The organism is Streptomyces melanogenes (assembly GCF_014649795.1).
Taxonomy (GTDB): domain Bacteria; phylum Actinomycetota; class Actinomycetes; order Streptomycetales; family Streptomycetaceae; genus Streptomyces; species Streptomyces noboritoensis.
The window spans coordinates 229475-286820 of record NZ_BMTS01000007.1 but is presented as its reverse complement, the minus strand read 5'-3'; the positions used below and the strand labels follow the sequence as shown (position 1 = coordinate 286820).

The 57346-nt window shown below is 70.4% G+C and carries 53 protein-coding genes and 2 pseudogenes (2 of these 55 cut by a window edge); 29 read left to right on the top strand and 26 right to left on the bottom strand.

The annotated features are described in order from the left end of the window. Nucleotides 1–2263, top strand: partial view of an AfsR/SARP family transcriptional regulator gene (locus IE252_RS17925; RefSeq protein WP_229848501.1) — the 3' portion only. Its footprint begins 695 nt before the window's first position; only the last 2263 of its 2958 coding nucleotides appear in the window; its start codon lies beyond the left edge, outside the window; its stop codon occupies nt 2261–2263. A 31-nt stretch (nt 2264–2294) separates the two neighbouring features. Here IE252_RS17925 and IE252_RS17920 read toward each other — a convergent pair whose 3' ends face one another. From IE252_RS17920 to IE252_RS17875, 10 genes are all read right to left on the bottom strand, one after another. Then, nucleotides 2295–3008: a phytanoyl-CoA dioxygenase family protein gene (locus IE252_RS17920; protein ID WP_190090432.1), complete on the bottom strand. Its 714-nt coding sequence runs from the start codon at nt 3006–3008 to the stop codon at nt 2295–2297. Nucleotides 3009–3019: 11 nt separating this feature from the next. Further along, nucleotides 3020–3826 (bottom strand): ABC transporter permease, encoded by an 807-nt coding sequence (locus tag IE252_RS17915; RefSeq protein ID WP_190090431.1) that lies wholly within the window; start codon nt 3824–3826, stop codon nt 3020–3022. After that, nucleotides 3819–4634, bottom strand: a complete 816-nt coding sequence (locus IE252_RS17910; RefSeq protein ID WP_190090430.1) for an ABC-2 family transporter protein — start codon at nt 4632–4634, stop codon at nt 3819–3821. The genes IE252_RS17915 and IE252_RS17910 overlap by 8 nt, the downstream gene beginning before the upstream one ends. After that, nucleotides 4634–5608 carry an ATP-binding cassette domain-containing protein gene (locus IE252_RS17905; protein ID WP_190090429.1) on the bottom strand — a complete coding sequence of 325 codons (975 nt, stop codon included), beginning with the start codon at nt 5606–5608 and terminating at the stop codon, nt 4634–4636. Before IE252_RS17905 ends, IE252_RS17910 begins: the two co-directional genes overlap by 1 nt. Next, nucleotides 5605–6390: an aldo/keto reductase gene (locus IE252_RS17900; protein ID WP_229848498.1), complete on the bottom strand. Its 786-nt coding sequence runs from the start codon at nt 6388–6390 to the stop codon at nt 5605–5607. The genes IE252_RS17905 and IE252_RS17900 overlap by 4 nt, the downstream gene beginning before the upstream one ends. Further along, nucleotides 6387–7169: a cupin domain-containing protein gene (locus IE252_RS17895; protein WP_229848496.1), complete on the bottom strand. Its 783-nt coding sequence runs from the start codon at nt 7167–7169 to the stop codon at nt 6387–6389. The genes IE252_RS17900 and IE252_RS17895 overlap by 4 nt, the downstream gene beginning before the upstream one ends. After that, nucleotides 7147–8868, bottom strand: a complete 1722-nt coding sequence (locus tag IE252_RS17890) for a radical SAM protein (RefSeq protein ID WP_190090428.1) — start codon at nt 8866–8868, stop codon at nt 7147–7149. The genes IE252_RS17895 and IE252_RS17890 overlap by 23 nt, the downstream gene beginning before the upstream one ends. Continuing rightward, entirely contained in the window at nt 8865–9821 is a 957-nt protein-coding gene (locus IE252_RS17885) for an arginase family protein (protein ID WP_190090427.1), read from the bottom strand. The genes IE252_RS17890 and IE252_RS17885 overlap by 4 nt, the downstream gene beginning before the upstream one ends. Further along, complete coding sequence (locus IE252_RS17880) at nt 9818–11029, bottom strand: JmjC domain-containing protein (RefSeq protein WP_190090426.1); 1212 nt, start codon at nt 11027–11029, stop codon at nt 9818–9820. Before IE252_RS17880 ends, IE252_RS17885 begins: the two co-directional genes overlap by 4 nt. Before the next feature lie 124 nt (nt 11030–11153). Next, nucleotides 11154–11315, bottom strand: coding sequence for a hypothetical protein (locus tag IE252_RS17875; RefSeq protein WP_190090425.1), 162 nt, complete (start codon nt 11313–11315; stop codon nt 11154–11156). A gap of 514 nt (nt 11316–11829) precedes the next feature. Here IE252_RS17875 and IE252_RS17870 point away from each other — a divergent pair. Both IE252_RS17870 and IE252_RS17865 read left to right on the top strand, forming a co-directional pair. After that, entirely contained in the window at nt 11830–12330 is a 501-nt protein-coding gene (locus IE252_RS17870; protein WP_190090424.1) for a PH domain-containing protein, read from the top strand. Next, nucleotides 12327–13874 (top strand): PH domain-containing protein, encoded by a 1548-nt coding sequence (locus IE252_RS17865; protein WP_190090423.1) that lies wholly within the window; start codon nt 12327–12329, stop codon nt 13872–13874. The genes IE252_RS17870 and IE252_RS17865 overlap by 4 nt, the downstream gene beginning before the upstream one ends. A gap of 111 nt (nt 13875–13985) precedes the next feature. On the opposite strand, the gene IE252_RS17860 is transcribed toward IE252_RS17865, so the two are convergent. Next, a complete protein-coding gene (locus IE252_RS17860) occupies nt 13986–14915 on the bottom strand; it encodes a serine hydrolase domain-containing protein (RefSeq protein ID WP_190090422.1) in 930 nt (309 codons plus the stop codon). Between the two features lie 893 nt (nt 14916–15808). Here IE252_RS17860 and IE252_RS43985 point away from each other — a divergent pair. Together IE252_RS43985 and IE252_RS17850 are read left to right on the top strand one after the other, a co-directional pair. After that, nucleotides 15809–15988 (top strand): annotated as a pseudogene (locus tag IE252_RS43985) (histidine kinase dimerization/phosphoacceptor domain-containing protein); the annotation flags it as partial. Nucleotides 15989–16438: 450 nt separating this feature from the next. Continuing rightward, entirely contained in the window at nt 16439–17101 is a 663-nt protein-coding gene (locus IE252_RS17850) for a response regulator (protein ID WP_190090421.1), read from the top strand. A gap of 12 nt (nt 17102–17113) precedes the next feature. Here the strand turns inward: IE252_RS17850 and IE252_RS17845 are convergent, their stop codons facing one another. Continuing rightward, on the bottom strand, nt 17114–17785 hold the full coding sequence (locus tag IE252_RS17845; RefSeq protein ID WP_190090420.1) for a response regulator: 672 nt from the start codon (nt 17783–17785) through the stop codon (nt 17114–17116). Continuing rightward, entirely contained in the window at nt 17782–18957 is a 1176-nt protein-coding gene (locus tag IE252_RS17840; protein ID WP_229848494.1) for a sensor histidine kinase, read from the bottom strand. Before IE252_RS17840 ends, IE252_RS17845 begins: the two co-directional genes overlap by 4 nt. Nucleotides 18958–19183: 226 nt before the next feature. Between IE252_RS17840 and IE252_RS17835 the strand changes: the two genes are divergently transcribed. Next, nucleotides 19184–20104: an ATP-binding cassette domain-containing protein gene (locus tag IE252_RS17835; RefSeq protein ID WP_190090419.1), complete on the top strand. Its 921-nt coding sequence runs from the start codon at nt 19184–19186 to the stop codon at nt 20102–20104. Beyond that, complete coding sequence (locus IE252_RS17830) at nt 20101–20934, top strand: ABC transporter permease (protein WP_190090418.1); 834 nt, start codon at nt 20101–20103, stop codon at nt 20932–20934. Before IE252_RS17835 ends, IE252_RS17830 begins: the two co-directional genes overlap by 4 nt. Before the next feature lie 49 nt (nt 20935–20983). On the opposite strand, the gene IE252_RS17825 is transcribed toward IE252_RS17830, so the two are convergent. Next, the gene (locus IE252_RS17825; protein ID WP_190090417.1) at nt 20984–22612 is read right to left on the bottom strand and encodes a class I adenylate-forming enzyme family protein; all 1629 of its coding nucleotides are present in this window, start codon (nt 22610–22612) and stop codon (nt 20984–20986) included. A gap of 253 nt (nt 22613–22865) precedes the next feature. On the opposite strand from IE252_RS17825, the gene IE252_RS17820 reads away from it, so the two are divergent. From IE252_RS17820 to IE252_RS17800, 5 genes are all read left to right on the top strand, one after another. After that, nucleotides 22866–23300, top strand: coding sequence for a hypothetical protein (locus IE252_RS17820; protein ID WP_190090416.1), 435 nt, complete (start codon nt 22866–22868; stop codon nt 23298–23300). Further along, nucleotides 23293–25050 carry a caspase family protein gene (locus tag IE252_RS17815; RefSeq protein WP_190090415.1) on the top strand — a complete coding sequence of 586 codons (1758 nt, stop codon included), beginning with the start codon at nt 23293–23295 and terminating at the stop codon, nt 25048–25050. Before IE252_RS17820 ends, IE252_RS17815 begins: the two co-directional genes overlap by 8 nt. Before the next feature lie 180 nt (nt 25051–25230). After that, nucleotides 25231–25404, top strand: coding sequence for a hypothetical protein (locus IE252_RS17810; protein ID WP_229848492.1), 174 nt, complete (start codon nt 25231–25233; stop codon nt 25402–25404). Nucleotides 25405–25481: 77 nt separating this feature from the next. Then, on the top strand, nt 25482–25856 hold the full coding sequence (locus IE252_RS17805) for a nuclear transport factor 2 family protein (RefSeq protein ID WP_190090414.1): 375 nt from the start codon (nt 25482–25484) through the stop codon (nt 25854–25856). A gap of 61 nt (nt 25857–25917) precedes the next feature. Next, a complete protein-coding gene (locus IE252_RS17800; RefSeq protein ID WP_190090413.1) occupies nt 25918–26505 on the top strand; it encodes a hypothetical protein in 588 nt (195 codons plus the stop codon). A 173-nt stretch (nt 26506–26678) separates the two neighbouring features. Here the strand turns inward: IE252_RS17800 and IE252_RS17795 are convergent, their stop codons facing one another. Next, entirely contained in the window at nt 26679–27107 is a 429-nt protein-coding gene (locus IE252_RS17795; RefSeq protein ID WP_190090412.1) for an ester cyclase, read from the bottom strand. A gap of 428 nt (nt 27108–27535) precedes the next feature. Here IE252_RS17795 and IE252_RS17790 point away from each other — a divergent pair, with 428 nt between their 5' ends. Beyond that, a complete protein-coding gene (locus IE252_RS17790) occupies nt 27536–28576 on the top strand; it encodes a DUF5954 family protein (RefSeq protein WP_229848490.1) in 1041 nt (346 codons plus the stop codon). Nucleotides 28577–28629: 53 nt separating this feature from the next. Here the strand turns inward: IE252_RS17790 and IE252_RS17785 are convergent, their stop codons facing one another. Both IE252_RS17785 and IE252_RS17780 read right to left on the bottom strand, forming a co-directional pair. Further along, nucleotides 28630–29451, bottom strand: a complete 822-nt coding sequence (locus tag IE252_RS17785; protein WP_190090410.1) for a GNAT family N-acetyltransferase — start codon at nt 29449–29451, stop codon at nt 28630–28632. 301 nt (nt 29452–29752) lie between these two features. Beyond that, on the bottom strand, nt 29753–30106 hold the full coding sequence (locus IE252_RS17780) for a beta/gamma crystallin domain-containing protein (RefSeq protein ID WP_190090409.1): 354 nt from the start codon (nt 30104–30106) through the stop codon (nt 29753–29755). A gap of 516 nt (nt 30107–30622) precedes the next feature. Here IE252_RS17780 and IE252_RS17775 point away from each other — a divergent pair. Then, nucleotides 30623–31687, top strand: a complete 1065-nt coding sequence (locus IE252_RS17775; protein WP_190090408.1) for a hypothetical protein — start codon at nt 30623–30625, stop codon at nt 31685–31687. A gap of 41 nt (nt 31688–31728) precedes the next feature. Here the strand turns inward: IE252_RS17775 and IE252_RS17770 are convergent, their stop codons facing one another. After that, nucleotides 31729–34686, bottom strand: a complete 2958-nt coding sequence (locus IE252_RS17770; RefSeq protein ID WP_190090407.1) for an AfsR/SARP family transcriptional regulator — start codon at nt 34684–34686, stop codon at nt 31729–31731. A 627-nt stretch (nt 34687–35313) separates the two neighbouring features. On the opposite strand from IE252_RS17770, the gene IE252_RS17765 reads away from it, so the two are divergent. Then, nucleotides 35314–37791: an NACHT domain-containing protein gene (locus IE252_RS17765; protein WP_190090406.1), complete on the top strand. Its 2478-nt coding sequence runs from the start codon at nt 35314–35316 to the stop codon at nt 37789–37791. A gap of 56 nt (nt 37792–37847) precedes the next feature. Here the strand turns inward: IE252_RS17765 and IE252_RS17760 are convergent, their stop codons facing one another. The 3 genes from IE252_RS17760 to IE252_RS17750 all read right to left on the bottom strand — a co-directional run bounded on the left by IE252_RS17760 (nt 37848) and on the right by IE252_RS17750 (nt 40555). Further along, nucleotides 37848–38099 carry an EF-hand domain-containing protein gene (locus IE252_RS17760; RefSeq protein WP_190090405.1) on the bottom strand — a complete coding sequence of 84 codons (252 nt, stop codon included), beginning with the start codon at nt 38097–38099 and terminating at the stop codon, nt 37848–37850. A 172-nt stretch (nt 38100–38271) separates the two neighbouring features. After that, nucleotides 38272–39912 carry an ABC-F family ATP-binding cassette domain-containing protein gene (locus IE252_RS17755; RefSeq protein WP_373298563.1) on the bottom strand — a complete coding sequence of 547 codons (1641 nt, stop codon included), beginning with the start codon at nt 39910–39912 and terminating at the stop codon, nt 38272–38274. A 439-nt stretch (nt 39913–40351) separates the two neighbouring features. Beyond that, a complete protein-coding gene (locus IE252_RS17750) occupies nt 40352–40555 on the bottom strand; it encodes a cold-shock protein (protein ID WP_190090403.1) in 204 nt (67 codons plus the stop codon). A gap of 153 nt (nt 40556–40708) precedes the next feature. Here IE252_RS17750 and IE252_RS44270 point away from each other — a divergent pair, with 153 nt between their 5' ends. The 3 genes from IE252_RS44270 to IE252_RS17735 all read left to right on the top strand — a co-directional run bounded on the left by IE252_RS44270 (nt 40709) and on the right by IE252_RS17735 (nt 42825). After that, nucleotides 40709–41392 (top strand): Imm63 family immunity protein, encoded by a 684-nt coding sequence (locus tag IE252_RS44270; RefSeq protein ID WP_190090402.1) that lies wholly within the window; start codon nt 40709–40711, stop codon nt 41390–41392. Further along, entirely contained in the window at nt 41302–41883 is a 582-nt protein-coding gene (locus IE252_RS17740; protein ID WP_190090401.1) for a hypothetical protein, read from the top strand. The genes IE252_RS44270 and IE252_RS17740 overlap by 91 nt, the downstream gene beginning before the upstream one ends. A 99-nt stretch (nt 41884–41982) precedes the next feature. Further along, entirely contained in the window at nt 41983–42825 is an 843-nt protein-coding gene (locus IE252_RS17735) for an isocitrate lyase/PEP mutase family protein (protein ID WP_229848488.1), read from the top strand. A 166-nt stretch (nt 42826–42991) separates the two neighbouring features. Here IE252_RS17735 and IE252_RS17730 read toward each other — a convergent pair whose 3' ends face one another. Next, complete coding sequence (locus IE252_RS17730; RefSeq protein ID WP_190090399.1) at nt 42992–43492, bottom strand: GNAT family N-acetyltransferase; 501 nt, start codon at nt 43490–43492, stop codon at nt 42992–42994. A gap of 270 nt (nt 43493–43762) precedes the next feature. Between IE252_RS17730 and IE252_RS17725 the strand changes: the two genes are divergently transcribed. The 4 genes from IE252_RS17725 (at nt 43763) to IE252_RS43245 (ending at nt 47488) form a co-directional block, all read left to right on the top strand. After that, the gene (locus tag IE252_RS17725; protein WP_190090398.1) at nt 43763–44890 is read left to right on the top strand and encodes a terpene synthase family protein; all 1128 of its coding nucleotides are present in this window, start codon (nt 43763–43765) and stop codon (nt 44888–44890) included. A gap of 46 nt (nt 44891–44936) precedes the next feature. Then, nucleotides 44937–46313 carry an NAD(P)/FAD-dependent oxidoreductase gene (locus IE252_RS17720; RefSeq protein ID WP_190090397.1) on the top strand — a complete coding sequence of 459 codons (1377 nt, stop codon included), beginning with the start codon at nt 44937–44939 and terminating at the stop codon, nt 46311–46313. A 59-nt stretch (nt 46314–46372) separates the two neighbouring features. After that, nucleotides 46373–47101, top strand: a complete 729-nt coding sequence (locus IE252_RS17715; RefSeq protein ID WP_190090396.1) for a hypothetical protein — start codon at nt 46373–46375, stop codon at nt 47099–47101. A 231-nt stretch (nt 47102–47332) separates the two neighbouring features. Further along, nucleotides 47333–47488 carry a hypothetical protein gene (locus IE252_RS43245; RefSeq protein ID WP_229848486.1) on the top strand — a complete coding sequence of 52 codons (156 nt, stop codon included), beginning with the start codon at nt 47333–47335 and terminating at the stop codon, nt 47486–47488. 76 nt (nt 47489–47564) lie between these two features. On the opposite strand, the gene IE252_RS17710 is transcribed toward IE252_RS43245, so the two are convergent. Further along, nucleotides 47565–48122, bottom strand: a complete 558-nt coding sequence (locus tag IE252_RS17710; RefSeq protein WP_190090395.1) for a flavoprotein — start codon at nt 48120–48122, stop codon at nt 47565–47567. Between the two features lie 2 nt (nt 48123–48124). After that, nucleotides 48125–48322, bottom strand: a pseudogene (locus IE252_RS43240) (helix-turn-helix domain-containing protein); the annotation flags it as partial. Nucleotides 48323–48413: 91 nt separating this feature from the next. Between IE252_RS43240 and IE252_RS17705 the strand changes: the two are divergent. Beyond that, nucleotides 48414–48746 carry a hypothetical protein gene (locus IE252_RS17705; RefSeq protein ID WP_190090394.1) on the top strand — a complete coding sequence of 111 codons (333 nt, stop codon included), beginning with the start codon at nt 48414–48416 and terminating at the stop codon, nt 48744–48746. Between the two features lie 122 nt (nt 48747–48868). Here IE252_RS17705 and IE252_RS17700 read toward each other — a convergent pair whose 3' ends face one another. Beyond that, the gene (locus IE252_RS17700; protein WP_190090393.1) at nt 48869–49528 is read right to left on the bottom strand and encodes a GNAT family N-acetyltransferase; all 660 of its coding nucleotides are present in this window, start codon (nt 49526–49528) and stop codon (nt 48869–48871) included. A gap of 294 nt (nt 49529–49822) precedes the next feature. Between IE252_RS17700 and IE252_RS17695 the strand changes: the two genes are divergently transcribed. The 3 genes from IE252_RS17695 to IE252_RS17685 all read left to right on the top strand — a co-directional run bounded on the left by IE252_RS17695 (nt 49823) and on the right by IE252_RS17685 (nt 53429). After that, nucleotides 49823–50656, top strand: a complete 834-nt coding sequence (locus IE252_RS17695; RefSeq protein ID WP_190090392.1) for a PIG-L family deacetylase — start codon at nt 49823–49825, stop codon at nt 50654–50656. A 95-nt stretch (nt 50657–50751) separates the two neighbouring features. Beyond that, a complete protein-coding gene (locus tag IE252_RS17690; RefSeq protein ID WP_190090391.1) occupies nt 50752–51168 on the top strand; it encodes a hypothetical protein in 417 nt (138 codons plus the stop codon). 59 nt (nt 51169–51227) lie between these two features. Beyond that, the gene (locus tag IE252_RS17685) at nt 51228–53429 is read left to right on the top strand and encodes a tetratricopeptide repeat protein (RefSeq protein ID WP_190090390.1); all 2202 of its coding nucleotides are present in this window, start codon (nt 51228–51230) and stop codon (nt 53427–53429) included. 36 nt (nt 53430–53465) lie between these two features. Here the strand turns inward: IE252_RS17685 and IE252_RS17680 are convergent, their stop codons facing one another. Then, complete coding sequence (locus tag IE252_RS17680; protein WP_190090389.1) at nt 53466–53876, bottom strand: hypothetical protein; 411 nt, start codon at nt 53874–53876, stop codon at nt 53466–53468. Between the two features lie 616 nt (nt 53877–54492). On the opposite strand from IE252_RS17680, the gene IE252_RS17675 reads away from it, so the two are divergent. From IE252_RS17675 to IE252_RS17665, 3 genes are all read left to right on the top strand, one after another. Next, on the top strand, nt 54493–55464 hold the full coding sequence (locus IE252_RS17675) for an NHL repeat-containing protein (protein WP_190090388.1): 972 nt from the start codon (nt 54493–54495) through the stop codon (nt 55462–55464). Nucleotides 55465–55544: 80 nt separating this feature from the next. Next, nucleotides 55545–56201, top strand: a complete 657-nt coding sequence (locus tag IE252_RS17670) for a TetR/AcrR family transcriptional regulator (protein WP_190090387.1) — start codon at nt 55545–55547, stop codon at nt 56199–56201. Then, nucleotides 56198–57346 carry the 5' portion of an MFS transporter gene (locus IE252_RS17665; RefSeq protein ID WP_190090386.1) on the top strand. The gene runs 279 nt beyond the window's last position, so 1149 of the gene's 1428 nt are visible here — the first part of the coding sequence; the start codon lies at nt 56198–56200; its stop codon lies off the right edge, out of view. The genes IE252_RS17670 and IE252_RS17665 overlap by 4 nt, the downstream gene beginning before the upstream one ends.

The following is a 57346-nucleotide window of genomic DNA, read 5'->3' as shown; positions in this document are numbered from 1 at the left end:
CCCGGAACTCCAGGTGCTGCACCAGCGCATCCTGCGGGGTGACCCCGCGCTGCTGGCGCCGGTGCGCACCCAGGCCCCCGCCGTCCCCGCGGCCCGCCCCGAGGACCCCGACGGCGCCGGGCGCAGCACCACCGGCGCCTTCGCGCGCCCGGCACAACTTCCCGCGGACGTCGCCGACTTCAGCGGCCGCACGAACGCCCTCACCACCCTGAACCGGAGCCTCACCGACGAGGAGCGCGGCACGCTGGCGATCGCCACGGTCAGCGGGATGGGCGGCATCGGCAAGAGCGCCCTGGCGCTGCGCGTCGCCCACCAGGTCAAGGACGCCTACCCCGACGGCCAGCTCTACGCCGATCTACGGGGCACCAGCGCGGACGCGACGACTCCCGCCGCGGTGCTGGCCGGCTTCCTGTCCGCGCTGGGCGTGCCCCGCCAGGAGATACCCGGCTCGGTCGAGGACCGCGCCCGGCTGTTCCGTACCGTCCTCGACGACCGACGGGTCCTGCTGCTGCTCGACGACGCCCGGGACACCGCCCAGGTCAAACCGCTGCTGCCGGGCGCCGTGCGCTGCGGGGTGATCGTCACCAGCCGGGCGCGCCTCGCCGGTGTGCCGTCCGGCAACCATGTCCAGCTCGCCGAGTTCACCCGCGACGAGGCCCTCTCGCTGCTGCGGCACATCGCGGGCGCCGAGCGCATCGACCGGGAGGAGTCGGCCGCGCAGGAACTCGTCGGCGCCTGCGCCCATCTGCCGCTGGCGGTACGCATCGTGGCGGCCCGGCTGTCCGCGCGGCCGGGCTGGACGGTGGCGCAGCTGGCGGCGCGGCTGGCCGATGAGCGTCGGCGGCTGACCGAGTTGCAGGCCGACGACCTGGCGGTGGCCGCCGTCTTCGAACTCGGCTACCGCCAGCTCACCAGGGATCAGGCCCGGGCGTTCCGCTCGCTCGCCCCGGTGACCTGGCCGAGCATCTCCCTGGAGGCCGCCGCGGCGGCGCTGGCTCTGAGCGAACGCGACGCCGAAGAGCTCCTGGAGGCGCTGGTGGACGCGGCGCTGCTGGAGTCCCCGGAGCCCGGCCGCTACCGCTACCACGACCTCGGCCGGGACTTCGCCCTGCATCTGCCCCGACCCGAGGACGCGTCGGCGGACGACCACTTCACGGTGGCCCGCCGCCTCCTGCACCATCTGCTGCACCGGGCGGCCGCGGCGTTCCAGCGGATGGTGCCGGGCGACCCGGTGCACAGCACCATCGCCGAAACCGTCGCCGAGCCCGGCAACGCGTTCGCCGGGCTCGCCGAGGCCCGTCAGTGGGTCGTCGCCGAGTCGGACTGCGCCGTCCACACCGTCCGGCTGCTGCTGAGGGGGCCGGGCAGCCCCGATCCGGTCCTGCTGACGATGGCCGCCGACCTCCTGGTGGCACTCAGCTCCTTCGGCCAGGACATCCCGTACGCCAAGATGGCCGTGACGTCCGCGGAGCTCGCCGACACCGCGACCCGCGCCGGTGCCCATCGCGCGGCCGGCCGCGCCCACTTCATCTGCGGCAACGCGGCGCTCCAGGCGACCCGGCTCCGCCAGGCGCGCACCCACTCCGAACGCGCCGCCGAGGCCTGCCGCCGGGCCGGCGACCGGACCATCCTCCAACAGGCCTGCAACGACCTCGGTGTCATCGCCCAGTTCGAGCAGCGGTACGACGACGCGGCCGCCCACTTCGACCAGGCGCTCGCCCTGGCCCGGACGCAGGGCCAGCGCTCGGCCGAGCTGATCACCACGCTCAACGCGGCCCTGGCCCGGATCCGCGGCGGCCGCGCCGCCGAGGCACTGCCCTCCTGCGAGGAAGCGCTGGCCGCCCTGCGTACCATGGCGGACCCCCACGGGGTGGCCCACGCGCTGTGCGTACGCGGCCAGGCCCTGCACGAACTGCACCGCCCGCACGAGGCGCTCGACAGCTACACCGAGTGCCTGGAGGTGTGCGAGGCCGAGCGGATCCCCGGCCAGCGGGCGCAGGCCCACTACCGGTCCGCCGAGACCCTGCGCGTCCTGGGCCGCATCGAGGCCGCGCTCGAGATGGCGGGGCAGGCGGTGTCGTACTTCCGCACCACCCCGGACCGCGCCCGGGACCGGGGCTACGCCCTGCTCATCCACGCCCGTACCTCCTCCGACGCCGGACAGTTGGAGGAGGCCCGGGCGCACGCCGCCGAGGCGCTGGAGGTCTTCACCAAGGCGGGGTTGCCCGAGGCGGCGGAGGCGGCGGCACGGCTGAAGCCCTGACCGTTTGAGCCCGGGCACAAGCCCTCCGCCGTCACAGCTCTACAAGGTTTCGGCCCCCTCTGCGCAGCGGCAGGTCGCCGAAGGCGGCGTCGTTGGGGGTGAGCTCTATTGTCCGGGCGCTCTTGTACTCGTTGATCAGGATGGAGCGGTGGCGCGTCGTGCGGTTGGTGCTGGCGCGGTGCACGGTGAGGCAGTGCAGGAAGAGGACGGAGCCCTGGCGGACTGACACCGGGACGGCTTCATGGTCGGCGGGTGTCGGCTCGTCGTGCCGGTGGCTGCCCGGCCAGACCAAGGTGGCACCGGATTCGGCGTCCATGTCGTCGAGGTAGATGAGCGCGGTGACCAGTTCCGGCAGGGTGTGCTGGTCGGTTTCGAGGTCGCGGTGCCAGCCCTCCTCGGCCCGCAGCCCGGAGGGGCGCAGGCGGGCGAACCCCATGTGGAGGTTGATGTCCGGCCCCAGGAGCTCGCCGATGACGTCGAGGACGCGCCGGTTGTGGATGAGGGCGTACCAGTCGTCCCCGGCGAGCGGGGTGTTGACGATCTTCCAGACGGCGTACGGGTTGTACGGGTCGAGTCGCGGCAGGGGGACCTGCGACGCGGCGTGGACATGCAGGCGGGGGTGCCGTTCGGAGGCCGGCGGATTGATGAGGGCGGAGAGCATCTGCTTCATCCGCGCCACCTCGTCCTCGGAGAAGAGGTCCAGGACGAGGTATCCGTCGCGCTCGAACGCCGCGAGGTGGTTCACTGCGTGGCTCCTCAGGTGCCGGTGCTGCTGTAGCGGGTGAGACCGCGTCGCCACAGCACGACTGCGGGGATCATGAGCAGGGGGCCTGCCAGGGGGAACGCCCACACGAGGGGCGAGCTCGTCTTGCCGAGGATGTAGAGGCATGGGTAGTAGCCGACGAAGGCGAACGGGACGACCGTCGAGAATGCGGCCAGCACCCACTTCGGGTAGAAGCTCATCGGTAGTTGCGCGAAGCTGTCGAGCCGCCAGATCAACATGGACAGCATGGCGTCGTGCCGCAGCCAGAACGACAGTGAGGTGACGGCGAGATGCATGGCGGCGAAGACGAGTGCCGCACCGATGAGGGCGACCGGGATGAACAGCATTACTTGTGCGGTGAGTTCGGTGCCGCTGACGTGGAGTGCCACCCCCATGGTGGTGAGGCCGATCACGATCTCGATCCAGACGTCCGTGTCGACCTTGGAGAAGAGGATGAGCATCAGCGGGTTGGCGGGGCGGACGAGGTAGTGGTCGAGTTCGCCGGAGCGAACCATGTCGGGGATGTCCAGGGTGCCGAAGAAGACCGTGTTCCACAGAGCACGGGCCACAGCCGTGAAACCGGTGAGTACGGCCCATTGCGCGAGGGTCCAGCCGTGGATCACGCCGGTCGTCGACAGCGCCAGCATGAACACGGCGGCACCGGACACCGCTTGGACGAGGGCCCCCAGATTGGCGAGCACCACCTCACCGGGGTGGACCAGATGGCTGCGGAAGTTCATCCGGGTCGCGAAGAACGCGACATCCAGCGACTTCTTCCAGTCTGTGAGGCGCTCAGCCACCGGCGATCACCAGCCTACGCAGGCTGCTCCAGGTGCACAGGGCGCTGGCCGCGGTCAAGAGCGCGGACCAGGCCAGCCCGATGACGATGACGTGTGCGTCGACGAAGGGGTCCTTCACCAGGGTGCCGAGGGGGGTGTAGAAGCCGTGTGCGAACGGGGTCCACACCACCGCGTCGCGCAGGGTTGCGGGATAGAGGGAGATCGGCATCATTGACCCTCCCAGCAGGAGCAGCAGTGCTTCGCGTACCTCGTTGAGGCCCTCGACGCGGCGGATGAAGAACGCCGAAAGCCCGATCATGTAGCTGAGGTTGAAGAGGATGACGAAGGCGATGGCACTGGTGAGGGCGAGCTGGAGGGCGTAGTCGGCATCGAGGTCGAAGGGCAGCAGGAGTGCACCGCCGACGAGCGCCGAGGGCACGCCCACCAGTGCGGTGATGCCCAGGGTGCGGCCGACCGCGACGGAGAACCACTGGCTGAAGAAGCCCAGCGGCATGAGGAGTTCGGTGGTGATCCGACCGTCCCTGATCTTGGCCTCGAGCTGGCGTGCGAGGCCGAGGTTGGGCAGGCACAGCACCCAGATGGTGCCCGCCGCGGCGTAGACCATGGTCTGGCGAAGGCTCAGCCAACCGGCGGGAGTGTCGTCCCCGGCGCCCGAATACACCGCCGTCCACAACGCGGCCTGGAGGCCGATGAGCAGGAGGGCACCGACCCCTTGCGAGAAGGCTCGGGTCCTGTAGTGGAAGGAGAGCCTGAGCTGCATGTGGGCCACGGCCAGATGCGGGCGCAGGGAATGGCGCGTCCGCCCCATCAGCCGGCCTTCCGGTAGAGGGTCTTGATGAGCTGTTCCAGGCTCGGCGCCTCCAGCTGGACGTCGTCGACCAGTGGATCGGAGAAGAGGGCGGAGAGTATCTCCGGGGGGAGGTCGCCCTGGGCGTACTCGAAGGTGGTGACGGTCCTGGCGGCCGTCCTGACCGGGACGAGACCGGGCGCGGAGGGCAGCACATGGCCCTCGGCGTGGTGGACGACCAGGCGGCGGGTACCGCCGCCGAGCCCGCGCAGTTCGGCGATCTTGCCGTCGTGCACGAGCCGGCCCGCGTCGATCATGACGATGCGGTCGCAGACGGCTTCCACGTCCCGCAGGTCGTGGCTGGCCATCACGATGGTGGGCGCGCTGGTCTCGCGGATGTCCTTGAGGAGGCCGCAGATGGCCTCGCGCGCGAAGATGTCGAGCCCGATCGTCGGCTCGTCCAGGAGCAGCAGCCTCGGCGCGTGGAGCAGGGTCCCGACGAGCTCGGCACGGGTCCTGTTGCCGAGGGACAGTTCGCGTACCGGGGTGTTGAGGTGCTTGCCGATGTCGAGCCGGGCCACCAGCTCCTCGCGGCGGCGGCGGAACAGGGCCGGTTCGATCCCGTAGACGCGCCGGATGAGTTCATAGGAGTCCTTGACGGGCAGGTCCCACCAGAGGCTGGCGCGCTGGGCCGCCAGATATCCGAGGTCGGCGGAGAGGGCGCGGCGCTCGCGGTGCGGGTCCCGGCCGTCCACGGTGACCCGGCCGGCCGTCGGGGCCAGGATGCCGGAGACCAGTTTCATCGTCGTGGACTTGCCCGCGCCGTTGAGCCCGATGTAGCCGACGGACTCACCCGGTTCGATGCGCAGGTCGATGCCGCGCAGGGCCTCGACCTCACTGCGTTCACGGCGGACGAGCCGGGTCAGCCTCGAACCCGTCTCCGGGCGGCGCCGTACGTGATAGGAGCGCTGTACGGCGTCTAGGTGAACTCTCATGCTCGCTGTCCCGGGGTGGGGTTGAAGCCCAGACGGTCGAGGGCCGCCACGTCCGCGGGGGCGAGCGGGTGGCCGGCGGCGTCCAGGTTCTCGGTCAGGTGGGTACGGGAGACGGATTTGACGACGGCCGAGACGCCATGCGCCCGGTGCCAGCGCAGCAGGACCTGGCGCACCGTGCACCCGTGCCTGTCGGCGATCGCCCGGAGCACGGGGTGGGCCAGGTTGTTCTCGCTGAAGGGGCTGTGGGCCTGGAGCACGATGCCGTGCGCCGCGTGGTGCGGGGCGACGTCCGCGTCGTAGTAGTGCGGGCCGAAGGCGATCTGGTTCACCGCCGGGACCACTCCGGACGCCCTGACCAGGTCGTCCACCTGCTCCGGAAGGAAGTTGCTCACGCCGATGGCGCGGACCAGCCCTTCCTCATGCGCTTCGACGAACCGCTCCCAGATCCGCAGTGATCCCGCCGCGTCCAGCGGGGCGTGGACGAGCCACAGGTCAATGCGCTCGACGCCGAGGAGGTCGAGGCTGGTGCGCAGGATTTCTCGTTCGCGGCCCGCGTCCTCCTCGGGGAACTTGGTGACGACCAGGAGCTCGCCGGGGTCGATTCCGCTGCTGCGGATGCCCGCGCCGACCGCCTCCTCGTTCTGGTAGGCGGCGGCCGTGTCGATCAGCCGGTAGCCGAGCTCGATCGCGTCGCAGACGCCCCGCTCGGCGGCCCGGCCCCACATCTGCCAGGTGCCGAGGCCGACGGCGGGCAGCTCGAACGGCAGGTCGTGCCCGCTCAACGGCCACCGCCTTCCCCGTGCTGGGTGAAGGCCGCGCCGACGGCGACGAGCACGTCGTGCGCGTCGGTGTCGCCGATCAGGCTGAAGTACCGCAGGGCGAAGTCCAGGTTGGAACGGTTGATGAAGTTGCTGGTGACGGCGATCGAGCCGGTGAGGTTGTGCACCTCGTGGGCCCAGCCGCTGGGGGTGACGACGATGTCGCCGGGCTCCTGGATGAACTCGCGGGGCGGGGAGTCATGGGTGCCCCTCGCGCACTCGGGCGGGAGCAGCCGCCACTCCTCGGCCCGTTTCGGCGGGTGGAAGGTCCACCGCTTGGTGCCGGCGCAGAGCAGGTTCCAGGCGGCGCTCGCCATCACATCGACGTGCACGGGCGAGCTCGTGCCCGCGGCGCCGATCATCAGCCAGCTCCAGTCCGGGCGCGCGTCGGGTTCCAGGGCCAGCAGCCAGTTGAGACGCCGTACCTCCTTCGGTACGAGCGTCGGCAGCGCGGGGTCGAACCGTGACACCGACTGGTGGCGCAGGTACAGCCCCCGCGGGCGGGTGGCCCGCATGTCGTCGAGGACCTCGGTGAGGGACACCGTCACCGGGCGGCGGTCCCGGTCCTCGGCCTCGACCAGGCGGTCCGCGCGGGCCCGTAGGTTCTCCTCGCTCAGCGCGGCGAAGATCGGCCAGTGGCGGCCTGCTCCCCGCAGCAGGGCCGGTTCGGCTCCGCACAGCAGGGCCGGGAGGTCGGCGTCGGCCGCGTCGGCGGATGCGTCAGGCGTAGAAGGGATCGACACGGGCCACCTCCATCCGCTGACGGCTCCAGTCGTCGCGGTGCCCGTCCAGGGCCTCGTCCCCGTACTCCTGCTCGATGTCGACGCGGGCGCGCAGCGCCTGCTGGAGGTTCTCCCGCTCCGACATGCACCGTGCCCGCTTGGCCGTCACCTTCTCGCGCGCCGCCTCCGCGGAGTCCGATCGCCGGAAGGGGGCCTCGGGCACCGTGACCGTGCATAGGGGAGCCGCCCAGCACGTGGTGCAGGAACCGGCCTCGACGGAGTCGCGGAACATGGCGAGCTGCTCGGGTCCGGCCATCGGGTCGACTCCCCGGTCGGTGTGGCCGACAGCGAAATCCGGGGACTGGTACTCGTAGGAGGAGTAGAGCGTACCGTCGGATCCGAGGACCAAGTATTCGTTCCCGGGTATCAGTTGCATGCCGAGCAGATGCCTGAGGCGCGCACCGCCGTCGCGCTCCGGCTGGTTCAGCACCCGGTGGAACGAGCGGTGCAGGAAGCCGTGGCTGAAGGCGAAGTGGTAGCGACCCGACTGCTCGCGCTCCTCGTACGTCTGGTGGTGGGAGCGTACGAAGAGGTCCCACACCCGGCGCTGCTCGCCGAATATCTGCTCGAAGTCCGCGTAGGACTGCTCACCGCCCGGCAGCAACAGGTCGAAGTCCCACGCCAGGGCGCGGTGAGCGGTGGGCCATTCGGAGAAGTACCGGTAGAGAGCAGCCGCGTCGAGTGGCGCCGACAGGACGCAGATGAGGGCGACCCGTGTGGAGAAGTACTCGGGCCAGTTCTCGGCGAGCCAGTCGGTGCGCTCGCGCACCCGGTCGTGCGTGCCCTTGCCCCGTCGGTCGACGCGGTAGCGGTCGTGGTTGGGGCCGTCGATCGAGATGTTGAGATAGATGTCGTGCTCGACGAGGAAATCGACGATCTTCGGGGTCAGCAGCATGCCGTTGGAGTTCACCTGGAGGACGAGGTTCTCCAGGCGGGCTCCCACCTCGCGCTTGCGTTCCTCCAGAGCCAGCACGGCCTTCTTCAGTTCCTCGAACGCGAGGAGTGGTTCCCCGCCGAAGAAGTACACGGCCCGGGGGGCGGAATCCAGTTTCTCCTCGTCCGTCACGAACAGGTCGATGGCGGCCTTCACCATGTCCGCCTGCGGCGATGCGGTCTGGTGGGGGCGGGTGTCGGCGTAGGCGCCGCCGTAGTAGCAGTATGTGCAGCGGATGTTGCACTGCTCGGTGGGGTTGAGCATCAGGACACGGACGCGCGGTGTGTCCACCCGCGCGTCGGCGGGGAGTTCCGGGAACTGCCAGCCGGACTCCTCGAACGGCATGACCAGGGACGTCAGACGCCTGATCACCGCGGCCGGTACCGCTGACCAGTCCTCCGCCTGGAGGAACTCCGCCTCGTCCGGGCCGATGGCATGGATCCGGCCGGTGACGGGGGTGTAGAGGTGGTGGGTGTCCTGGCCGCGGTCTCCCTGCCACACCTTGTAGATCCAGGTGCGGCCCTGGTGGACGCGGATCGTGACATCGCGCTCCCCGGCGTTGACGCCGGTGACGGTCGCTCCGTGCGTGCGCAGGGCGGGCCGGTCGTGCTCCGCGATCAGCTGCCGCTGCCAGCCGTGCAGGGAGCGGATGCCCGTGCCGTCGGCCCCCTCCTCGCCGGGGGTGGCCGTCTGCGGCGCCGTGTCCGCCGTCGTGCCCGTGCTCATCCGGTTGTCTCCCGTTCCCGAGGGTGTTCGAGCAGTGCCCGTAGGCATGTCATGACCAGGGCCGAGACCGTTGCGCTGGTGGCCCGGTTCTCCCGGTCGTCCTGGAGCGCCTCGACGATGTCCACCGCCACCACCCGCCGCGTACGGCAGACGTGCTCGACCGCGGCGAGCAGTTCCCGCAGCCGGTAGCCGCCGGCCTCCGGATGTCCGGTGGCCGGGAAGTCCGCCGGCTCGATGACGTCCAGGTCGATCGACAGGTACGTCGGCCGGTCGTCCCGGTCCGGGGTCGGGCCGTACGGGTAGGCGTAGGCGCAGCGCAGGGTGTCCGGCAGCGGACCGCAGTCGGCGGGCAGATACGTGCGTACGCCGTACAGCTCCGCGTCCGAGATCGTGCCGGCCTGGAGCAGGTGGCCGAGGAAGTCCGCGTGTGTGATGTCGGTGGCGTCCGGCATGGGCCGGGCGCTGAAGTCGCAGTGCGCGTCGAAGCAGGTGAATCGCAGGGGGCCGTGCACGAGCCCGGCTCCGGTGGCCGCCGGTGCCGAGAGGCTGTGGTCGCCGCCGATGAAGACGGGAAGGGCGCCCGTTTCGGCGAGCTGTTCCGAAAGGCGGGTGAGGGTCTTGTAGTAGGTGCCGCGGCCGATCCGTGGATCGATCGGCACCGAGCCCAGGTCCCCTATGTCGAACACCCTGCGGCCGGACAGCACCGTGCCCCGATTCACCGGGTCGATCACGCCGCCCAGTGCGCCGTTCTCGTCAACCGTCCAGCTGTGGGCGGGGCTGAGCTTGCGGAAGATCTCCGGGCCGTGTCGCTGACCGGGAACGCCTGGCACTCCGGCGTCGAAGGGCAGTCCCAAAATGACGGCGTCGGCGGTCAGTTCCCCGGTGAGCACGGCGTCCAGGTCGACGGAGGGAAACCCGAGTGCGCCCAGGCCTGGGCGGATGGGGGCCGTCACCGGTCGCCCTCGCTGTCCGGACGGGCGGTGTCCGCACCGGAGACGGTGACCAGCCCGCAGCGCAGCAGCGCCGACACGAGTGCGGACACGGAGGTCACGGGTGCCCCGGCCTGCGCGGCCAGTTGGGCGATGGTGAGTCGGCGGGCCCGGACGAGTGCCTCGATCGCCGGGTGGTGTCCGCCGGGCAGCGCGAAGTCCTGGTCGGCGGCCGTGACGATGACCTGGTCCCCCTCTACGCGGACCGGCGGAGGCAGGACGGGTACCAGCTCCACCACGTCCTCCCCGGAGGGGCGGGTCTTGCTCACGTCCCAGGGCAGGCTCGCCAGGTTGCGTCCACCGGAGGCACGGCGTTCCGCGGTGAAGAAGTCGTCCAGGCGCAGGTTCTTCGCCTCGGCCAGGAACGCCTCGATGATGCGTTCCAGCTGGGCCTGGTGTGTTTCGGGCGAGGCGGTGCGGTCGAGGCTCTCGCGGATCTCGACCCGGCCCAGGGTCTGACGGGCGGCCCAGCGCAGCCAGTCGTACCCGGTGCGGCGGGTGAAGGTGAAGGTGAGGTGCAAGCTGGTCTCCCCGCCCCCGCGGACGGTGTGCCACCAGCCCCGGGGCACGTGGATAACGTCCCCCGGCACCAGGGTCTTCTCGAACAGGACGGTGTCCGGGCAGTTCACGGGATCACTGTTGCCGTACTCGGGCAAGGGGAACTCTTCGGACGGCCCGTGGACCTTCCAGTGCTTGGTTCCGAGGAGTTGGACGACGAAGGTGTCGACCTCGTCGAAATGGCTGTCGAAGGCCTGCGCGTCGTCGAAGGTGACGAACAGGTTGCAGGCCGCTGTCTCGCCGGTGATCCGCATGACGTCGTCGGTCGCGGCGCGGACACCTGGATGGATGCGGTCCAGGGAATCGATGATCAATGTGGCGCCGGCCCGCATGAGCGCGAACACCTGCGGCAGGTCGAAGACCCGGTGTCCGTCCAGGGACGTCGTGTACTGGTGCTCGGGCAGTCGCTTTCCCTGGGCGCACAGAAAGAAGTCTGCCGGTACGGCGGAGCCCCGCGAAAGGATCTCGTTCAGTCCGGCCCATGAGAAGCAGTCGTCCAGGAGCGAGGGGTCCAGGTGCCGGAATACGACATCATTACTGACCTGATGGGTTGAGAAATCCGGTCCGAGTTCCCCCGACAGGGCGCGGCCGAACCGCGAGGCAAGTTTCGTCATATTCCCTGAATCACTCTCGTACGGCTATGGAATGCCTGCAGAGCAGATTCCGTGTGCATCGAGCCTCGCAGCTCGATGCACACGGAACCCCATAACTCGGTGCTAACTTACTTTGCCGCCCCGACTACTTCGCCGAGTCGGCGAACAGCTTCGCGAAGTCCGGAACGCTCGGACGGGCGTGGGTCTTGGCGAAGGTCGCGCGCGCCCGGTCGGCTACCGGGGAAACGCGGACCTCGACCTCGGGGAATTCGAGGTCGGCGGCGGCGCGGTCATTGGAGCTTGCCATGGTTTACCTCCGTAGGTAGATGCCGTTGGCACTTCCCTTTGAGGCTATGACACAGAAACGACCGTGATCAAGAGACTAAATTCCAATGAATGGAATATGGAGGTCCAGTTATTGCCGCCCGCGAGAGGATGCGGCGACATTGAGCCAATACTGGCTGGTTACACACCAAGTTTGGCTGGTTACTGGATGGCCACGCGGAGTGTTTCAGCCATCGTAGGGGTGCGGGCGCCCACTTTCTTCACAACTGAAAGGCCGTTCACCTGGATAGTGGCTGCATCGAATTGCTCCGGGCTGTGACGGGATGCCAGTTCCGTGTTCGTTGGGCTGCTGCGTCCTGATAGTTCGCGCTTCCGGGGGGATTGACAGTGCGGGGATCAGACTCGGGGATGACCGGCTCTGCCGGACCCATCAACAACACGGCGGCACACCACCCAAGTTCCGCCAATACACACCGATATGACTGATCGTCAGATCTGGTTTGAGTGCAAGATCGCCTCAGAACTAGAGTGAAGCGGTGAACCACATCGACGACGTCAGGCTCAGGCCTCCGCGCAATCGTGTCGAAGCCCGGGCAGTGGGCTGGTGGACGCTTCAGTCCGCGCTGTTCGCCCTGCCCCTGCCGATCGTCTTCGGCGTGCTGTCCCTCTCCATCCCGCCCGCCAGGCTGTTCTTCGGCTGGGCCTTCGCGATCTCGCTCGTACCGGGCCTCGCCTACATGGCCGTCATGCCCACCTGGCGCTACCGGGTGCACCGTTGGGAGACCACCGACGAGGCCGTCTACGCGGCGTCCGGCTGGCTCTGGCAGCAGTGGCGGGTCGTACCGCTGTCCCGCATCCAGACCGTGGACACCCTGCGCGGGCCTCTCCAACAGCTCTTCGGTCTCTCCGGCATCACCGTCACCACCGCCTCCTACTCCGGCACCGTGAAGATCAAGGGAATCGACCACCGGACCGCGCGGGACGTGGTCGAACACCTCACCAAGTCGACCCAGGCCACGCCGGGAGACGCGACATGAGCCACGACACCGAACCGCGGGAGGCCACCGGGACCTCCAACGGCGCGGCCGCAGGCCCCGAGTGGAGCAGGCTCAGCCCCAGACTGCTGTTGGTCAACCTGAGCATGCTCGCCGGGCCGCTCGCCCTGTTCGCCCTCACGGTCGCCTCGACCGGCGCCAACCTCCAGGCCCTCATCTCGCTCGGCTCACTGGTGATCACCTTCCTGGTCGTCACCGGGATCAGCACGATGCGGCTGCTGACCACCCGCTTCCGCGTCACCGGCGACCGCGTCGAACTGCGCTCCGGCCTGCTCTTCCGAAGCCGCCGCTCCGTCCCCGTCGACCGGATACGCAGCGTCGATCTCGAAGCCAAGCCGACGCACCGCCTCTTCGGCCTCACCTCGCTGCGCATCGGCACCGGCGAACAGAGCTCGCCCTCCAGCCGCAAGCTCTCCCTCGACGGCATCACCAGGCATCAGGCGCGCGAACTGCGCAGGCTCCTCCTCGACAGCCGCGGCAGCGGCCGCGCCACCGGCCAGGACGAAGACGTCACCATCGCCGAGATGGACTGGGCCTGGCTGCGCTACGCGCCGCTCACCGTCTGGGGCGTCGGCAGTGTCTTCGTCGGCCTCGGCACGGCCTACCGCATCCTGCACGAGATGAAGGTCGACCCGCTCGAACTCGGCGTCGTCAAAGACATCGAGGACCGCTTCGGTTCCGTACCCCTGTGGTTCGGCGTCCTCGTCGCCGCCGTGATCACCGCCGTCGCGGGCGCCGCGATCTCCACCGCCACCTTTGTGGACGCCTGGGCCAACTACCGCTTGGAGCGCGAGCAGGACGGCAGCTTCCGCATCCGCCGTGGACTGCTCATCTCCCGCTCCGTGACCATCGAGGAGCGTCGGCTGCGCGGCGTCGAGGTCGCCGAGCCGATGCTGCTGCGCTGGGCGGGCGGCGCCAGCCTGAGCGCCATAGCCGGCGGCCTCAGCAACAGCAGCGAGAACCGAAGCCGCTGTTCCCTCACCCCGCCCGTGCCCCGGGACGAGGCGCTGCGAGTCGCCGCAGACCTCCTCGCCGAGGAACGGTCTCCGACGGAGCTGACCGCGCTCGTCCCGCACTCCCGCGCGGCCCTGCGCCGTCGCATCAACCGCGGCCTGCTGGTCCTCGCGCCCGTCGTCGCGATCCCGCTGGGCCTGGGGCTGTGGCTCACCCCCGTCCTGGTGCACACCGCCTGGATCACGGCACTCGTCGGTATACCGGTCGTCATCGCCCTCGCCAACGACGCCTACCGTGCCCTCGGCCACGGAATCCGCGACCGCTACCTCGTCGTCCGTGCCGGTACCTTCGCCCGCCGCACCGTCGCCCTCCAACGGGACGGCGTCATCGGCTGGACCATCACCCGCTCCTACTTCCAGCGACGCAACGGGCTGCTCACCATCGGCGCCACCACGGCGGGTGTCGGCTGCCACAAGGTGCGGGACGTATCCGTCGGCGTCGGACTCACCTACGCCGAAGAGGCCGTACCGAACCTGCTCGCCCCCTTCATCGAACGCTCCCCACGCGGCTGACCCTCAGACCAACTGGCGGCACCCCGCGTGGTGCGGTGCAGGGCGGGACCGGCCTGCCGAGGGCAAGGGTGAAGGCGTTCTGGAGAAGTGGGTGAGGAGGGGCCGCTTGGTTCACCGTGCCGGTGATGGAGATCCGGTGGGCCGGCGAGTACATCTGGAACGCCCCCAGGCGCCGGTGTGGAACCAGTACTTCTCCCCGTCGGCCCCGGTGGTGGTCTGGATGCCGAGCCCATAGGTCCTGCCGCTCTGCGGGGTGGTGTCCAGCATGGTGCGCAGGGTCGCGGGGTGCCGGAACACTCTGCCGCCGAACAGGCCGCGCATGAACGTGGTCAGGTCGGCGCTGGTGGAGACGAGGCCACCGCCGCCGAAGGTGTCGAAGGTGGGGTTGAAGGAGCGGGTGTCCACGGTGCCCAGGTAGGGGTGCGACAGCGGGCCGCCGCGCGCCTTCTCCCAGCGCTCCAGGTAGGTGTCCCTCATCCGCAGTGGATCGAGTATCAAGGTGCGGTAGGCGTGCGCGAGCGGCTTGCCGGTGACCCTTTCGACGATGAGTCCGGCGAGGACATAGCCGGTGTCGGAGTAGTGGTAGCCCGCGCCGGGCCGGAAGTACGGCGTGCCGTTGGTGATCGCCCACTCCACGAGTTCCCGCGGCGCCCAGGTCTTGTGCGGGTGGGTGAGCACCTCGTGCTGCCATCGGGGGTCGGTGGCGTAGTCGTACAGGCCCGCGGTGTGGTTCAGCAGCTGCCGGACGGTGATCCGTGAGCCGTAGGAGACTCCGCCCGTCACGTTCACGCGACTGACCAGGGTGGTGTCGAGGTACTTCCCGATCTGGTCGTCGAGCCGCAACTCATGCTGTTCGACGAGCTTGAGGACCACGGCGGCGGTGAACGTCTTGGTCAGGCTCGCGGTACGGAAGGTGTCGGTCGGCCGGAGACCGCGGCCGCCCGACGCGAACCTTCCGCTCGCGCCGTTGAAGTGCCCGCGCGGCCCGGTGACGTCGAGGATCGCGCCGGGGACCGGCGGCTTGACTGCGCTGTCAACCACGCACCGGAACCCGTGCCGCGACGGGGTCGGCACGGCCGTTCCTCCCGCCGTCGTGCCACTGACACAGAGCGCGACCCCGGCGGCTGCCACCGCTCTTACCAACAGGTGCATCCGATACTCCCCTTTCGCGGTACGGCGGTGTTCGTCTCCGGCCTCATCCGGCAAGCGCGCCGTGCCCTCATGCTGCGGGGCGCACGGCGGCGAAGTCGTCTGCCCGCAGGGCACTTTCGGCGCTCTGCCTCCGGGCCCGCGCAGCCGTGATCGGGAGCGGCCGTATGCCTGCGGGCATAGGCCGCGGGGCTGATGAATCACCCGGCGAACGCCGTTACCGTGGGCGTATGGACCCTGAGCCGCGTCCCCCGCGCTGGGCAAACGGCTGCGTCCCGGCCACTGGCTGGCGCTGGACTGCCTGCCCGCCGCCGTGTACGCCCTGTTCGTCCTGTCCGTGTTGGCCCACCACCAGAGCGCGTCCCGTCTGCCACTGGCCTTGGCCGGGACCGTGCTCGTCGCCCTGCCCATCGCGCTCCGGCGGCGCCACCTGCTCGCCGCGTACGGGGCACTGCTGACGGCGCTGCTGGCAACTCCGGTCACGGCGGGGCTCGGCGAGATGGCGATGTCGCCCCTGGCCTACGTCCTGTACCTGGTGGCGGCCGTATGCCGTAGGAGTGCCGCGCTCGCCGCGCTCGCCGTCTCCCTGGCCGTACTGCCGGCGATGATGCTCCCGGTCCACCCGGGCGCCGTCCTTCCCCTTCACGCTCGCCTTCGTCGCCGCCTGGACGGCCGGGTACGCGGTCGGCCAGCACCGCGGGTACGCGGAGGAACTCGTGCGGCACCGCTACCGGCTGGCCGAAGCCGAGCTGGACAGAGCCCGGCGAAGCGTCGCCGAGGAACGGATGCGGGTCGCCCGGGAACTCCATGACGTGGTCGCGCACAGCATGAGCGTGATCACCGTCCAGGCCGGCTTCGGCCATCTGGTCATCGGCGACAGACCCGCCGAGGCCCGCGCCGCACTGAGCACCATCGAGACCACCGGCCGACAGACCTTGACGGAGATGCGGCAGTTGCTCGGTGTGCTCCGCGCGGAGGATCCCTGCCGCACGGCAGGGATTCCCGCGCTCGCCCCCGCCCCTCGGCTCGCCGACGTGGACCGGCTCCTCGCACAGACCGCCAAAGCCGGTGTACGAGTCGATCTGACGATCACGGGCAGCCCCCGTGACCTGCCCGCCGGGATCGAACTGTCGGCCTACCGGATCGTGCAGGAAGCCCTCACCAACGTCGTGAAGCACGCCGGCACCACCGCCGCCCGCGCCACCCCCGACTACCGCGAGGACGAACTCGCCATCGAGATCACCGACTACGGCCAGGGCTGCCTGGCCGCCGACGGCCACGCCCTCGGCCATGGCCTCATCGGCATGCGCGAGCGGGTACACCTCTACGGCGGCCGGCTCCAGGCCGGTCCACTGCCGGGGCACGGCTCAGGTCACCGCCCACCTGCCCCTGACCTCGACCACGGAGAACACCGCATGATCCGGGTGGTGGTCGCCGACAACCAGGCCCTCGTCCGGGCCGGCCTGTGCGGCACCGTCGAAACGGCACCCGACCTGACGGTCGTCGGTGAAGCCGTTACAGGCATCCAGGCGGTCGAACTGGCCCGCCGCCAACGGCCCGACGTCGTCCTCATGGACGTCCGGATGCCCGACATGGACGGTCTGGAGGCGACGCGCCTGATCACCACCGGCCCACCCGGACCGAGTGACATACGGGTGCTCATGCTCACCACCTTCGACCTGGACGAGTACGTCTACGGAGCACTGCGCCACGGGGCCAGTGGATTCCTACTCAAGGACACACCACCGCTGGAGCTGCTCGCCGCCATCCGGGTCATCGCCGCCGGCGACGCGCTCCTCGCCCCCGGCATCACCCGCCGCCTGATAGGGGAGTTCGCCGCCCGCCCCACACCCTCGCCACCACCGGCAGCCGACCTGCTGCAGGCGATCACCAAACGCGAGCGTGAAGTTCTCACCCTCGTCGCGGAAGGCCTCTCCAACAGTGAGATCGCCGAACGGCTGCACATCGGGACCGGGACCGCCAAGTCGCACGTGGGCCATCTGCTGACGAAACTCGACGCCCGCGACCGGGTCCAGCTCGTGGTCCTCGCCTACCGCACCGGCCTGGTCACCGCCTGATGCCCCTGTCCTTCAGCCGGGCAGCGTGACGAGCCCCATCTCGTAGACGGTGATCACGAGCTGCACCCGGTCCCGCGCACCCAATTTGGTGAGCAGCCGCGACACGTGCGACTTGGCGGTGGCCACCGAGATGAAGAGGTCCTCCGCTATCTCGGTGTTCGACCGGCCGCGGCCGACCAGCGCCAGGACCTCACGTTCCCGCTCGGTGATGCCCTCGACCGGCCGCGGGGGGCGCGTCGGGGCGCTTTCGGGGCGCCCGGCGAACTCCGCGATCAGACGGCGCGTGACACCGGGCGCGATCAGCGCGTCACCGGCGGCGACCACGCGGACCGCCGCGAGGATGTCGTCGAGCGCCATGTCTTTGAGCATGAAGCCGCTCGCTCCGGCCCGCAGCGCGCCATAAACGTAGTCGTCCTCGTCGAAGGTGGTCAGGATGAGGACGCGGGTCGCGGTCGGGCCGGCGGTGATCAGGCGCGTGGCCTCGATCCCGTCCATGCCCGGCATCCGGATGTCCATCACCACGACGTCGGGGGCGAGGTCCCCGACCAGTTGGACCGCCTCGGCGCCGGTGGACGCCTCCCCGGCGACCTCCAGGTCGGGGTGGTCGGCCATGATCACGCGCAGACCGGACCGCACCAGGGGCTGGTCGTCGGCGAGCAGGACCCGTACAGGACCGCCGGTCATCGGGCCTCCACCCCAACTGCGGCGGATACGGGCAGGGGCAGCCGCGCCGCCACCCGGAAGCCGCCCTCGGCACGCGGCCCGGCAGTGATGCGGCCGTGCAGCAGAGCGACCCGCTCGCGCATACCGACGATGCCGAAGCCGTGGGCCGGGCCATCCTCGGTGGCGCCGCGCCCGTCATCGACGATTTCCACGGACAGTTCCTCGTCTCCGTAGTCGATGGCCACCCGGCAACGCCCGGTGCCCGCATGGCGGACCACGTTGGTCAGCGCCTCCTGGACGATACGGTAGGCCGACAGGTCGATGTCGGCCGGCAGCGGGCGCTGTTGCCCGCCACGGCTCACGTCGACCCGCACCCCGGCGTCCGCCGTCGTCGCCGCCAGCCGTTCCAGGTCCGCCAGACCGGGCGAAGGCGCGTGCGGCGCCCGCCCCGAGACCTCCGCGTCCGGGTCGGTCCGACGCAGTGCGACCAGGGTGCGCCGCAGCCCCGACAAGGTCTCCCTGCTGGTGGATTCGATGGCGCGCAGTGCCTCGCGGGCCTCCTCGGGCTGCGTCTCAATGACCCGGCTTCCCACCCCGGCCTGGATGGCGATGATCCCGATGCTGTGCGCGACCATGTCGTGCAACTCCCTTGCGATCCGCAGCCGTTCGGCGACGACGGCCTCCGCGACTGCCTGCGCGCGCAGTTGCACCGCGTGCTCGCGCCGCTCGCGGCTCAGCAGACCGGCCGTGCAGGCCGCGGCCATCGCCAGGAGGGCGATCAGGAGGTTGACGGCCAGGCCGTCGCCGTGCGCGAAGCCGCCGACGAGGAGGAGTTGGACGACGAGGGAGGTGGCCGCGGCGACCGTCGAGGACCGCCGGGTGCGGGTGGCGACGATGAAGCCGAGGACGAGGTCGACGGCCAGATACGACAGGAACTGGCCCTGGTACGAAGCCGACTGGTCCACACGGGCCGTGCTCGGGGGACCCACCACCACGGCCGTGGAACCCAGGAGCGTCATGGCCAGGGCCAGGATCGGCGTGCGGCGCAGGACGCCGACGAGCAGGCTCGCCGCCAGCAGTGCCCCGATGCCGTGGACCGTGCCCGAAGCCCGCGGCGCGCCTGCTACGAGCAGACCCACCGCGAGGAGGTACACCCCACCCCCCACGCAGGCCATGACCTTCGTTCTCGTCATCGGCGGTGTGCCCTCTCGAAGCGGTGTGCCCACCCGGGAGGAAGGTCGTGCCCCGCGACGCGCGCGGGCAGCGGGGTGGCCGGTATGTCGATCATCCCGCGAGGTTATCCGGCCGTCGGCCCCCGCCGCATGCGCCCGTGGGCGTACACCCACGGGCGCATGCGGCCGCACGATTGCCGCCCACGGCCCCATGACCGGACGCGGCCCTCCCGGCAGGGTTGTCCATGTGATCGAAGTCAATGAACTCACCAAGCGCTACGGCGGCAAGACCGTCGTCGACCAGCTGTCCTTCACCGTGCGGCCGGGCCAGGTCACCGGCTTCCTCGGCCCCAACGGAGCCGGCAAGTCCACCACCTTGAGGATGATCCTCGGCCTGGAGGCGCCCACCGGCGGCGCCGCCACCGTCAGCGGGGTCCCCTTCCGCAGCCACCCGCGCGGCCTGCGTCACGTCGGCGCCCTTCTCGACGCGGGCCAGGTCCACGGCGGACGCACCGCCGCGGCCCACCTGGCAGCCCTGGCCCGCAGCAACGGGATCTCCCGGCGCCGGGTGGAGGAGGTCCTGCACGAGGTGGGCCTCACCGCTGCGGCGAGGCGCCGCATCGGCGGCTTCTCCCTCGGTATGAAGCAGCGGCTGGGGATCGCCACCGCCCTGCTCGGCGACCCGCCGGTGCTGATGTTCGACGAGCCGGTCAACGGCATGGACCCGGAGGGTGTGCTCTGGATGCGCCGCCTCTTCCGGCGCCTCGCGGCCGAGGGCCGCACGGTCTTCCTCTCCAGCCACCTCATGTCGGAGATGGAGAACACCGCCGACCAGCTCGTCGTCATCGGCCGGGGCAAGCTCATCGCCGCCGAGTCGGTACGGGACTTCGCGGCCCGCAGCACCGGCCTCGGCGTGGTGGTGGGCACGCGGCAGGCGGCCGAGCTGACGGCGGTGCTGAGCGCGGCCGGCGCATCGGTCGAGCCGGAGGGATCGGCGGGCACCGAGAAACTCACCGTGACCGGACTGCCGACGGACCGGATCGCCGCGCTCGCCTTCGACAACGGGATCCTGCTCAACGAGCTGACCACCCGAACCGCCTCCCTGGAGGAGGCCTTCATGCAACTCACCGCCGACAGCGTCGAATACCAGGCAGGACAGCCCCGATGACCACACACGCCTCCGCCCTCGCGACCCCTTCGGCCACGCCCCTCGCCGAGCCGCCCGCCCGCTTCCGGGACCTGATCGCCGCCGAGTGGATCAAAATACGGTCCCTGCGCTCCACCCCGTGGGTCCTCGCACTCACCATCCTGTTCGTCCTCGGGTCGGCCGCCGCGGCCGCACTGGCCGACAAGGCCGCGGGCTCCGAACCCGGTGAGTTCCTGGTCTACGACGCCTACCCGTCGACCGGTTATCTGACGCTGATACTCGTCGCCGGCAGCATGGGCGCCCTCACCGTCGTGAGCGAGTACAGCAGCGGGCTGATCCGCACCACCACCGTGGCCGTCCCCTCCCGCGGTGCGGTGGTACTGGCCAAGGCGGTCGTCGTCGCCGCGCTGTGGACCGCGGTCGGCGCCGCCGCCTCCATCGGATCCTTCCTGGTCTCCCAGGCCGTCCTGGACGTCCACGACGCCGGCGTTCCCCTCACCCACTCCGATGTGCTCCGGCCGCTGGTGGCATCCGCGTTGCTGGCTCCGGTGTGCGCCCTGGTCGGTCTGGGCCTGGGCGTTCTGCTCCGGCATGCCGCCGGGACCATGCTCACCGGCGTCTTCACCCTGCTGATGCTGCCCACCATGTTCTCGGAGAGCAACCGCTGGTCGGCGGACGTCAAACACGCGATGGTTTCGGCCGCCTGGACCCGTCTGGTCCAGACGTGGGAGCCGGATCCCGGATCCCTGGGCTACACCGCCACGCTCCCTGGCGCCTGGATCGTATACGCCCTGTGGCCACTGGTCACAGTCACCCTCGCGGTGCTCGTCGTACGACACCGCGACGTGTGAGCGTGCCTGCGAGAGCCGCATATCTCGCCCCGGAGACACAGCCGACAACCTACGGAGTGTCCACGGCCATATTCGTCCACGCGGCGCGCAGCGCCTTCTTGTCCACCTTGCCGACCTTGGTCATCGGCAGCTGGTCGAGCAGCACCGTCTTGCGGGGGGTGTACAGGTCCCCCAACTCGGCGGTCACCGCGGCGCCGACCGCGTCCGGGTCGACATCCACGCCCTCGGCCGTGGCCAGGAAGATCTGTACCGCCTCCCCGTACTCCTCGTCCGGCACGCCCAGCGCCGCCGCGTTGCGCACGCCGGGCAGCGTGAGCAGGAAGTCCTCCAGGACCCGGGAGTAGACGTTGTCGCTGGTGCTGCCGGTGACGATGATGTCCTTGGCCCGGTCGACGAGATAGAGGTATCCCTCGGCGTCGAGGTAGCCCAGATCCCCGGTGCGCAGCCAGTCGCCGTGGAACGCCTCGGCGGTGCGCTGCGGGTCCTCGTAGTAGCCGAGCATCGCGGTCTTGCCCCGCACGCACACCTCGCCGACCTGCCCGGCGGGCAGTACCGCCGTACCGTCTTCGCCGCGGATCTCGATCCGGGTGTCGGAGATCGCGCGGCCGCAGCTGCGCCAGAGCTCGAGGCGGCGGGCCACCTGCACGGCGAAGTCCTCCGCGTCGAACGCGGCGATGCCGAGCGCCTCCGACTGCCCGTAGCCCTGGCTGATCACGGGTCCGAAGATCTCGACCACCTGCTGGAGCCGGCTGGGCGAGGAGGCCGCGCCGCCGACCACGATCCGCCGCAGCGCGGGGAGTGCCCCCGGCTCGCACTGCGGGTGGTCGAGCAGCGCGTACAGCATGGGCGGGACGAACATGGTGGCGGAGATCCGCTCCTCGCGCAGCACCTCCAAGGCCGCGCCCGCTTCGAACTCGGGCAGCACGACGAGAGCGCATCCCGTCACCAGCGCCTGAAGCGACGTGAGGTGGCCGCTGGCGTGCGTGAGCAGCGTGGAGACGAGCACCCGGTCCTTACGCGGGTCCATGGCCGGGAAGAAACCCGTAGAGGGACCGTTGCGCCCGTCGGTCGCCACGCCATCCGTCAGCACGTCGTACAGCCGGTGGCCGTGGGCTGCGAGCTTGGGGCGGCCCAAGGTGCCGCCGGTATACAAAACGGTGACGGCCTCGTCCGCAGCCGGGGCGGGCACGCCCTCGGGACGCGTCACGGGACACTCGTCCGCCACGGCCAGCAGATCCGTACACCGCTGCTCACACGGACCGACACTGAGCAGCAGCGGTGCATGGGCACTGCGGCCGGCCGCGTCAGCGGCGCGTGCCGCGAACACCGGATCGGTCACCACAACGCGTGCGTTCGACTGCTCGACCAGCGCGGCGAGTTCACCGGGCCCCGGCTCGGGCGGCAGGAACACCACGCGGCAGCCGATCAGATGCACGGCGAGCTGCACCAGGACGGAATCCACCCGGTTGGCCAGGAACAACCCCACACCATCACCGGGTACGAGCCCCTGCCGCCGCAACGCGTGCCCCAGACTGAACAGCCGCTGCCGGGCCTGACGGCGGGTCAGCCGCAGCTCACCCTGGACGAGCGCCTCGGCGTCGTCGTCCTGGTGCCAGTGCTCCAGGATGTGCTCCAGGTAGGTCCGCGATCCCGATGTTTCCTGCAAATTAACGATCATGAATACATGCAAGCACGCCACCCGGGGGCCGTAGCCTCACGGGGAACAACTTCAGCCATCGGCAACTGGAGCGCTATGTTCCGGTATGGGGCGGTTGCCAAGCCCGACCGGGAGGTCCCAGCCGGGTTGTGCGCCGGGTCCGGCATGCCCCTTCGTCGTGGGGCGCTCGCACGGTAGTGCAACACCGGGAAACGGCCCCGTAGTCGCACGCCCGTCAGTACCCTCTCCGTCGGGGGTGGTGCAGGTGCAGAAGGTGCACGTACGTATCACGGCGACCAGTGACCGTTTCGATGCCGATGACGCCAGGTGGCTCTCCCAAGTGGGCCTCCTCCTGGAGGAGTTGGGCAGGGAAGTCTCCTTGGAGACGCGGCACACGGCCGGTGAGCCGGGTGCGAAGAGCGGCGGGCTGCCGGACGTGGTCCTGACGATCGTCTCGGCGGCCGTCGGCGGGGTCGCGGCGGTCATCGGGACTTGGCTCAAGAACAGCCGTGACCGCGGCGTCCATCTCCAATGGGAAGAGAACGGCGACAAGGGCGAAGTGACGGTCACCACCAGGAACAGCGACAACGCCACCCTCCAGGCAACCGTGGAGCACTGGCTGCGCTCCAGATTCCATGGTGGCGAAGGGGAGGAACAACCGCCGCCGACGCCAGACGACCCGTCGACGGACGGCGATTCCGTTGGATGAGGCACCACCGCCGTACCGGGCCCTGCTCATCGGCAACGCCGACTTCCCGGACGAACCGGAGCTGGGCCCGTTGCGAGGCCCGGCGAACGACCTCAGAGAGCTGGGCGCCGCCCTCACCGACCCCGAGGTGGGACTGCCCTGGCAGGTGACGGAGCTACGCGACCGCACCAGCCAGGAAGTCGAGGAGGCGATATACGACTTCTTCGAAGGGGCTACGCGAGAGGAGCAGTTGCTCCTCTACTACAGCGGCCACGGCCAGCTCGACATGGACAACCGGCTCTTCCTGTGCACACGGGACACGACGCTCACACGGAGGGGGCTGCGTGCGGTGCGCCATTCCTACCTCACCGATCGGATGGACCACTGCCCCGCACGCGCGATCATCGTCGTCCTGGACTGCTGTTACAGCGGCAGAGCGGCCGACGCGAAGGGCCCCGACATGGCAGCCCCCTTCGCGGGCCGCGGCCGGTTCGTCATGAGCAGCTGCGAACCACACGGCGCCGCCAAGGACGCACTCAAGGACGGTGAGCCCAGTCCGTTCACCGGCCACCTCGTCGCGGCGCTGCGGCACGGAGCGTCGGGGCGCGGCGGCTATGTCACGGCCCGCCAGGTATGGCAGTACGTGGAGGACCAGTCGCGCGGTAGCGGGCAGCGGCCGTGCTGGAAGGCGGAGAGAGCGACCGGCGACGTACCACTGGCGCGGCGACCGGTGCCGGTCGAGCGGACGGTCGAGGCGGCCGGGCAGCCTCCGGGGGAAGCCTCCCTGGACACCTGCCCCGTGTTCGCGCCCGCCCGGGGGCCGAGCGGACAGCCTTCCATGGAATGCCACTTCACCGGGGTCATGCACGTGCTGCTGCCCGGCTCGCGGGGAACGTTGAGCGTGTACCGGGACGCACTCCTCGCGGCGGAGAGCGAAGGCGAGGTCCGGGGGTGGTGGTTCGCCGCCGGGCCGCTCGGATACCGCCGCAAGCGGGCACGGCTGACCGGTACGTCGACCCTGGATGGTGACGTGCGGTTCACCCTGCCGGACGGCGCCGGGACGGTCACCTGGCCGGCCGAGCAGCTCAACGCCTTCGAAGAGGCACGCGTGACCAGCAGCTGGCCCACCACACCGCGGCCGACCCAGACCGATGCCACCCACACCGTCCTCAAGGCCCACGACCGGGAATACCGCAGGCTCACGCGTACGCCCTGGATGCTGGCGGGATCGCTGGTCGTCTTCGCCGCGTCGGTGGTGATGGCCGTGCGGGTGATGACTCCTCACGTCCCCGACCAGGTACCCGCCTACCCGTTCTTCCTCGCCTTCCTGAGCGGGTTGTCCGTGATCATCTCCACCTCCCTGGTCTGGGTCCGCTCCCACCTCCAGCGGTTCCTCAAGCTCCCCGAGCTCCCCGTCCGCCGCATGCGGCTCAACACATACATCGAGCCTGCCTACACCTTCGTCTCCGATGTCGGGGTGCCCGTGACGGTTCCGGCGAAAGAGCGTACATACCTGTGGTCCGACGACTACCGGCTGGCGCTACCGTCGGGCTTCTTCAGCGGCACACCCAAACGCCCTTCGCACCTCCCCCCGGGTGCCCCGCTCCCGGTGGAGGTCATGGGCCTGCCCCACCCGGGACAATGGGTACTCGTCCGCACCCCACAGGGCACCCTCTGGCCGACCGGGCGGGTCAAACACTGCTACAGCTCCGAGATCGACCGGACCATCCGCCCACGGGCCGCGTCCGAGGAGCCCCCGCGCCAGGAGTAGCGGAACACGGCTGACGACCACCTGACACACTACGGGCGCGTTGCCCCTCCTCTTGCCGAGTCCCCCCGCACGGAGTGATGCACATGGGCGGTTTCCTGCGGTGCAACCTGTTCTACGGCGTCGATCACCAGCAGGTGTCGCTCCGCCGAACAACTGCGCCTGACCGCCGCCGAACTCCAGATGGCCGACGTACGCCAGCAAGTCACGCTCTCCCTGCACACCGACTTCGAGAACTACAGCATCTTCAAACCCGGCGACCACAACCTCCAAGCGCTCAGCACCATGCTCGACCAGGTCATCGCCTGGACCTCGGCTCTCGCCCCGCTACGGACGGCCCCAGCCGCAGCGAACTGACCCACGCGGCTGCACGCACCGGCGGCCCTCCACTCCACCACCCGACCAGCCCACACGAACAGACTCACGGACTCACCATGACCAGATCCCCTGCCGACCTGATGCGAGTCAACCTCCTGGAAGTGTTCAACGAACACGACCCGGATCGTCGGGCCGCGGTCATCGCCGAGGCCTACGCCGAAGACGTGGTGTGGCACGAACCGGACCGCATCAACCATGGACGTACGGAATTCGCGCGCCGCGCGGCGGAGTTGCTGGCCGAGAACCCGGACTGGGTCTTCCAACCCGCGGGCGCCGCGTCCGAGCTCGACGACATCGGCCACCTCGGCTTCCAGTGGGGCCCCTCCGACGGCCGACCCCCGTTGGTCAGCGGCATGGACATCGCCCGCAACAGGGACGGCGTGATCATCGAGCTCTACACGATCGTCGCGGGGGTCCGTCAGTCGTCCTAGGCCTGGATGCCCTGGTGGATGCCGCGCAGCCTGATAGTTTCATGTGGTCGACAATGAGCACATGGACGTCGCTGAGCTGCTCGAAGCAGCCTCCCTGCTGGTTCCGGAAGAGACCGCCACCGAGAATGACATCACGGTGCGGGACATCTGGGACTACCTCGTCCACGACGAGTGGGAGATCGCCCTGGGCTTGCTGGAGGAGCTCGGAGATGCTGGCTCTCCCCCTCTGGCGTTTTGGGAGAAGCTCGCCGAAGCGGCTGATCAGTTCCGGCTGGAGCGGAGCGCGGCCTGGTGCCATTGGCGGTGCTCCGAGATCCGCAACGGCGCGATCAGGGCGGAGCTGACGCTTCGTCCTGCCGCCGAAGCGCGACGCACGACGCCGATCTCCGGTGCCGGTGTTCTGCGGCCCATGTGGGACATCGGACACCTCTCACCCACCGGCGAACGTGCGGTCAGCATCGCCATGCTCTGGGTGGAGAACATGCCCACGCTGGAGCCCGGTGGGCGAGCCACGGTTCGTCTTCTGCCCCTGACTCCCTCCCACTGGACGCACGTTCAGCCCGGCCAGCACATCACCATGCACGAGGACAGCACCGTGGCCGGCACCGCAGTCGTCCTGGAGGTTTACAGCCCTGCCACCGCTTGTTAGCCGACATGATCGGTGCTCTCGCCTTCCAAGGCGGACTCCAGCACCCGCTTGATCAGCTGCTACAGCAGCCCGCGCACCACGGATTGTATGAGCCCGCAAGAGCTGTACTTGGATCCGTCGGTTGCCGGACCCCAAAGGTACCTGACGGCCACCGCCAGGTACCTTTGGGGTCCTTACGGAGCCAGGTGGGACTTCTCAGTGACCTTGAGCTGCGCGAGGAACCCGTGGAGGTCCTTGTCCGACCACTTCTCCACGAGCCTGCCGTTCTCGATGCGGTGAATCACCGTCGCTGTCATCGTGACCGACTTGCCCGTGGCGGGCATACCCGGCAGGTCCCCCTTGTGGACCCCTCGGGCCGTCAACCGGGTCACTACCTTGTCCCCTTCCGCGATCTGGTCCTCGATCTCGTGGGTTCCGGGCTTGGCTTCCCAGAACAGACGGAACGCCTGCTTGAGTCCCTCCCGGCCGGGCGCCAGGGAAGGAAGCGGTGGTGAATGGTCCTTGTAGTCCTCGGCCACCAGGACGTCCATCGCGTCCAGGTCACCGTCGTCAATCGCCTGGTAGAAGAGGCGTACCAGCCTCTTGTTGTCCTCAACGGACACGGGAGTCCTCCCTCAGCGATCACTGCCGCGTCAGAGCCGGAACCCGCACCGGCCCTGCGATGCCTCCCCCGCAACCAACGCATCGCTCCTGCTCGACCGCCAGCCCGACGCCGAGCACACCCGATTGGGCAAGCCGCCGCCTGGGCCGACTGGTCTTCAGAGGAAAGCCTGCCCGCAAGACACAAACGCCATGCGGACGGCGCCTCCGCCATCGTGCACGGGTCCAACGGCCGCTCCCCGCCCTCCAACAGGCTCCCCCATTACCGTAAAGCAGGCTTCCATTGGCACGAAAGAGCCCCCGTGCGGGTGGGAAAAACCGCGAACCCCTCAAGACGGTGCGCCGTCCTCGGCAGGATGGGGCCATGAACTACGGGCGTGAAGATGCAGGCGGGCAACGGCCCCTGGTCGTGCGGGTTCCGGTGGAACCGGTGGAGGCTGTCACGGAGGCGGACGCCGCGGATGCCGTACGGCGGGCGGGCAGCTTCGCGGTGCGCGGTCCCGTGTTCGGGGTGGCCGCGCAGGGCGCCGATGACGGGGCGCGGTGGCGGGTGGTGGTCGCGGTGAGCGCGGACAACCCGCAAGAGGCCCGCGACAGCCTCAACTCACTCCTGTGGTTCAAGGCGAAGGACGACGCCAAAGACCGGGCCGAGCGCCGCGGGATACTGGCAGCGGTGGCCCGGTTGGAGAGCGAACGCGTCGAGGAACTCACCGTGTTGGGGACCCGCTACCGCATCGTGCGGGCCGAGGAGTACGCCGGTGAGGGCAGCGGCGGCATCGAACTGCCCCGCCCCAGCGACCCGGAGCCCGCCGCGCCCGACTGGGATTCCACGACCCTGGCAGCGCGGATCGACGGCGGTCTGGTCCTGGACCCCGACGCGCCCCTCACCCCGGCCCAGGCCGCGGAAACCCTCGCCCTGCGCAGCCTGACGTACACCGGCAAACGCTTTCCCACCCCCGTACGCAACGACTCGCTCCGGGCCCGGGAAACCCACCCCGACGTCGTGCTGCTGCCCGCCACATACACCCTCGTCGAACGAAGCAGCACCGGCTGGACACCGGCCAGCTCCATGCACCCCACTCCGCATGAGGCGCGCAAGACACTGGAGTACACCCTCCTGCAGTTCGAGCCACACCGGCGCCGGCTCCTCCCCGACGTACACACCGACGCCCGCACCCTCCTTGCCTCCGGGGACTGCGACCCACACACCGCCGCACAGCTCGCTGCCTACGTCGCCGGCGCCGACCAACTCCGCGCCGCACCCGTCAACGAACTGGAAGTCCACGGCGTCGTCTATCGCATCGCCCGCACCCGCCGCATGCTCCGCTGGGGCCCCGACGGCCCCGAGACGCCGCGCCCCACCGACCCCACCGGCCAAGACCCCTGCGCCATCCACGTACCCCTCGATGAGGACGGCAACCTCATGCCCGCGCCCACCCCAGGGCCGGAGACGGACACGGACAACACCTGAACCAGTGGGGCTCGAAGTCACCTCGGTTCACTTCAGGGACCAGGAGCTCCCCCTCAGTCGGCTCCGCCCGTGAAGTCCAGTACCAGGTGGTCCTGGACCTGCCGATACCCCAGCCGCTGGTACAGCGCGTTGCTCGTCGCATTGGCCAGATCCGTGAACAGGACCACCTGCTCCGCTCCCCACTCCAGGGCCAGCCGCGTCGCGGCCACCGTGGCGACGGCCGCGAAGCCGCGGCCGCGCAGTGCGGGCGGGGTGTAGACCGGGCCGATACGGGACTGACCGGCCAGCACCGCGGAGGCGGCGGCGAGCGATACCGGACCCTCGTCCGTCTCCCACAGCACCATCTGCCCGGCCGCTGTGCGCCGCGCCGCGGCCGCCGCCGCGCCCAGGCCGGGCGGCAGCGCCACCTCCTCCAGGAACGCGATCATCCACGCGGTGACCACCGGCAGGTCCGCCTCGGTCGCCAGGCGGGCGCGGCCCACCACCGGTGCCGGGTCGGCGAGTTCGGCCAGCCGGAACAGCCGCTCCTGACGGTCCACTTGGTAGGGGCCCCAGGCCTCTCCGAAGGCACGGGCCGTGGCGCTGGCACCGTTCACCCCGACCAGCACCTCGCCGCGCAGCGCCCCGGCCAGCTCCCGGGCCGCGCCGTCCGGCATCGTGCCGAGCACCGGGGGCATCCCCGGGGTCTGGACGTACGCGCCGCCCACCACCGGGCCGGAACCGGTCCACCAGCCGAACCGGGCACCCGGCCAGTGCCCCTCGCGCGCCCCCTCGGTGATGGTGAGCAGCACCGTATTGCGGGCCGGGTCGGCGGCGAGGAAGGGGTGTGCGGCCGCCCGGAAGGCTTCGACGTCGTCCGTGAGATGCCAAGTCATGCTCGATCCTCGTACGGCGGCACACCCGGGCGCAGCTCATTTTCCGCAGCCGTAGGGTCGGCCCGTACGCCCGAACGGGCCCGGCGTAGATCCACGGCCACCTCACACGTACGCGGGCCTACCGTCAGCGCGTTTGAGGAACATACCGATGCAGGCCAACGCGGAATCGCGTGGCCTGCATCGATCAGCCGGGCAAGAGGGAATTCACCCCGACTGGGAATTCAGCTATCCGCAGGAGAGATATCGAGCCTGCGAAGGACGCGAGTTGGCGCGGTCCCCCCGGCACCTCACCGCTCGCCGGTTAAAGGATTTCGATGTCCTTGACCCGCGGGGGACGGTGCGGGAAGGTGATGTCCGTCCATCGATTGATGCGGACCGAGTCGCCGTTTACGTCGTAGTAGATGAGGTCGTTGTTGCCCGTCGAGATGCGGTCGACCCACCAACTGCCGAAGGACTTCCGACCCTTGTTGGCGTAGCAGTCCACGCTGGAGCGGTTGTCCAGGTGCGACCAGATCTTCAGGAAGTTCTCCCCGCCACGGCACTCGACGTGGTCGATGGCGAACGCGTTGCCCGTGGGCATGGCAACCGTGACCGCCGTGGTGGCTGCTAACGCCACGATCACGGAACGGGCAACTCTCTTCGTCTTTGAGATCACACGTTCTCCTTCATCCGATGCTCGAACGGGAAGGCCACGTCACGGCCGCACATATGAAGGCTCGTCAAAAACACCCCCGCTTGCCTCCGTGCAACCCTTCCGCGGTCTCGTCTCTCGGGCTTGCCCTACGAATATCACGCAAGGCAGCTGCACATGGCAATCATTCACTTCCCCCTGGGCCGGAATGCTCCCCCAAATGTCTTGATCGAGACTGTACTTGTTATCCAACGCCCATCTCAGGTATCCGTTGCCATTTCGTCGAGGAGACCGTCGACGGCCGCTTGCATATCCGCTACACCCCTTACTCCTTTTACATGCCATTCACCTCGCCGGCCAAGGGCTGAACGGGCAGGCGCGCAGGCACAATTGCCGTCCGGCAGCGCAACCACCGGCCCGCCGCCGAGTCACCCCCGCACTGTGCGGGCCCCGGAAACCGGACGCCGTGCGAGCGCGTCCTGATCTTGAGGATCGATAGGCTCGGTCGCTGTACTGCACGGACACGGGGGGGGAGAGAGCATGAGCCAGGCGCTCTATACGGAACGGTCGTGGAATCCGCTGGCGCGGACCGTCGAGCTGACGGAGGAAGGCCTGCGCCGCGGCGGCAAGGTCACACCGCTGAGCGAGCTCAACCTGCCGGCCATGGCCGAGGCGTTCCAGCGCGGCCACTGGCTCGGCGGTGGTGGCACGGAACGTCCGCTGGACCGGCTGACCGCAGGCAGCGGCGTCATCCCGGTCACGCGCGTCACCGGCACCACCACTCCCGTGAAAGTCCGCGAGGCAGCCGAATTCGCCCAACGGCTTGGGGAACTGGCGGTACGGCACTGCGGCGGGCCCGCGCAGCTGAACGCCCTGGCCGAGCGGGCGCGGGCGGAAGGCGTGCCGCTGTGGCTGGCCCGACGGTACGCCCACGGACCCGCCGGCCAGGTGTGCGTGGCGGTGGACCGCCGACTCGTACGCGTGGACGTGTGGGGGCCGGGCGCTCCACCCGTACGGATACGGGCGCCGCACGGCTTCCTGAGCAGCACCGGTGACCAGGCGCAGGGGCTTCGGATGACCGTCGGGGACGTACCGACCACGCTCGTCCTGAAGAAGAAGCTGCGCAAGTCCAGGAGTTACGCGCAGGCGCGGCTGCCCCAGGGCCTCTGGGAGCTGCGACGGGCGGACCGCACGAGCTCCTGGTTGCTGCGCGACGAGCAGCGGGTCGCCCTGATACAGCGACCGCCGCGCCGCCCCGACCTCGACCCCGGGACGGTGCTGCTGCCCCTGGCGCCCGTGCACTACGAGAGCCCGGACCCGCTGGACGCCGTCATGGCCCAGGCCTTCGCGGTCACCTTTGGTCTGGGTGACACCACGGGCACGGCCCGCTTCCGGCTCCAGCGTCCGCAGACCAGCGCCGGCGAGCCGATCGCCGCCGACGACTCCTGGGACCGCCCCTGGTTCAGCAACCTGGGCAGCGGCGGCGACGACAACGAACCAGGCGGCTCGGACGGCTGGGGATCCGACGGCGGAGACGGCGGAGACGGAGGCGGCGGGGACAGTGGCGGTGGAGACGGAGGCGGCGGGGACGGCGGTGGGGACTAGAGGTACAGGCGCGGTCGTTGAGAGCATGGCTGCGCTGCGGGTCACAGCTCCCTGAGGTGCCGGGCGACATCGTCCGCGTCGGGCAGGCCGAGCTCGCCGAAGATGCTCTCCGCGCGGCGGTAGTGCTCGCGGGCCCGGTCGGTGTCGCCGTGGGTCCGATGGGCGTGGCCGAGTTGGGTGAGGGCGCGGGCGAGGATGCCCGCGTCGCCTCGCGCTTCGGCGATGTCCCGTGCCCGTGCGGCGTGTTCGGCGGCTTCTGTGGGCCGTCCCGAGAGGTTGTGGGCCTCGGCGATCGCGCCGAGCAGGAGGCCCTCGCGGAAGCGGGAGCCCGTCTCACGCCACAGGCGCAGGCTCTCGTGCAGGTGGTCGAAGGCCTCGGGCATCCGCCCGGTCCGCAGACAGACCTGGCCGAGGTTGTGCAGCGCGTTGGCCTGACCCGCGATGTCCCCGGTCGCGCGGGTGACGGCGACGGCCTCGCGGCAGTGGGCCAGTGCCTCCTCGGTCCGGCCGGTGGCCAGCAGGGCCAGGCCGAGGAAGCCGAGCGCGTACGCCTCGATGCCGCGGCTGGACACGGCCCTGCCGTGGGTCAGTGCCTCGGTGAGGAGGGTGTGCGCGGTGGTGAAGTCGCGCAGGGCCAGTGCGCCTCCGCCTCGGGTGATCAGGACATGGGCCAGCAGCGTCCGGTCCCCGGCCGCGCGGCACAGCTCGATGGCGCGGTCCAGGTCCGGTGCGCCGAGCCGCATGGCGAAGCGGTGCTGCACGGAGCTGCCCAGCATGTACAGGGCGCGTGCTTCGGCGGTGCGGTGGCCGGCGGCGCGCGCGGCGTCGGCGAGGGTGCGGGCGGCGCGCTCGATGCCGTAGGGCTGCGCGCCGAGGCGGCCCAGCGGGTCCGCGGCCAGCAACAGGTCCGCGCAGACGGCCAGGGACAAGGAGGCGTCGCCCGCCGCCTGCTCGATGAGCCCCAGGAGCGACGTCTGCTCGTCGAGCAGCCAGGCGGTGGCCTGCTGCGGGCCGGTGAAGTTCAGGCCCCGGGAGGGCAGCGGGGCCGCGTTGCCGGGGAACACGTCGTCGGGCAGCGATACCCGGTGGGCGTCGAGGGCGGTGGCCAGGCAGAACTCCAGCAGCCGGGTGAGGGCTGCGGTCCGCTCGTCATCCGGCACTTCGGCACATGCGGTCTGCCGGGCGAACAGCCGGAGCAGGTCGTGGTAGCGGTAACGGCCGGGGGCGACCGACTCCAGCAGGCTCAGATCGACCAGCGCTTCACACAGCTCCTCTGCCTCCCGCTCCGGTCGAGCGAGCAGTGCCGCGGCGACGGGCACGCTCAGTTCGGGCGTCTCGGGAAGCGCAAGCAGCCGAAAAGCGCGGACGTGCTCGGCGTCCAGCAGGTCCATGCCGAGCCGGAAGGTCGTCTCCACGGCGGTGTCCTCGGCCCTGAACGCGCCCAGGCGGCGCCGCTCGTCCGCCAGCAGCGCGGCGATCTCGGCGAGCGTGTCATCCGGCCGCGCGACCAGCCGGGAGGCCACGATGCGGATGGCGAGCGGCAGATGGCCGCAGGCGTCGAGCACCTCGGCGGCGGCCTCCGGCTCGGCGGACACACTCTGTTCGCCGACGATACGGGTCAGCAGCTCCAGGGCCTCCGCCCGCGCCAGGGGCCGCAGGTCCACCAGGGTGGCCCCGGTCAGGCCCGCGAGCCGGGAGCGGCTGGTGATCAGCACCGCACTGCCGGGCGCACCAGGCAGCAGATCGCGCACCTGGGCCGGATCGCGGGCGTTGTCCAGCAAGACGAGCACCTGCCGGGTGGCGAGCAGGGAGCGGTAGAGGGCGGCCCGCTCCTCGGGCAGTGTCGGGAGGTGACCGGCGTGGACGCCGAGGGCGCACAGGAAGCGGCCCAGCACCTCCATGGGCTCCGCGGCCCGAGGGTCCGTGCCCCTCAGGTCCGTGTACAACTGCCCGTCCGGGAAACGGTGGCGCATCCGCCGGGCCACACGGACGGCCAGGGCGGTCTTGCCGATGCCGCCCATCCCGCTGATGGCGCTGAGAGCGACGATCCCACCCTTCTCCAGCGTGGCGCACAGCCGGTCGGCCTCGTCGTTCCGACCCGTAAAGTCAGCTATGTCCTGGGGCAGTTGAGCCGATCCACAGGACTGGTCCGGAGCCCGGAGCCGCGCCGCGTCGCCCGCCTGCCGCCCGGGTGCGGCGGTGAGGATCTTCTGCTGGAGCCGGTCCAGGCCGGGGCCCGGGCGGGTGCCCAGCTCCTCGGCGAGCACGCGGCGGACGTGCGCGTGGACGTCGAGTGCGTCCGCCCGCCGTCCGGCGTGGTGCAGCGCGGTCATCAGCAACTCGTGTACCCGCTCACGCCAGGGGTGTTCGGCGGCCAGCACCCGCAGCGGACCGACCGCGTTGTCGTGCCCGCCCACCACGATCTCGGCCTCCCAGCGGGCCTCGACCGCCGACAGTCGCAGCTCCTCCAGCCGGGCGCGCTGAGCCTCGGCGTACGGGCCGGGCACGCCGGCGAGCGGCATACCGCGCCACAGGTCCAACGCGGAGACGAACAGGGACCGTGCGTCTTCGGGCCGGTCGGCGGCCCAGGCCCGCCGCGCCTCGGCCGTACGGAGCTCGAAGACCGTCAAGTCGACGTCCTCCGGTGCGACGCGCAGGGTGTAGCCGTCACCCGTCGTCACCAACGTGCGCGCGGTGGCGCGGGGTGCCCGGCCGGGCTCCAGCAGCCGACGCAGGGTGGAGACCTGGGTGTGCAACGCCCCCAGCACGCCGGGCGGAGCCTCGTCGCCCCAGACCGCGGCGATCAGTTCCCGGGTGGACACGGGGGTACGCGCCCGTAGCAGCAGGGCCGCGAGCACCGCCTGCGTCTGGGGCGCGCCGACGCGCACCTCGGCCGACCCGTCGTATATGCGAAGGGGACCGAGAACGGTGAAGCGGCAGGCGGCGGTTCGCTCGGATTCGCCGCCCGAGGGGTGGCCGGGCGAGACGGTGGGGGGCATGGGGTGTCTCCGAAGGACGTGAGGACCGTTGGACGCGAGGACGGTTGGGCGAGGAGTCACCGGAGGGCGGGCCGCGCGTGATACCGGCTTCGCCGTGACGGGTTCGGCCCGCGAGGAGAGCAGACCGCTCCCGTCAGGAATGCGGCGGACAACGCCCGCTGTTGCGGAGAACCGAGCTCCAACTCCCTGTCGCCGCACCACGCGCGCCACCGACCGAGCAGCGCGCACCGCAGCGCGGTGTCCCCCGCAACCATCTCCCGCCCCACCCCACTTATGCCTTCCGGCGCGCCTGCTCTACGGCGTGCCAACCCCCTCTTCCCCTTGGGTGCTCGGCACGTCGTCCCCCGGCACGCGCCGATCCAGGCGCCGCCTATGGACAATCTGTCCTTTACCGTCGCCAGCTGCCATCGGATCACAACTCCCGTACGGACTGCCACCCCGCACCGCCTGGCCAAGACCGCAACCGGCGCCCTCGTCCCGCTGCCCCAGTCGCACGGCGTCGCCCGGACACCCGGCGGCAAAGCGCTCTCGTCCAGGCCGATCAACATTCCGCGTCGTTCACCCACCCGGGTAGCGGACGCACTGATCAGACGCATTCGACCGCCTCCGTACGCCAGGCTTCATCGCATGAGCGGTGTTGTCTCCGGTGCACGTGTACGGCGCACCGGGGTGGTGTATCTGACCCTGTTGGCCGTGGGCGCGGTGGGAGCGCTCCTGGTGGCCCTGCGGATGCAGGACCCGGCCTCCGTGCTCGCGGCGCTGCTGCCGACGTGGGCCGGCGCCTATCTGGCCTGGAACGCCTACCGGGCCGCTCGGACCGAGGCGGTCGTGGCATGCGGCCTCGCCGACGTCGCCGACCGGCTGGCCGAAGCGGTGCGACGGCAGTGGGAGGCCGAGGCGACCATGCGGCTGGCGGCCCCGCACCCGTTGCCGGTTGCCTGGTGTGACGCCGACCCCGCTCTGGCCTCGGACACGCAGGGGCTCGCCGGCCGGGGCGACGAGATCGTCGATGTCTTCACGCGACGCGTTCCGGCCAGGCGTCTGTTGGTCCTCGGCGAGCCCGGGTCGGGCAAGACCCTGCTGCTGGTGCGGCTCGTGCTGGCGTTGATCGAGCGACGGGAGGCCGACGATCCGGTGCCCGTGCTGTTCCCGCTGGCCTCCTGGGATCCGGCCGTACTGGATCTGCGCACCTGGATGGAGCGCCGACTCGTACAGGACCACCCGGAACTGGGGGCTCGCGCCTCCGACGCCTTCGGGCAGGTCACCCTGGCCGCTGTGCTGCTGGAGCGGCGGCTGGTCCTGCCGGTGCTCGACGGGTTCGACGAACTGCCGCCCGCCGTGGGGGCGCTGGCCCTGCACCGCGTCAACGAGGCCCTGCCGTACGGCTGCGGCATGGTCCTGTCGAGCCGTCCCGACGAGTACCGGGCCGCCTCGCACCCGTGCGGCGCCGTCCCCGCCCGGCTCGCGGAACTGGCCGGCATCCATCTTGAGCCGCTCGGCGCCGAGGAGGTCGCGACCTACCTGCGCGACGATGCCGGCGGCCCCCGCACCGCGGCCGCCGAGCGCTGGAGCGCCGTGGTGGAGCCGGCGGGCACGGCCGGGCCGGTGGCGCAGGCCCTGACCAGCCCGCTGATGGTGTCGCTGGCGCGGTCCGTGTACAACCCCCGCCCAGGAGAGCGGCACGAGCGGCTGCCGGACCCGGGCGAGTTGCTGCGGCTGCGTACCCGCACGGCCGTGGGTCACCACCTCCTCGACGCCTTCGTCGACGCCGCGTACCGGCCGCACCCACGCCGCCCCTCCCGCTGGAGCGCGGACCGGGCCGGCCCCGCCCTGCGCTTCCTCGCCCGGTCCATGGAGCGCCGACGCGACGGCACCGCCGAACTCGCCTGGTGGAAGCTGCGGCACGCCGTTCCCACCGCGCTGCCCCTCATGCTGGCCGGCGTGCTGCTGGGCACGGTGGCCTGGTTGTTCGAGGGCATCGGCATGGAACTGACCCACCACTTCACACCGGACGGGGCGCCGGTGCGCTGGGACCAGCGAGGCGGTCTGGGCGTCGTAGCGGCCGGGATCTGCGGCGGCCTGGTGTGCGGTCTCGCGGCGGGCCTGGCCGCCATCCTGCTGTGCGTCCTTGCCGTCGCGCCCGACGTCACCGCCGAACTCGTACTCAACCGCCTGGCCGACGTCACCACCCTGACCCTGGCCGGGGTGATCATCTCCGGCTTCGCGTGCGGCGGCCGACCGTACCTGCGACGGCCCGCCGACTGGGACCGAGCGGCCCTGGTGACCGCGCTCGTAGCCGCCCTCTGCTACACGGCGGCCTTCGGCAACGGCTGCGGCGCGGTGCACGCCCTCCTGTACGGTGTGGCCGCGGCCGCGATCGGCACGGACGGCCTGCGCGCCGAACTCGCCTGTCCGGCCGCGCGGATACGCTGGCACTTCAGCGGACAGAGCCTCGGCCGCGGACTCCAGATCGCCCTGCTGATCGGCGCCAGCATCCTGCTGGAAGGCCTGCTCTCGGACGTCCTGTCGGGCGGCGACGGCCGTCAGTACATCGCACCTCCCCATCCGCGCGCCGCGTTCTGGGCGGCCCTGCAGACGGGCACGGTGTTCGGCGTGGCCGGCGTACTCGTGCACGGCCTGCGTGCCGTCCCGGTCGACCTGGGCACCTCGGTCGACGCGCGGGCCCTGCTCGCCAACGACCGCCGCACCCTGATCACCTGCGTCCTCACGGCCACGGTGGTCGGCGCCGTCAGCATCGGGATCCAGAGCTGGTGCGCCGTGCTGACCGGCTCGACACGCGTGTGGGGCGCCGAGGCGGCCGGCGGCCCGCTGTGGGGCTTCGTCGTGGGGCTCATCCCGGCCGTCCTGACCGGGCTGGCCATCGGGATCCGGCAGTCCGCCTGGGGCCACTACACCGTTGCCCGCTGCTACCTGGCCCTGCGTGCGGGACTGCCGTACGACCTGATGGCCTTCCTCACCGACGCCCACGAACGGGGTGTGCTGCGGCGGGTGGGGGCCGTCTACCAGTTCCGCCACATCGAGCTACAGCACCGGCTCGCCGCCCCCACGAGTCCGTTACAGAGGGCACCGCAGGCACCGCGCTAGGCCGTCGCTTTCAACCTCTTGCCGGGCGCCCGGTGCCCCACGCGGCACGGCCCCGGCTACCAGCCGAACCGCCGGTCCACCACCGCCGCGAACTCCTCGAACGTCAGCACCGCGTCCCCGTTCGCATCCGCCGCGTCGAACAGCGCCGACGACGCCTCCGCGTCCTGCACGCCCCAGAACGGCAGCACCCCCTGCGCCGCCAGCGTCGGCCCCCGGTCCCGCAGCGCCGAAATCACCTCGACCCGCGTCAGCTGCCCGTCGGAATCCAGGTCCAACGCCTCGAACAGGACTCGCGCCTTCTCACTCATCCCAGAACTCCCCACTCGACCCACTCGGCCTCGACCGCATCCCAGGTCCTACGCTCGCACCACGGCGACGGCCAAGGAATACCCCGGTGACGACGGAACTGACGCACCACCGCCCGGCACGCCAGGGTATCCGCCGCCTCCCCGAGCACGTCGTGGAAGGTCCCCCGTCGGCTCAGCCCTCCGCCGTCCGCGCCTCGCCCGCCTGCCGACCGGAGGCACGCGGTGCCGCACCGGCGTCCAGACGCAGCCACCGGGTGATCCCGATCTGCGAGAGGAAGCGCTCGTCGTGGCTGGCGATGATCAGCGCACCCCGGTAGCCCGCGAGGGCCTGGACGAGTTGACCCGTACTGGCCATGTCGAGGTTGTTGGTCGGCTCGTCCAACAACAGCAGCTGCGGCGCCGGGTCGGCCAGCAGGAGGGCCGCGAGCGTCGCCCGGAAGCGTTCCCCGCCCGAGAGCGTGGCGACCGGCTGGTCGGCGCGGTGCGCCTTGAACAGGAACCGGGCGAGCTGCGCGCGGATGCGGTTGGGGACGGCGTGGGGATTGAGGCCGGAGACGTTGTCGAAGATCGACCGGTCGTCGTCCAGCAGGTCGAGACGCTGCGGCAGGTACCGCAGCGGGACGTGGACGGTCGCCCGGCCCCCGGCGGGCGACAGCTCACCCGCGACGGTACGCAGCAGCGTCGTCTTGCCGGTGCCGTTGCGCCCGGTGAGCGCGATCCGCTCGGGCCCGTGCACGCGCAGGTCGCCGAGGGCGCGCCCGGTGCGCAGCCGCAGGCCTTCCAGGGTGAGGACCGTACGGTGGGTGGGCACGGCCGTGTCGGGCAGGTCGATGCGGATGGTGTCGTCGTCGCGCAGGCGCTCCTCGGCAGCTGCCAGCTGATTCTGAGCCTCCGTCAGTCGCTCTTCGTGTACGGCCTGTTGCTTGCCGCGAGACACCTGTGCGGCGCGCTTCATCGTCCCCGCGGCCGCCTTGTCCATGCGGTTGTCCGCGAAGGCCTGCTTGCCGTAACGGGCGCTGCGCGCCTGGCGGGTCTGGGCGGCGAGCAGGTCGCGGCGCTGGCGGGCGACGCCCGCGCGGGCCGTGGCATGGGCCTGCTGGGCCGTCTCCTGCTCGGCGGCGACGGTCTCCTCGTACGCGGTCAGGTTTCCGCCGAAGGTCCGAATGGCGCCGTCGCGGAGTTCGGCGATCTGATCGACGTGGTCGAGGAGTTCGCGGTCGTGGGTCACCACGATGACCGTGCCCCGGTAGTCGGCGAGTGCCTGGCGCAGTCGGGTGCGGGCTTCCCGGTCGAGGTTGTTGGTGGGCTCGTCCAGGAGCAGGACCGCCGGGCGGGCCAGCAGCAGCGCGGCCAGCCGCAGCAGCACAGCCTCACCGCCGGAGATGTCGCCGACGGTCCGGTCCAGCCCGATGTGGCCCAGGCCGAGGCGGGCGAGGGTGGCATGGGTCCGCTCCTCCACGTCCCAGTCGTCTCCCAGCGCGGTGAAGTGCCGCTCGTCCGTATCGCCGGACTCGATGGCGTGCAGTGCGGCACGGGACTCGGCTACACCGAGGACCACGTCGACGGGCAGGCTCGCGTCGAGGGTCAGGTCCTGTGAGAGGTAGCCGGGCTCGCCCGCCACCCGCACGGAACCCGCCGCCGGAGCGAGCCGGCCCGCGATGAGCTTGAGGAGAGTGGACTTCCCGGTCCCGTTGTTCCCGATCAGGCCGGTGCGGCCGTCGCCGGCCGTCCAGGTCAGATCCTTCAGGACGGGCGTGCCGTCGGGCCAGGTGTACGTGAGCCCGGTGCACAGGACGGGCGCGGACAGGTGCATGGTCATGAGTGGGTGTCTCCCCTGGGGCGTACTGGTGACGGGGTCCAGCGCGTGGAGACACCGCGCATCCGCCGCAGGCCGCGGATGGCACGAGGAAAGGAAGGCGCCGCAAGCGGGGGTGGGGCCGGGCAGCATGAAGCCCGGCCCGCAGACGGCTCGCCTGCGAGGTCACACTCGTCGGCACGCCAACAGCGTGCACGGTGTCTCGGACCTCAGCGGCGCACGGGCCTCTCCCAACGGCGGCAACAAGTACGCTTCGACGCTAGCGCACCCCGGCGACGGTTCACTACCGCATTTCCTGCCGCGCCCGCCGGTGAACGCCCATGATCGGCCAACCGTGACGCCGACCGGACATGGCGTGCGTGGACCGCAGCGTCCGCCGACCTTGGGCTCTGCCCCTCCTTGTCACCCAAGGAAAGGCAGAGGCTGCGTCGGTCAGCTACAGGGGCCTGATGTTGGCGGCCTGCAGGCCCTTGGGGCCCGTCTTGACCTCGAATTCCACCTTCTGGTTCTCCTGCAGGGTCTTGAAGCCCTCCACTCGGATCTCGCTGAAGTGGGCGAAGAGGTCGTCACCGCCGCCCTCCGGGGTGATGAAACCGAACCCCTTCGCATCGTTGCACCACTTCACGGTGCCAGTGGCCATGTCCCCTCCCGGGGGTGTCACCGCGCTGCGAGGCCGGACGGCCCACAGTGCAAATGATCATGCTATTCAGGATAGGGAACGGGAACCGTCACTTTCAGGCCCCTGGCAGCCGACTCCCCCTTTGCGGATTGACTTGATGCAATAATCGTCGCCATGACGATAACAATCGGGGATGTGCAAGCCGCCGTGCACGCCATGTCCGCCAAGCTCTACGAAGGGGATGTCCACGACTTGGTCGGGTTCAGCATCCGGGGCGCCTCCCACCCCTACATCGAGGTCCATGACGGGGTCATCCACATGGTCGTGATGGAGCGCGGTGTGGAATCCCAGCAACGCACTACCACCGAGGACCTCGACGAGGCCCTGCACTGGATCGCCCTCTACGCCACCACCACCCTGGCCATCCGTTGGGAGCTGGACCAGCGGGACAGGTGGCCCGCCGACCGGGACTCGCGGATCGGGTGGAACGCCAAGCAGGTCGAACTCCTCCGCCGCCTCGACGCTCGGTGGGCCGAGGAGTTCCGGGCGAGGATTCCCGTGCAGTGCCCGGGAGTCCGGCTGGAGGACGTGGACGCCCACCCCCTCGCTTACGCCCCCAGGGGCATGACGCCGAGGAATCCTTGCTCGCCCGGTACTGGCGCAAACTGCGTACCAAGCTCCGCGAACCGTACTGAATCCCTCGGCGGCGCCCGCCGGACGGGCCGAGCCCAGCCTCCCTGTCAGTGCCGCACCGTAGATTCCCCACCATGGGTATCTACTTGGCCAGTGTCACCGCCGACGACTGGGACGACGAAGAAGTCCTCAAGCCCACCGCCCGCGCCCTCACCGCCGAACTGACACGTCTCAAGCTGCCGCCACTCATACCCCCACAGCCATACGACTTCGTCCCTGGATCAGGCACCACGTTCGAAGAGAAGCTCAACCGCCCCATGGACGGCTTCAGCACCCTGTGTCGCACTCAGCCCGACGGCCAGGACCGCAGCGACGCACTCCTCGGCTGGGAGCTGCTCCTGCCGATCAGCCTTCCCCAGCCCATCGAACTACGCGTGCCTTCGCTCCACCCCGATACCACGATCGCGCAATCCGCCCACACGGTCCTTGCCGCCGCCCGGACACTGGCCGACCAGCTGGCGCTGCCGCCGCAGATCCCCGCACACTGCGACAACCTCAACCTCACCAACTGGTTCGCCAGTACGGAAGTCCAGCGAGCAGCCCAAACGCACCCCGGCCCCTGGCAGGACGACCTCGACGCCGCCTTCTACACGGCGGTGTACCTCCGCGCAGCCGAACACAGCCTGCGCAACGCCTGCCCTCTCCACTACACCTGACCGACCCGACACCCGCCTGACGGTGTTTGGGCTGAGGCTTGCCCGTACCGCTGTGATCCACATATGGCTGGAGGGGTTCCGTTGACCGGTGGCACGACCTTGAAGACCTTGTTGGAGGGCTCGGAGATCGTTCTGGCCCCGGGAGCGCCCGACTCGATCACGGCTCGGCTCGTGGAGGCGGCCGGCTTCCCCGCGGTGTACATGACGGGTTTCGGCGCGACGGCCAGCCGACTGGGCATGCCGGACATCGGGCTGCTCAGCCAGACCGAGATGACCGAGCACGCACGCAACATGACCCGTGCGGTGGCGATCCCGGTGATCGCGGATGCCGACACCGGCTACGGCGGCCCCAGCAACATCGACCGTACCGTGCACGAATTCCTCTGCGCCGGTGCGGCGGCGATCCACCTCGAAGACCAGGCCATGCCCAAACGCTGCGGCCAGACGAGCGGCGTACGGCTGCTCGACGCGGAAAGCAGCGTCAAGCGTCTGCGGTGCGCGCTGGAGGCACGCGGGTCGGCGGACATGCTGGTCATCGGCCGCACCGACGCCCTTCCCGCGCAGGGAATCAACGAAGCGGTCCGGCGCGCCCGCCTCTATCAGGACGCGGGCGCCGACCTGGTCTTCGTGGACGGCATCAAGAAGATCAGCGAACTGGAGGCGGTGGCCGCGGCCGTCGAGGGCCCGAAAGTGGTGTCCATCGTCGACGGCAACGAGACCACGCAACTGACCGCCACGGACCTCCAGGAACTCGGCTTCTCCCTGGCCTTCTACGCCGTGACGGCCCTGTTCACCGCCACGCGAGCCGTCGCTGACGCCCTGTCCCACCTCCGGGCCGCAGGCACGCCCGCCGGTGGTCCCCCGCAACACAGTTACGCCGAGTTCTCCCAACTCGTCGGTGCCGACTTCCACACCGACCTCGACGACCGGTTCGGCGGCTGAGGCCCCGATCGTGGTACGGAGTGATCTCCGCCAGGACCGTGGGTGTTCGCCCGGCCGTCACCGCCGTACATCTTCATCGCGGATCGCGGATCGCGGATCGCGGATCGCGGATCGCGGATCGCGGCCGTCTCGGCGCCCCGGTCCCCCGGACTCGCCATCTCCCCTGTCAGGTCAGCTGCTTGTGCATCACGATGCAGGGCCGCGCGTGCTGGACATCGAAGCGGCGGTCGATCTCCTGCCAGCCGAGCGAGCACCAAAAGACCAAAGCCGTCGGGTTGTTCTCCAGAACCGCGAGACGGACGGCGTTCCTGCCCTGCTCGCGGAAGCGGTTCTCGATCAGCTGCGCCAGGAGTCGGCCCGTCCCGCGTCGCTGCTGGTCTCCGTGCACGATGAGCAGACCGATCCATGGATATCCATCCTTGGGGTGCTCGTGCAGCAGAGACACCACGCCCGCCGCCCGGCCCTCCGGGTCGCGGGCAAGCAGCACCTCGACACCCGGCGTGCCCATCTCCTCCCGCAGATCGGCTTCCACCCGGTCGATGCGGATGTCGTCGGGGTCGTATTCACCAGCGGCACGGCAGTACGCGGGGTTGCTCGCATAGATGCCCGCCACCTCGGCGACCTCGGCGTGCGAAAGAGTCAGCGGGGACAGGGACAGCGTCGACATGCGGCCCAGACTAGTCAGCCATCGAGGTGCCCCGACCACAGTCCGGCGAGCGTAGGAGCCGTGCCACTTCTGAGGTCTGCGGGGTGACAGGGTCACCCGTGGCGGGCCTTGCCCGCGTCAGAGGCAGGGGCCCGCTCAATGCCCGGCGCCAAGGCCGTAAGGCTCTTCGGTTGTGCCCGCAGGAGTAGTACCGTGCGCCTGTTTCCTTCGATGCCACACCAGGCTGCATGCTCGGCGCAGGAGCGATGGGCAGCCCGAGGGGGGTCTGCCATGGAGCAGGGCACCACCGGCACCACCGGGCATGCCTCGACCGACACGACCGTGATCGGCGCTGTACCCGCCACCGACCGCACCTGCCCGGACAGGCGCGGCCACGACGCGCTGCCCGCCGGTATCTGGGCCCTTCAGTCATGCGTGTCCCCTGCCGCCGACCAGGCGAACACGCACGTCCTGGCGTGGGCACGTGGGCTCGGGCTGGTGCGCTCCGACGTTGCCGAGCGGCGCCTCGCGTCCGTACGCCTGGGGGATTTCGCGGCCCGCGTCTATCCGACCGCGACGGTGGAGGACCTGCTGCTCACCACCGACTGGATCGCCTGGCTGGACTTCCTCGACGACCAGAACGACGACCGCCGCACCGCCTTGGACCCGCAAGGGTTCGAGGGCTTCCTGGCAGGCGTCGCCGATGTGGCGTCCACCGGCACCCGCCGCCCGGCCACCGGGCCGATCGGCGACGCGCTGGCCGAGCTGTGGGCCCGCACCCTCGCCCGGGCCGGCAGCAGACTGTGCCGCCGTCTGCATCTGCACCTGCTGGAGTACCTTGCCGGCAACCTGCAACAGGCCGCGTACCGAGGCCTGGGCGACGTCTGTCACCTTGCCGAGTACGGGGCCTTGCGCCGGGCCGCGGGGGGCATCCTCATCACGTTCGACCTCATCGAGTTCGCGGGCGGGAGCGAGCTGCCGCCCGCGGTGTACTACAGCCGCACCTACCAGCGTCTGCTGAGGGCGGCCGGAGACGTCGTGTGCTGGACGAACGACGTGCTCACCGTCGAGAAGGAAACCGCCGCCGGCGACCTGCTCAACCTCGTGACCGTTCTCCAGCGGGCGCACCACTGCCCGCCCGGCGAGGCCCGTGCGCGGGCCCGGGAACTCATCAGCCGTCGCCTCGACGGATTCCGGCGCACTGAAGAGGAGGTGCCCGGCCTGTGTGCGGCGTTGGTATTGGACGGAACGGAGCAGCAGGCGTTGACCGCGTGCGTCGGTCTGCTGAGGGCCTGGATGGGCGGCCACGCCGCATGGGGAATCACCACCAGCCGCTATGCCTTGCTGCCGGGCGACCCGGCGTATCTGGAGGAGCTCATCCCCGGCTCCGCCCGCACCGGTCCGGGCCCCGGCACATGAGGTCCCACCCGCCGACGCTCGTACGCAGCAACTGGAGGGGATGAGCATGCCGCACCCACCGCACGGACGGTTTCCCGGACAGGCCGTGGTCATCGGTGCGGGCATCGGAGGCCTGACCGCCGCACGGGTGCTGGCCGATCACTTCGAGCAGGTCGTGCTCGTGGAGTCAGGCACGCTTCCGGCTACGGCGGGGCCGCGCGAGGGAGTCCCCCAGGCGCGGCACGTGCACGGGATGCTGGCCCGGGGCGCGCGGCAGCTGGAAGCGTTGTTCCCGGGCCTGCAGGCTGAGTTGGTCGCGGCCGGAGCACCGCTCTTCGACCACGGCCTGCTCGCGTCGACGACCGTGTTCGCCGGTCTCGTACCGCGCACACAGGCAGGCGTACAGGCCCACGGCTTCTCGCGGGACCTGCTGGAGTGGTCGCTGCGTCAGCGTGTGGTGAACCATCCGCAGGTCACCGTCCGCGACCGCTCCCCCGCCACCGGACTGTGCTGGAACCGGGAGGCGAGGCGGGTCGTCGGTGTTCGGCTGGCAGGCGGGGAGGTGCTGGACGCCGAGTGGGTGGTGGACGCCTCGGGCAGGTTCTCGAAGTTGCCGCAGTGGCTGGAGCAGGCGGGGTTTCCGCGTCCGGCGGTGAAGGTCGTCGACGCGGGGCTGGCGTACGCGACCATGCTCATCGACGCCCCCGGCCGGGACTTCGAGGCCCTGCAGCACATGAACAGCGCCCCCGACCTGCCACGCGGCGCCTTCGCCATCCACATGGAAGGCGGCCGATGGGCCGTCACGGTGTTCGGTGCGGGCGGGGACCACCCGCCCACCGACGAACAGGGCTGGCGGGAGTTCGCCAAGGCGCTCGGCAACGACGCCCTCGACGCGCTCCTGGCATCCGCGACGCCCGTCGAGGGCGCGGGGATCCACGGATTCAAACGCACCGAAAACCGTCGCAACGAGTACACGGCGATACGGCGGTGGCCCCGGCGCCTGGTCGCGATCGGCGACTCGGTGGCGGCCTTCGATCCCGTCTTCGGGCAGGGCATGACGGTGTCGGTGCTGCAGGCCCAGGCTCTGGGCGAGACGCTGGCCCGGTCCGGCGACCTGGACACGGCCGCACGCCGGACCCAGCGCCGAGTCGGGGCGATCGTACGGACTCCGTGGCTCATGTCCGTCAGCGAGGATCTGGCGTGGCACCACCACCGCGAGCGCGGCGCGCTGCCGCTGCGGCTACGACCGGTCCTTTGGTACAAGCGACGTCTCATCCGCCTCCTGGTCACCGACCCGGAGGTGTTCCGCGTGTTCCTGAGCGTCTATCACATGGTCAAACCGCCGACGGCGCTGGTCGGCCCGCGCATGCTGGCCAACGTGCTCTTCAAGGCCCCACGCCTCGGTCCGGTCACGCCCGTCACCGGCACCGACGGCGCACGGTAGAACAACCAGACGGCGCAACTCGACAACTCGGCAGAGCACAGGCGAAGGGCGGTCGAAAGGTGTCGGAGACCACGCAGATCAGGGTGGGTGCCTGGGCCGGAATCGCGAACCTCCTGCTCTCCCTGGCCGTCCTGCTCACCACGCGGGATTCCTGGAAGTTCTGGCCGGTCCGCGGCGACTCCGACGCGGAGTACGCGGCGTGGTTCGACCAGCACTCGGCGGGAGCGTTCGCCCAGACCTTCTCCACGAACATCGGCGCGCTCCTGGGGATCTGGTTCGCCTTCTCCCTGACCCGAGCCCTCCGGTTGCCCCACGACTCCCTGCTGTCGTTCATCATCCGCACGTCGGCCACCACCATCGTGGCCGGCATGCTCGTCGTCAACGCGATGTTCAGCGTGACGAGCACCCCGCAGTTCATCGACACACCCGAGTCCTGGCCGCTGCTCCGCGCCTTCACCGAAGCGTGCCTGCACACCTTCTACGGCCTGCTGTCCGTCTTCGCGTTCTTCCTTCTCGCCGCAGCCGCAGCGATACGCCAAAGCCGGGAACTACCGGCCTGGACCGGCTGGACCGCCCTTGCGGCGGGTCTCGTCACCCTCGCGGGAAGCGCGATCTCCCTCGTCCGCTCCGGATGGCTGGCCCCGCTGTCCCTGCCCGCCGTCACCCCTTTCTTCCTCTTCTGGCTGTGGGTGGCCTCCGTCAGCATTGTCATGCTGCGACTGCCCTCGCGAGATCTACCTGAAGATCTACCTGGGCGGAAGGAGGAACTGGACATGGGCGACCCCTGACCGCCCCTCGCCACGTGCGCAAGCGTCGCAGCACCGTGCGAAGGTCGTGGAGCCGGACCGGCGGAAGGTCGATCTCCTCGTACAGCTCAACGAAACGGCGGGGAGGTTGGCGGGATGGAGCAGCTCGCCATTCGTCTGGGTGAAGACGCGCCCAGTCTCCGCCCAGGCGCCCTCCCACTCGTCGCGGTCCTTGACCTGCTGGCTCGGTGCCGCTTGAGGGCCTGGACCGGGATGAGCCCGGCGTCCAGATTGGTGTCGATCCACTTCTGCCCGCACGCCTCGCCCCGCCGCAGCCCGCGGAACGCGGACGCCGCCGCTGTCCTCGACCAGGCCGTCAGCCAGCGCGCCCTGGACGACGCTCGCAACCCCACCCACGCACTGACCTGACGCATCCAGCGCCTCGGCAAAAGCCATGCCCCCGGCCCCCGTGCTCGGGCAGCCATGGCTGCCACGACGCCACTGATCACTCCTTGGCGGGGAGCTTGGGAGTGAGCAGTTCCAGCGCCTCCTCCCACCGGAAGCGGTCCGCCCCGCCGCCGGCCTTCGGCCGGTGCGGCTCGTACGAGCCGATGAGGACGCCCATCTCGCGCAGCCGCTCCAGGCTCTGGCTGTACGCGGGGTGGGCTGCCTGGGCGGAGTTCAGGTAAGGCAGGACAGCGGTGGGGATACCAAAACCGTACGACTCGCACAGGATGCCCAGCGCCAAGGTGTCGGAGATCCCCGCCGCCCACTTGTTGATCGTGTTGAATGTCGCCGGGGCCACCGCGATGGCGTCGGCGGGCGGCAGCGGGCGAGGGTCGCCGGGTGAGCGCCAGGCCGAGCGGATCGGGTAGCCGGTCTGTGCCTCGACCGCCTCGGCGTCGATGAAGCCGAGGCCCTGCGGGGTGGCGACGACGCCCACATCCCAGTTCGCCTCCTGGGCCGCAGCGATCAGCTTGCCGACATCGTCAGCGATACCGGAGGCGCACACGACGACGTACAGGAAGGGCTTCTCGGTCTGCCGATCTGGCTGATCACGCACGTGGGGACTCCCAGTTGACGACTGAAGCGGTGCAGTTCAGGCAGCGTACGGCGCCGATCACGAGCGGCCATGTCGGCCACCAGCTCGCGTACTGCCGGGCGGCGGATGTCCTGGGCCGCGCAGCTCTCGGCGATGCGGAGGGCCTGGTACCCGTCGGCCAGACGGCCCAGCTGACTGTAGGCGCGGCCGGCCTCGATCCACCGGAGCCCTGACGTATCCAGGTGAAGACGGGGTAGGCGGCACGGTAGCGAGGCGGCGTGGCGCGTCGCCGTCCGCACAGGAGGAGAGTCGATGTCGTACCAACAGCCGTTGCCGAACCCCGAGTCGGCGATGGACGGACCCACCGAGGCCGAGCACGCGGGGCGGGCCGCGGTGCGTCGCCAGGCCCAGGGAATGAACCATCACGAGGCGGCGAAGGCGTTCCATCGGCTGGCCGCGCGTGCCGACAGCCCGGCACCGGAGGACATCGGAGAGCCGTCGGCCGAGCCGGACGGCGGACGCCGGGCCGCCGAACTCGCCGAGTGGGAACGCGTGGTGGACCAGCTGGCCGGCCATGCGGGCACCTACGACGTCGAGTCGGACCCGTACGTACAGGGCGAACGCGCGGCCGCCGGCGAATCGTAGGGGCAGGGCTGCCAACGCGGCGCGAGGGCACCTCTGCTGCCTTGATGATGCCTCGCGCGGCGGACCTCCAGAAGGCCGCCCGCCTCCCGTCCCTCAGCCGGTCTCCGCGATCGGCCGCGGTTCTACGGCTGTACGACCATGGCCACCGCAGGCGGGAGTACGGCCGGGCGGTCCAGATACGCCAGTACCGCCCGCTTCTGCGGGAGGTACACCTCCGGCAGGTCGATCTCCGGCAGGGTGATCTCTCCCTGGCGCACGAACCCAAGGCGGTTCAGAAGTGCGACGGCCTTCTCGTTGCGGGCGTCGGGCTCGGCCACCGCGCGTCGGACGGCCGGGGCGCGGAACGTGAAGCGGATCAGCGCGTCCACCAGGGTGCGGCTGAAGCCGGGGCGGGGACGGTCCGTCACCGGCGCCAGCATGAGGTGGACGCCGATGTCCCCCTCCCGTACCTCGTAGCACTCGCTGATGCGGTCCTCGGTCGGCTCGTACGTCTGGAACAGCGCCACCGGCTCGTCGTCCAGGCGGACCAGGAAGGCGTGGTGGGTGTCGCGGCGGTCCACGTCCTCGTAGATCTCCTGGACCAGTTCCCGGCTCGCGCCGTTCATGCCCCAGAACTGCGCCCGCTCCTCAATGACCCAGGCGTGCAGCACGGCGCTGTCCGCCGCCGGATCGACCGGTGTGAAGCGGAGGGTGCCGAAGCCCTCCACGGTCTCCGTGTGCACGTCCGCGCGCGAAGACGTCGGGGGCGCGGGGAAAACGAGGGTGGTGGACTCGGGTCTCATGCGGTGTTCCTGTTCCTTCGTGCAGACATGATGGACCCCGTGAGCGTCCTGGAACAGGACATCCGGGGTGCGGTTAGGTTAGGCTCGCCTAACCATAGATGATTGACGTCAGAACTAACAGGCCAACCTGTTTCTCAGGAACCCGGTCCAGTCACTGTTGGGGGCATCCCCCCTGGTCCGGAGGTGCTCCGGTGCGCGGAGGGAACAACCGGTCCGCGCGCCGCTGTTGCACCGAAAAAGACGGGTGCCGCGCGGGCGGGGAACACCGAGACCTTTTTCCCATGGAGGACTTTCATGAATAGCCGACCCTTGACGCTCATGGCGGTACACGCCCACCCCGACGACGAGGCCACGGGAACGGGCGGCGTCCTCGCGCGGTACGCGGCGGAGGGCGTGCGCACGGTCCTCGTGACCTGTACCGACGGCGGTTGCGGCGACGGACCAGGAGGTGTCAAGCCGGGCGACCCCGGACACGACCCGGCGGCCGTCGCGTTGATGCGGCGCCAGGAACTGGAGTCCAGCTGCGAGATCCTGAAGGTCAGTCATCTGGAGATGCTGGACTACGCCGACTCCGGGATGATGGGCTGGGCGACCAACGACGCCCCCGGCTCCTTCTGGCGGACACCCGTCGAGGAGGGCGCTGCCCGACTCGCGGAACTCTTGCGGCGATACCAACCCGATGTGGTCGTCACGTACGACGAGAACGGCTTCTACGGCCACCCCGACCACATTCAGGCGAACCGCATCACGATGGCGGCGCTGGAGATGACCGGGCTGACCCCGAAGGTGTACTGGACGACGGCGCCCCGCTCGATGATGCAGCGGTTCGGAGAGGTCATGCGCGAGTTCGGTGCGGACTGGGAGGAAGCGGATCCCGCCGAGGCCGCCGCGCTGGCCGAGATCGGGCTCCCCGACGAGGAGATCACCACCTGGGTGGACACCGCCGCGTTCGGCGGCCAGAAGTTCGACGCGCTGGCCGCACACGCCAGCCAGGGCGAGAACATCTTCTTCCTCAAGATGGGCCAGGAGAGGTTCACCGAGTTGATGGGCGTCGAGACCTTCGTACGAGTCCAGGACACCACCGGCGCGGCCGTACCCGAGAACGACCTCTTCGCCGGACTGCACTGAAACACCCGCCCACTGCGGCGAACGGGTTCCGGCGGTGCCGTCGTGGGTGCCATCCTGGTGCTTCCTGGCACGGGACGGCCCAGGGAGGGTGCACCATGGCACGTCCGCTCCGCTGGACCGTGACGGTCGCCGCGACGATCGGGGCGTTCCTCCTGTGCCTGTGGCTCGCCCGCTCCGTCTCCTTCGGCTGGCTGCCGCACTCCGACTCCGACCGCTGGGCCCTGGCGGCGGCCTTCGCCGCGGTCTGCGCAGGCGTCGTCGGTACGGCGGTGGGATGGTGGGCCGGGCAGTCGGAGCCCGCGCCCGCCGTACGTCGCGACCACCGGGTCACCCAGAAGGCCACGGCCTCGGACCGGGCGCGGACCGTGCAGATCGGCGGCAGCCAGACCGCACCGGACGCCCCCGCGCCGCAGGCCGGTGACGAGACCTCGGTGGTACGCCAGGAGGCCGACGCCTCCGGGCACGCCGAGGTCCGCCAGATCGGCCGGGACCAGCACCTTCCGGGGACGTAACCGTGCGCAGGCGCCTGCCATGGGTGCGCCAGCGGGTCGTAGCGCGAGGGTCGGCCCACGTGGCCCAGATCGCCGGTGACCACTACACCTACACGTCCGAACGTACGGGGCCGGCGCCCCGGGCCATGGCCGCGCTGCCCGCCGGGCCGCCGCGTCTCGTCGGCCGCGGCGACGAGACCGCCCGGCTCCTGCGCGTACTGGAACCCGGCCCGGCGCGCTCCCCCGCCGCCTCGGCGGTGGTGGTGTCGGCCGTGTCCGGGCTGGCCGGCATCGGCAAGACCGCCCTGGCCCTGCACACGGCGCACGAGGCGGCGGTGGTGCGCGGCTGGTTTCCGGGGGGCGTGCTGTTCGTCGATCTGCGCGGGTACGACCCCCAGGGCAAGGTGACAGCGGAACAAGCGCTCGGTGGGCTGTTACGGGCCCTGGGCATCCGGGGCGAGGACATGCCACCGACCCAGGAGGAGCGGGCCGCCCTCTACCGGTCCGAACTGGCCAGGCTGGCCGACGCAGGCAAACCCGTCCTGCTCGTGGCCGACAACGCTTCCACCCCCGATCAGGTGGCCCCCCTGTTGCCCGCACGCCACGAGCACCGCGCCCTCGTGACCTCCCGCGACACACTGGCCACGCTGCCCGCACGCCAGCTCAGGCTGGGACAGCTGCCCTCCGCCGACGCCCGGGACCTCATCACCACCACCCTCATCCGTTCCGACCCCGACGACGCCCGCCTCGACCGTCCGTCCGACGCGCTGGACGAGGTGGTCGGGAGTTGTGGAGGGCTGCCGCTGGCCCTGAAGCTCGCCGCGGCGCGCCTGACCGGCGATCCCGGTCTCCCGCTGGCCACGTTCGCTGCCGAACTGGCCGACTCCCGTACGCGGCTGGGCTCTTTGCACTACGACGACGACAGCGTGCGCACCGCGTTCGCCCTCTCCTTCCGGCGGCTTGCCCCGCTACCGGCACGGCTGTTCCGGCTGCTGCCCCTTGCCCCCGGAGCCGACATCTCCACGGAAGCGGCCTCGGCACTCCTCGGCCGTCCGGCACGCGGCGAGCTGGCGGACCTCGCGCGGGCCGCTCTGCTGAGCGAGGAGCCCGTCGGCTCCGGCCGCTGGCGCATGCACGACCTCATCCGGCTGTTCGCCTCCGGCCTCGCCCACGAGTACTCCGCGAGGCAGCGGGCCCGAGCGCGGAAGCGGCTGCTGCGGTACTACGCGACCACGGCGAGGTCGGCCACGCGCTACCTGTGGGGCCAGGCGGAAGGCGGGACATCCGGCCCGTTCACCAGCCGCGAGGAGGCGATCGCCTGGCTGGAGGCGGAGCGACCGAACCTGGTCGCGGCCACCCGGATGGCAGCCGGCGGCCAAATCAACCTGGCCGTGGACCTGACCTACGGCGTGTCCATCTTCCTCCACCGATGGGGCTACGTGGACGACAACCTCGCGATACTGAGCGCGGTGGTCCCGGCGGCAGAGGCTGCGGGCCGCACAGTGTGGGCAGCCGGGCTCCGCAACGAGCTGGCCCTGTCCCTCGCCGACGCCGGGCGGGTGGCGGAGGGCGTCGAGCATTTACGGGAAGCGGTCAGAGTCTGGCGGCGGATCGTACGTCGCCGGGCGGCCGCTGCCCCGTCCTTGGCTCTGGTCCTGGCCAACCTCGCCTTCTGGGACGAGAGCCCGGAGCGTCGCCGGGCGGCCGCCGAGGAAGCCGTCGCGATCACGCGCCCCCTGGTGAAGGGCAACGGCCTCCCACCGCCCGATGTCGAGTTGGCGGGGGCCCTCGACAATCTCAGCAGGGCCCTCGCAGACCTGGGCCTGCACACCGAGGCGCTGGCCCCGGCACGCGAGGGCGTGGAGATCCGCCGCCGCCAAGTCGCGTCGGCACCCGGTGGATACGAAGCCCTCTTGGCCGACGCCGTGGTCAACCTCGCCGCGCGCCTCCTGGCGACGGGCGAGACGGCGGGGGCAATCGACCATGCCCACGAAGGAGTCGCCCTCTACCGCCAGTTGGCCGCCGAATCACCCAAGGGGTCCGGCCCCGACCTCGCGAACGCACTGGGCACCCTGGGCCTGTGCCGCGCGCGGGCCGGCCAGTGGGAAGCCGCACGCGAGGCCCACGCCGAGGCCACCGCTGTCCTCACCCAACTGGAACGCCCCCGGCCCGCGCCGTCCTTGAACCTCCTCACGGCGGCCTTGGCGGAGGCGCCGGATGACCACGAATCCGCAGAGGCGTCAGCTGTTCACGAGTCGGGCGACTCCGCCGAGCGACCATGAGTTCCTCAAGATCGCCCTGCATACCCTGCGCGCGGGTCAGCCCACAGTGAGGGTGCGCATCTGACGGGCTACCGGATAGGAACGATTGACGTAAATCGACAGCCAGGTGGTCGCTCGCTCTCCCGGCTTGAGCTTGCGGTCATGGCCGTTCTGGTAGTCAGTCATCACGGCCGTGAAGCGCTGGTTCTTGTTGTTGCAGACGAGCTGTCTGCCCTCCACCCACAGGTTGGCGGCGGTGTCCTCGGCCGTCAGCCCGATGTTGAGCGTGCGCTCGGCGTTGGGCTTGCACCGGTAGCTGAGGACCACCACGTTCGGCGCGATCACCTTCTGAGCGGCAACCATCTCGGGTGCGGGAAACGGCTTCCCTTCGGCCGACGCGCCCCCGGTGGCCGTCGCGAGGGCGGCAAGGGCCATCGCGAGTGACCAGCCCGTCTTTCCTCCATGCATGGGTTCCCCCGTCCGGTATGGGCCAGCTCAACGCTGGACCTTCTCCCCCCGTCCAGGGGGCCGTCCCGCAGCATGACAGGCCGTCAGCAAGCAGGCGTCAAACCATGGGAGGATTCCCGGGTAAACCCTCGCTGTACCTGTATCCAGCCACCTCAGGAATGCTGACCGGGCGCGCGCCAGGCGGCCTGTGCGCCTACGCCTCGTGGGCACCCGCGAACAGGCCACTACCGCTCGCCGAAGAGGCGGATGAGGGGATCAGCGACCGCCTCTGCCGGGGTTGCTAGGCCGCCCGCGGATCGTCACCCGCCGCCCACCCGTGCCACGGGGCGGCTGCACGACTATCGACGCCTCACTCATACCCCCAGGGTCCCCCCGACGGGACATTCCGGCACACCAGGCGCCGGTTGCCAGAGCCACGTGTACGTGGACACCCACACCGGGCGGCCGCCGCAGCATGGCCGTGCCGCCCTGCTGCAGCGGCCAACCGGGGGATCTTCGGCGTGCACGGCGACGGGCCGGGGGCGGCTTGGCGACAGGCGTGCTCTGCTGACCTACGCACCGCGTTCACCCCGACGATCGGCGTCCCGTCGACCAGTTGACCGGATGAGGAGAACCCATGTCCCAGCCGACCCGGCCAGCCCGGCGCACGCTCCGCCCCGCCTGCGCTGTCCTCGCCGGCCTCGCCCTGGCGCTGTCGGCCGCGACCCCGGCCGTTGCTGTCTCGCCCCCGCTGTCCCACCCCCGGACCATCCGGCACTTCGACCTGACGAAGGGTCAGCAGCCCGAGAACATCGCCCTTGAGCCGGACGGCTCCGCTGATCTCACGTTGTCCTTCGCGCGCCAGATCGCCCGGGTCGACCGCAAGGGCCACCTCACCGTGCTTGCCACCCTGCCCGCCTCCGCACAGCCCCATACCGCGCTCATCGGCACGGCGCTCGTCACCGGCATCGCCCGTGCCCACGACGGCACGCTCTATTTCGGCTACGCCACCGGCACCAAGGACCTGCACGGCATCTGGCGCCTGCGCCCCGGCGGCAGGCCCGAGCGGATCGCCGCCCTCCCCGTGACCGGCTTCCCGAACGGCCTCGCCCTCGACGAGGACGAACACTGCCTCTACACCGCCGACTCGGCGCTCGGCGTGGTCCACGTCCTTCCGACGAACGGCGGCACCGCCACGACCTGGTCCGACGACACGCTCCTCAAGCCCACCACCGCGTTCGGCGCCAACGGCCTCAAGGTGCACCACCACGCCGTCTGGGTCGGCAACACCGACACCGGCACCCTGCTGCGCATCCCCATCCGCCGCAACGGCACGGCCGAACCCGCCGAGGTCCGCGCGACCGGCCTGTCGGGCATCGACGACTTCGCCTTCACCGGACACGGCGACGCCCTGATCGCCACCCTCAACGTCCTCAACGAAGCCGCCTACATCACCGCCGACGGCACCCACCACACCGTCCTCACCGGCACCGAAGGCCTGTCCAACCCCACCTCGGTGGCAGTACGCGGCCACGCCGTCTACGTCCCGAGCGGCGCCTACTTCACCGGCGCCAACCCCAACCTCCTCCGCGCCGACTTGCAGCACTGAGCACCCCGCCACCCGCTGAGGAGAATGATCACTCACCCAACGAGTAGACAGTGTCTACGCCTGCACGGTAGACACTGTCTATGACTGATGAGAGCTCCCTTCGGGAGCGGTTGATCGATGTCGGGGTCGGCCTTGTGCTGACCGAGGGCTCCGCGTCCGTGGGCCTGCGGGAAATAGCCCGCCGAGCGGGGGTGTCCCACGGGGCGCCGCGTCGGTACTTCCCGACGCACCACGCGCTGCTCTCGGCTATCGGCCGTCGCGGCTTCGAGGATCTCGCAGCCATGTTCGAGGCCGCGATCGCCGGCACGACCACACCGCGCGGCCAGTTGGAGGCTCTCGCGCGGGCATACGTCGGGTACGCACGGGAACGCCGCGGCATGTTCGAACTCATGTGGCGACACGACCTGCTCGACGGCGCGGCGCAGGCATCAGACCAACCGAGGCTGCGCGAGTCGACCCTCCCGCTGTTCGGACACTTCACCGGACTCGTCGCCCGATGCCGATCGGAGCGGGATGCCGCGCGACGCGCCGACGGGCCGAACGAGGCCGGACTGCCGTCTGCGGTGACCGCCGCCGCCCTGTGGTCGAACCTGCACGGCATCGCCCAGCTGTGGGCCTGGGGCAGCTTGCAACTCGCCCTTGGCGCCCCACCGCTGGACGGCGACCCCGACGACAACCAACGCGACCGGCTCATCGCGGCAGTTCTCGACGCCCACCTCGGCCCGGTGACCTCATGACCGCACCCGCACAGCGACAGATCGCACTTCTCGTCAGCGTGGTCGGCGCGGTGATCGTCGCACTGGACGGAACCATCCTGCTCATGGCTCAGCCCGCCATGCAGCGTGATCTCGGCGCGAGCGTGGCACAGATCCAGTGGACGAGCACCGGCTATCTGGTCGCCGTGGCCGCGTTGCTCGTGATCGCCGGGCGCCTCGGGGATCGGTACGGGCACCCGCGCCTGCTGTTCGTCGGCGTCCTCGGTTTCGGGGCCGCCTCGGCCGGAATCGCGCTTGCACCGACGGTCGGCTGGGTGATCGTCCTGCGCGCGGTGCAGGGCGGGTTCGCCGCGTTCCTGCAACCTGCGACGCTCGCGCTGCTACGGCTGGCGTATCCCGCGGACCGGCTCGGCAAGCCGATCGCCATCCGCACCAGTGCGATCGCGGTGGCGGCAGGGTCCGGTCCGCTCCTGGGCGGTGTTCTCGTGGCTCATCTGGGATGGCGCGCCGTCTTCTGGGTCAACGTGCCCCTCGCCTTCGTCATCGCCGTTCTCGCCCTCGCCGTGCGGACGTCGGCACCTGAACGTGCCAACTCTCCACGGCTCAACCTCACGAGCGCGGGCCTGCTGGCGGTCGCGCTCGCACTCCTGGTCCACGCCTTGGCCGACGTACCCGCGCGGGGGTGGACCGCCGCGCCGACGCTGCTCGAATTCCTCGCCGTCATCGGCGTCGCAACGGTGCTCGCCCGGCACGAACGCCGCACCACGCACCCGATCGTTCCGCCGGCCGTAGCGCGGTCCGTACCGGTGTCGGCATCGATGGCGATCCTGCTGGTCACCACCGCCGGCCTGTTCGGCGCGCTGTTCAAGGCCACCTTCTACCTCCAGGACGTACTTCGACTCGACCCACTCGCCAGCGGTCTGCGCGTGCTTCCGCTGACCGTGCTCATGGTCCTCGGCTCACCCGCCGCGGTCGCCGCACTGCGCCGGTACGGTGCGCGCCGCACCGCGATCGCCGGTACGTTCCTCGTCGCGGTCGGCATCGCGGGGCTGTCCCGGCTCGGTCCCGCCAGCACATGGATGGCCATGGCTGCGGCCTTTGCCGCCATCGGTGCCGGATTCGCCACCGTGATGGTCACCGCCACGGGGACCGTCGTCGGTGACGCG

Coding starts and splice junctions, on each gene's coding strand:
- IE252_RS17760 (WP_190090405.1), bottom strand. CDS start 38,099: ATGAGTGAGAAGGCGCGAGTCCTGTTCGAGGCGTTGGACCTGGATTCC.
- IE252_RS17875 (WP_190090425.1), bottom strand. CDS start 11,315: ATGGCAAGCTCCAATGACCGCGCCGCCGCCGACCTCGAATTCCCCGAG.
- IE252_RS17705 (WP_190090394.1), top strand. CDS start 48,414: ATGTCGTACCAACAGCCGTTGCCGAACCCCGAGTCGGCGATGGACGGA.
- IE252_RS17750 (WP_190090403.1), bottom strand. CDS start 40,555: ATGGCCACTGGCACCGTGAAGTGGTGCAACGATGCGAAGGGGTTCGGT.
- IE252_RS17700 (WP_190090393.1), bottom strand. CDS start 49,528: ATGAGACCCGAGTCCACCACCCTCGTTTTCCCCGCGCCCCCGACGTCT.
- IE252_RS17805 (WP_190090414.1), top strand. CDS start 25,482: ATGACCAGATCCCCTGCCGACCTGATGCGAGTCAACCTCCTGGAAGTG.
- IE252_RS17810 (WP_229848492.1), top strand. CDS start 25,231: ATGGCCGACGTACGCCAGCAAGTCACGCTCTCCCTGCACACCGACTTC.
- IE252_RS17695 (WP_190090392.1), top strand. CDS start 49,823: ATGAATAGCCGACCCTTGACGCTCATGGCGGTACACGCCCACCCCGAC.
- IE252_RS17880 (WP_190090426.1), bottom strand. CDS start 11,029: ATGACGAAACTTGCCTCGCGGTTCGGCCGCGCCCTGTCGGGGGAACTC.
- IE252_RS17905 (WP_190090429.1), bottom strand. CDS start 5,608: ATGAGAGTTCACCTAGACGCCGTACAGCGCTCCTATCACGTACGGCGC.
- IE252_RS17740 (WP_190090401.1), top strand. CDS start 41,302: ATGGGTATCTACTTGGCCAGTGTCACCGCCGACGACTGGGACGACGAA.
- IE252_RS17765 (WP_190090406.1), top strand. CDS start 35,314: ATGAGCGGTGTTGTCTCCGGTGCACGTGTACGGCGCACCGGGGTGGTG.
- IE252_RS43245 (WP_229848486.1), top strand. CDS start 47,333: ATGAGCCCGGCGTCCAGATTGGTGTCGATCCACTTCTGCCCGCACGCC.
- IE252_RS17825 (WP_190090417.1), bottom strand. CDS start 22,612: ATGATCGTTAATTTGCAGGAAACATCGGGATCGCGGACCTACCTGGAG.
- IE252_RS17730 (WP_190090399.1), bottom strand. CDS start 43,492: ATGTCGACGCTGTCCCTGTCCCCGCTGACTCTTTCGCACGCCGAGGTC.
- IE252_RS17865 (WP_190090423.1), top strand. CDS start 12,327: ATGAGCCACGACACCGAACCGCGGGAGGCCACCGGGACCTCCAACGGC.
- IE252_RS17830 (WP_190090418.1), top strand. CDS start 20,101: ATGACCACACACGCCTCCGCCCTCGCGACCCCTTCGGCCACGCCCCTC.
- IE252_RS17680 (WP_190090389.1), bottom strand. CDS start 53,876: ATGCATGGAGGAAAGACGGGCTGGTCACTCGCGATGGCCCTTGCCGCC.
- IE252_RS17675 (WP_190090388.1), top strand. CDS start 54,493: ATGTCCCAGCCGACCCGGCCAGCCCGGCGCACGCTCCGCCCCGCCTGC.
- IE252_RS17910 (WP_190090430.1), bottom strand. CDS start 4,634: ATGGGGCGGACGCGCCATTCCCTGCGCCCGCATCTGGCCGTGGCCCAC.
- IE252_RS44270 (WP_190090402.1), top strand. CDS start 40,709: ATGACGATAACAATCGGGGATGTGCAAGCCGCCGTGCACGCCATGTCC.
- IE252_RS17840 (WP_229848494.1), bottom strand. CDS start 18,957: ATGACGAGAACGAAGGTCATGGCCTGCGTGGGGGGTGGGGTGTACCTC.
- IE252_RS17890 (WP_190090428.1), bottom strand. CDS start 8,868: ATGAGCACGGGCACGACGGCGGACACGGCGCCGCAGACGGCCACCCCC.
- IE252_RS17800 (WP_190090413.1), top strand. CDS start 25,918: ATGGACGTCGCTGAGCTGCTCGAAGCAGCCTCCCTGCTGGTTCCGGAA.
- IE252_RS17845 (WP_190090420.1), bottom strand. CDS start 17,785: ATGACCGGCGGTCCTGTACGGGTCCTGCTCGCCGACGACCAGCCCCTG.
- IE252_RS17755 (WP_373298563.1), bottom strand. CDS start 39,912: ATGCACCTGTCCGCGCCCGTCCTGTGCACCGGGCTCACGTACACCTGG.
- IE252_RS17850 (WP_190090421.1), top strand. CDS start 16,439: ATGATCCGGGTGGTGGTCGCCGACAACCAGGCCCTCGTCCGGGCCGGC.
- IE252_RS17720 (WP_190090397.1), top strand. CDS start 44,937: ATGCCGCACCCACCGCACGGACGGTTTCCCGGACAGGCCGTGGTCATC.
- IE252_RS17670 (WP_190090387.1), top strand. CDS start 55,545: ATGACTGATGAGAGCTCCCTTCGGGAGCGGTTGATCGATGTCGGGGTC.
- IE252_RS17725 (WP_190090398.1), top strand. CDS start 43,763: ATGGAGCAGGGCACCACCGGCACCACCGGGCATGCCTCGACCGACACG.
- IE252_RS17775 (WP_190090408.1), top strand. CDS start 30,623: ATGAGCCAGGCGCTCTATACGGAACGGTCGTGGAATCCGCTGGCGCGG.
- IE252_RS17770 (WP_190090407.1), bottom strand. CDS start 34,686: ATGCCCCCCACCGTCTCGCCCGGCCACCCCTCGGGCGGCGAATCCGAG.
- IE252_RS17690 (WP_190090391.1), top strand. CDS start 50,752: ATGGCACGTCCGCTCCGCTGGACCGTGACGGTCGCCGCGACGATCGGG.
- IE252_RS17785 (WP_190090410.1), bottom strand. CDS start 29,451: ATGACTTGGCATCTCACGGACGACGTCGAAGCCTTCCGGGCGGCCGCA.